Genomic DNA, 48516 nt, shown 5'->3' with positions numbered 1-48516 from the left:
TTCCTTAACCAAACAATATATTCAACAAGCCCTTGAAAGTTGCCTTGAAGATAACGGATATGCTCTGAAGTTTTATTTTGTCGCACAAAACGGTCGTTTTGATATCAAGAAACTGAATAAAATGCTGGCTGAAGTTAAAGAAGACCAAGATGAATTCAGACAAAGTGATTAGGCCTTCGTTACTTATTTCCCCAAAGTAGTTTTTTACTACCTGTGAGAGGACCGTTGGATTCGAAAAAAAGGTCGAGTTAAGGGTTGCATTTGTTCCCGCACTCGGCCTTTTGACTTCATCTCTATCCACTGAATTGTTAACAGGAGGAAAATACCTCTTATCGGCTGATAAGCAAAATCTGTTCTTCCCTTATGGTCCCTGCTGCAATGCGGAAGCTGCGGACGCGCGGACGCATCCGCCGCAACGAGATAATGAGATAAGAACAAGTGAAGACCGCATACTCGACATCGAAGGGAGAGGGGTAGGGGGAGCCGCTCGGATGGGAATGATATATGCCCAGCAATTGCTCGCCAAGGCTCTCCATATCGCTAAGGGCCCTCGTCAATTCCTCGCCGTCCATCGCAAATGCGACCGGGCTCTGCTCCGCATTGCGGATGCGCCAGCATCGGGCGGCGATGCCATCGCGGCCGGACAACAGCCCGCATGCTTCCAGGGGCTTTTCCTTGATGCAGTGGCCTACCATGTCGCGATAGGCTTGCGTCGCCATGTGAATCGCATCCATGTTACGGCTTACGGCTCCTTGCCCTGTCCATGGCGAGCATATGAAATGGCTTCGGCTGGGTCCGCTTGTCTGTCGACTGCTGTGATTGATTCAGTTGGCTTACATAGCTGAAAAAAGACGACTGGGGCTGCTGTCTCCGTTCCGGATTGCGGTGCACCCGGTTGCCGGAATGCGATTGCATCCATACGAACATGGAGTAATTGGTCGTGCGTGGCTTCGCTTTCCGCTCCGCAGCCGGGTTATGCTCCCCATGCGCTGTGGCCTCCGCCGCCTCCCGCACGCGTGCCCCCGTGTCCGCCGGGTTCTCGTCCCCTGCGGGCAGGGCTTCCCCTACAGGCTCCTCACCTGCGAGCGGCCCGCGGTCCGGTACTGCCTCCGCCGGCGTCAGCGCTGCGGCAGGTTCCCGGTGAAGCGTCCTGGACTCCGCCCCTTCTGCCAGATGCACCCGGATCGGATTCAGCTTGGTTGTCTCCAGCTTCAGCGCTGCTTGCCGCGCCTGCTGAACGAATTCCGATTCCTCCGCTCCCACCTCCCCATCTTCTGCCGACTCCTCTCCGGTCCATTCCGGCTTTATTGGCTCCTCCAGCCCTTCCACTGCCGGTTCACGGACCAGATCCGCCTCTTTCGCTACCGACACGGAGGACGCAGGCCGAGGCAACCGCTGCCCCGCCTCTATCTGGCGCTCCTCCAATATCCGCAGCTGCTTCATCAGTTCCATAAGCGGCTTCTTGCCGAAAAAAATGGTTGCCGCCCCGACAACGCCATCGGTTAACTGCTGCTGCTCCTCTACACCCATGCTGTCGTAGCCGCCGTAAGCAAGCCCCGCCAGATTCAGTGTCTGGCCCGGCTGAGGCAAAATATAACTTAGTCCGCTCTTCCAATGAAAGCTTACTCCCTGAATCGGCATATCGCTATATCTGGCGATGTTCTGGACTAACAGGTTGGCGAGCTGCCGACTTGCCTTTATCTGATGCAGGAAATAATAGACAACGATTTCCTTCTTCTTCTCGTCAACCGGCTGCAGCGTCAGCCACATGCTCTGTTTGCCGCTGTCCCATTCCTCGGAGCACCGTTCGCGATCTTGTTCCGTCTCGATCACCCACACATAGAATCCGGCATGCTTCAACGAATGGCGCATGATCTGCAGCAGCGGGGACGCCACACTCCCGCCTTTGTTCTCCAGCACGATCTGGTAGTTATGCAGCGGATTGACCACGTTCAGAATTTGCTTGCTTTTATCCAGATGAAAAGTAAATGAATACTTCCCCAGCAGTTGATACACATCGGGCAAAAACTCGTCTGCTATCGTGCATAGCGGCTTCGCATTGATCTGAATTTCCATATCGTCCTCCTCGCTTTCCGGGCACACGGGTCCTTCTATCATATGAAAGTCAGCGAGATCGGTTCCGCTCCCACCTGGTTTTGCAATTCCTTCATTTCCGCCAGCACGGATCCCTCCTTCGCCTGCAGCCGGTCGTAACAAGCGATCAGTTCCTCTAAACGAAGCCGCTGGTTCGCCACATCTATCTCCAAGCGGCGCACCGTACGCGCGGCATCGTCGGCCCGGGCCATCATCCAATCGAACAACTCGCTCAAATGCGAGGGCATCCAGGACAAGGACTCCCCGTCTGTCAGCAGAAGTTCCCGCTGCAGCAGTGGACATAAATCGAAGAACGCAATGGAACGCAGATGGGGATAGCCCGTTCCCCATAACAGCTGCGGAGCGGCTGTGCCCGGCCCCCGCTTCATTCCTTGCACGAAGCGCAGCTTCGCCTCCGGCGCTAGGCGGATGTCGGTGAAGCCGGACCAATCGTCCCCCCTATCCGGAGAGCGAGCGCAGCTGATTCGATTGCCTTCCATAATATAGAGCAGGAAGACCTGCTCTCCCATCCACAGAAAATAAGGCTGCGGCACGCTCCCCTCAAAGTGGAGCTTCAACGGCGAGCAGGAGCGAACATGGGTCCGATCATTGGCGTAGTAGCACTTGGCGGCCGCACTGCTTCGAATGGACCAGGCTGCATGAGGTCGGCCGCCGCGATCAAGCGACAGGCAGACTCGCCACCGTTGTTGCGGCTGGCGGGAGGCGAAGAGTCTCCGCCACGCCCCCTCGTCCGCCCCCGGCTCCAGCTCGAGAAGATCCAGCGTATGCAATCTGCCATCGTTCTCCAGCCGATGAAAGAGACCATACAACCTGCCCTCCCCGCTGACGGCATAGGCCGCGTCCCTCACCTGCATGGCAGTAGAGTCGGAATCCGGGAAAGGAATCTCTACGTCCTTCCATACTCCCTCCGCTGGAATGATTCGGATCACGCATCGGTTCTGTCCCTCTCCGGCGACGAGGCTGCACAGGTGAAGGGCGGAACGGTGCCGGAACAGATACGGAAAGGAACTGGCCGTCTCGCCATCGATGCGGACTTCCCGGCGCATTCCGGTAGGCGGATGGTACTTGGCGTAGTACAATCCGCCTTCCGTCTCCAGCAGCATATCGTACTGATCGTCCGACAGAAGCAAGCTGAGGCGGCGGACCGGGTAAGGAGCGGAAAGAAGGGTCCGGAACGGCTTCCCTTCCAGCGGGTACAAGGTATGCTCCAACGCTCCGCCGCTAGTTATCCTCATCCAATGCGAGCCGCTTCGATCATGGATGTAATGCGCCTTTTCCATCCGCATCCCTCCAAAAAAAACACTGGGGTTTCGTCACCTTTTTATGGGTGTCTCCATAGACTGTAATTGAATTTGAAATCTATAAAGGAGGCCTGGAACATACATGGAGAGCAAGTTGGTTCAAGGGCAACAGACGCCCCCCGAATATTTGCCTTTACCCTCTCTGGAATGTATAGAGGTTCCCAAAATATTCGACTGGGTACTGAAAACGACCCAAATTGTTGATGAATCCACGGTTGATTCAGATTGCTTGCCTCTGCCACTTTCGTTTCGTATTGAGGCCAGAGTTCTTGAGGTGAATTGCGAAGAAAAAGTCGGATCCACCCGTGAAAACGTGGTGGTTACGATAGGCGGCAGACCGGTTACGCTGCAGCGGGTAGTGCTGCGGAAATGCGGTACGTATGAAGTAACAATTATCAACACGGGGGTAACGCCGAACGTCGTGCATTGCAGATTCACAAAGAGCTTCATCCGCTTCGAGAAGGTTCTGCTGTGCGCCCCGCCAGGAACCATCATCGACTGCCATATCGTGCCGGAAGCGACGACGATCGATGTGCTGGATATCGTGAATAACATGTTCGTGAACGTGGATATTGTCATTTGCCAGAGCATTCAAGTGAAGGCGACGGTCAAAATGATGGTAGAAGCCGAATTGTGCCAGCCGCGCGTCGAAATCCCGATTCCTGAAAGTCCTTGCGTTGTCACTTTCCCTCAACAATGCCCTGACGTCTTCCCAGGTGCACCTTATCCGTTCCCTTAATAACCGAATGCCGTTCGCTTGGGGTGGTGGGCTCGACCACCCCCTTTTTTACTCACATGTTCCGGCTTCCATGCCGTCAAGCAAGGAGGGCCTATGAAGCTATATTACATCGCATCCGGCTATCGGAGGCCGATTGATATATTGGATAATGCACTGATTAAGGCCTTGACGCAGCGTTTTCAGGAGGTCTCTTTTTTTCTGTCCAACCGGATGCCATATTCGCAATTGCTTCCCGACATCCGCCGCGCCGCCCCGGATTATGTGCTGACGATGATCGGTCCGAGATCGTTCCTTCCGGCCAAGATGATCCATGCGGTACGAGCGATGGGAATCCGTTCGGGAGTATGGTTCGTGGATGATCCGTATGCCATCGACAATGCCCTGTCTGTTGCCCGGGAATACGATGATGTATTCACGATCGATTCGGGCTGCGTTCCTTATTATGCGCGAAGCGGCTGCACCCGTGCGCATCATCTGCCGCTCGGGACCGATACGGATATTTTCCGCCCTTATGTGGTACATCCGACGTATCATCATGATGTATGCTTTTTGGGCACAGGTTACGAGAACCGGCTTGTATTTATGAAGGAGATGCTCCGCTATGTCGAACGAACCGTGCGGGTGCAGCTGATCGGCCATTTCTGGGATTCGGTGGATTGGTCTTCCGGCTGCGTGCCGAGCATACGGGGGAAATGGGTGAACTTCTCGGAGACGCCCCGATATTTCAATGGCGCGAGCATCGTACTTAACATTCACCGGAGCGAGGACGACCCGCTCCTCGACAAGAACCACAGCGGCGCACCCGGACACAGTATTAATAACCGGACCTTCGATATTGCGGCCTGCCGGGCCTTTCAGCTGACCGATTACCGGCCTGACTTGCCCCTGTTCTATCGGCCGGGAGAGGAGATCGTCTGCTTCGATTCGCCGAGGGAATGCGCCGAGCTTATCCACCGCTATCTGCATGACCGCCCTGCGCGGGACGAGATTGCCGACCGAGCCTACCGGCGAACATTGGCCTCACATACCTTCGCCGCTCGCCTGGATGCGATGCTATCGCTGATCTGCTCGACTTGATTCCGCTCCGGTACAACATAGAACGATAGTCAAAAGGGCGAGCCGAAGACTCACCCTTTGACATAAGATTCAACGATGCCCGCTGCTCCGGCAATGGCCAGCAGCAGCACAAGCGGAAAGATAAGGTCTGGAATGAGCAAATAAGCGGCAACCAAAAAGGATGCCGACCAAATGCCGACACACCAGTAGCATACCAGCAGCTTGTGCACGAAGGTATGGAAGCGGCCGCCCTTCTCCTCGACGACCGCGTACATCATACCCGATTCATCCGTCTCGAACCGCTCCTCGACGAAGGAACGGCGCACGAAGGACAGAATCTCATCGAACACAATCAGACGGGTCAAACGGTAACTCGCCAAGATGAGCAATGTCAGTGTTATCCATGATATGTCCCACATGAACAGACTCCCCCTCGGATGCATCGCTTTAACGGATCAATTCAATTCCATTGTATGTCGGTTCCGCCCAGGCTAGAACCAGGTAGTCCACTGCCATGCCCCGTCATCCGATGGCCGGAACAAGGAGGAGAAGCCCCGATGTCAGGACTTCCGATCATCCAATCCGATGAGCAGCTTACCCGGATGCTCCAGCTATCCGCCGAGAAGCCGCTGCTCCTATATAAGCACAGCTCCCAGTGCGGCTCGAGCAAGGTCGCGCATGTCGGGATCAATCATTTTGTACACCGCTATCCGGAGATTGCCTCCCGCTTCGCGATCGGCGTCATCCGTGTCGTTGAGGAACAGCATTTGTCCGAGCGCGTGGCGAGAGAGCTCGGAATTCCGCATGTGTCCCCCCAGATTCTGCTTATCCGCCAAGGGCGGACCGTCTGGCATGCCGGACATCAGCAGATCAATTCGCAGCAGTTATGCCGGGCCGCGATGCTGTACGGCCAGCCTTAACGGCGGTCCGAGCCGACTTCCGCGCCGGTAACGTGAATCTCATTCGCATGCTCGGCGACGACTTCACCGACGCATGCCGCTGCGACGCCCCGCTCCCGCATGGCGGCCACGAGCGGTTCCGCATCCTCCGCCGCGACAGAGAGCAGGAGCCCGCCGGAGGTGACGGCATCGCACAGTATCCACTGTGCGATCTCGTCCAGCCGCTCATCGAACCGGACGCTGTCCTGCACATGGCGGAAGTTGTTTTTCGTTCCGCCGGGAACCGCTGCGCTCTCCGCAAGCTCGCGGACGCGCGGCAGGACAGGCACCTGCTCCGCGTAGATATGAAGCCCGACGCCGCTTCCCTTGGCCATCTCCAGGCTGTGGCCCATCAGGCCGAAGCCGGTCACATCCGTGCAGGCATGGACGCGGAAATCCATCATTACCTCCGCGGCGCTCTTGTTCAGCGTCGTCATCGTGCGGGTGACGACCTCGATCTCCTCCGGCCGGAGCAGATCCCGCTTCAGCGACGTCGTCATAATGCCGACACCGATCGGCTTCGTCAAGATCAGCTTGTCGCCCGGACGAGCCCCCGCATTGGTCAATACCCGATCCGGGTGGATCAGGCCGGTAACCGCCATGCCGAACTTCGGCTCCGGATCATCAATTGAATGGCCGCCCACCAGCGTCGCTCCCGCCTCAGCAACCTTGTCTCCAGCCCCCCGCAATATATCGGCGAGCACCGATTTGTCCAGCTTCGAGATCGGGAACGCAACAATATTGAGCGCCGTAAGCGGCTTGCCGCCCATCGCATAGATGTCGCTAAGCGCATTGGCCGCAGCCACCTGGCCGAATGAATACGGATCATCGACGATCGGCGTGAAAAAATCGACAGTCTGCACGAGTGCCAGTTCATCGTTCAGCCGGAAGACGCCGGCGTCGTCGCTCGTATCCAATCCGACCAGAAGATCCGGGTGCCTCTCCCTCTTCGGAAGCTGACGCAGCACTTGGGACAGATCGGCCGGACCTATTTTGCAGCCGCAGCCTCCTTTGCTTGATAAGGCCGTCAAACGGACCTGAGATTGTTGTTCCATCTCGCTTCATCTCCTCCATGTGGCGTGCATGATATGTCATTATTTTACCACATCATGTTACAAATCTCGTTAAGCCTTGCTGATCAGTGTGACTCGATGAAAATTTTTATGTTTGTTATTGAGTTTATCAGTCAGCAAAAAGGCAGCATTGCTTCGCGATATGCCTGGAATCGGAAACTCGAAATCGGCACGGGAGACGAAGGCGGCACATATAATATATCATTCGCGATATAGCAAAGGGGGAATCGGGCATGAACATCCGGCTTCGGCGCCCCGCTTCCGATGATCGTATCATCCGCCGCCTTATTTTGGAGGAGTTGCTCCCCCATTCTAACCTCATATGGGAGGAGAGCCAGGTGCTGAAGGGTATTCCGGTTCGACTTCGGGACGGCGTCACTTATGTCGCCGCGAACCGCAGAAATCAGGCTGTCGGCTTCGCGCTTGTCCAAGCCAGGAACAACATCCTGTTGATTGATCTGCTCGCCGTCAGCAGTACCTCCCAAGGCAAAGGATGCGGCGCCGCGCTTCTGGAACGGGCGGAACGGTACGGGCGCAAGCAGCGCTGCCTCCTCTCCCGCGTCTATGTAGATCAAGGCAACGGCGTAGCACGGCGATTCTACGAGCGGCACGGCTACCTGGTTAGGCGGTACATCATGCAGATCGCCTGCCACGAGATGGAGAAGCCGCTGGACAGGCGCTGACCCTCGCCTAATACTTCCGGAGACAGCAGGAGAGCCTGAGGTCCCCCAGGCTCTCCGCTCCCCTATCCTCATGTGACCCGCTCGTCTTGGATGTAATGGTTGGCCGTATTCGTTTACCAAAAATAACCGTTCGGATAGCCTCCATACCCGTACCCCCCATAACCCCCGTAAGGGTATCCCCCATAGGCGTAAGGGGCTGTACCGATGGCGAGAAGATCGAATAAAACCAATGGAATAATCGCTTTTGTTTTTACTTTTTTACTCTTCGGTCGCTCCAGCACCAGCCGGTTGCCGGAAATGCGAATCAGCTTGCCGGACACGACAGAGCCGTTTTTGTGCAGCGCATAGATCCGTTTGCCGATAAGCTTGGAAGCCTGAACCTTCGTAACACCCCGCATGCGAATCCCTCCTTCACGGTTGATTCCATACAAGGTATTCTATCCAACCACTTCCCGTCTGTATGATGGCCCTCCCTTCTCAAATCTGGGTCTCGCAAGCTCTCAAGCTTGCGCTGGCACCTCCCGCAATTCTATTCTTCCTCGTGATAGAAAACTTTATAGTAGTGCATGCCCCGCTCTTCATCGAAGCCCTTCTCTACGTAAGCGAAGCTCTCGCTCTTCAGCTTCAGTTCGACTCCCGTATCGGTCCGGATATTGTTTTTATACGTTCGCTTCGCTTTTTTCAAGGCAGCCTGGGAGATCGGAAATTCATTCAGCGGAGGCAGCTCGTTCGCTTCCTCGTAGGTCTCCTTATACACCTTGAAGATGGGCATGATCTCCGGCTGCACGATAACCTCCTCGGCAAAGGTCTCCTCCTCGAACTGCTCGTGCTTGGCGAAGTACTCCATCGTATGGTGAATGAACTCCAGCTTTTCTTTCTTCTCCGGCGGTTCCTCGGCCGAAGCGGCGATGACATCCTCATAGAAGTGCGTGCACATTTCGATATACTTATCCGTCAAATAATGCTCGTCCTCCAACAGCCGCACATTCAAAAAATTTTCCTGCCAATATTGGGCCGCTTCGTTGTTCTTGCCTGCCGAAGTGTCGACGATGCCGACCGAATAGCCTGCCTCCGCCCGCACGTTGAGAATAAGGCAGCCCTTGTCCAGCTTGCGGATGTTCGTTCCTTCCTGGATGCTGACCTGAAGCTCTTCCGGATTGCGCTCCTGCACCTGCAGAAAGACGTCCTTATGCTCCGATTTCATGATGCCGACGGCGTCGATGCTGAAGTTGTTGTACAAAATGTTGTTCAGATGAACAACATACAGCTCCCCCGGCTTGATCTGCGGATGGGAGGATTGCTCGTACAAATGATGCAGCACATGAACGGACTGCTCGTGAAAGGAATCCGCCTGTTGAAACATGCGGCTTGCGTATGTGTATACCTCATTCAACGGCAGCTCGGCCTCATGATGAAAGCGGTAGAAGGCGTCGAATTTGAAGCTGGAAATGAGATACTTCATCAGCGTGGCCTTCACTTCATCGCTCGGCACATCATACAGCGCATGAGAGATGCGAACCCCCTCCTCGCGGGCTTTGCTTCCGACCTGATGGACAACCATTTGCTGAATTTCCGCTTTGGATAAATCGATCATAACATTCCCTCTTTTCTTGAAGTCGCATCTCTCTATTGTATCGAAATCGCGCGCCGATGAAAACGGAAACCGAAGGCAACTCCGCACGGCATGCCGCCGAATTCCTTCCTCTTCCGGCAGACCGGGGAGGACCGAACCTCGACTCGAATACGGGCATCCGCCCTGGAACTGATTTGGCTTCTCTCCCGCTCTGGAGTACAATAAAGCGGCATCCGTCCACGCTGTCCCGTATCCGTGTGGAAGAACTGTTGAATAGAAAGGAAGATTGATTATGAAGAAAGTTGATACGGATGTTCATCCATCCGAGCTTGCCCCCAAGCTATGCCGCGAATCCCGCGTGTTCAAGACGAGCCGCGTATTTCCGAACGATGTCAATAACCATGATTCCTTGTTCGGCGGCAAGCTGATGAGCGCCATCGACGAATTGGCCTCCATCTCGGCCGTGCGCCATTGCCGGTACAACGTGATTACCGCCTCGACCGATTCGGTTGATTTCCTGCGTCCGATACTGCAGTCGGATTCCGTCTGTCTGGAATCGTATGTCACCTGGACGGGACGAACGAGCATGGAAGTATTTGTGAAGGTCGTCTCGGAGAATCTGTTCTCTGGCGAGCGCGCTATCGCGGCAACTTCCTTCCTGACCTTCGTGGCGGTGGATGAATATGGCCGGCCGATGGCCGTGCCGCCTGTCATCCCCGACTCCGAGGAAGAAAAGCTGCTTCACGAATCGGCACAGGAGCGGGCAGAGCTGCGAAGGAAAAGACGGGTGGGAAGCAAGCAGCTCGCCAGCCAACTGTCGACCCGCAAATAATATTGGGGGTAGAATCCACTGCAAAAAGCCCCGGTTGCTCCCAACCGGGGCTTGTCCTATAACGAACGCCGCACTGCCATTGCCGGCGATGCGGCGCTACTCTATGAATCCAGCCTACGCGTTTACTTTTTCTTTGGCTACCGCTGCAAGAGAGCTGAATGCATTGGCATCGTTGACTGCCATGTCAGCCAGCATTTTGCGGTTGATGTCCACGCCTGCCAGCTTCAATCCATGCATCATTTTGCTGTAGGACAGTCCGTTCATGCGAGCTGCCGCGTTGATGCGGGCGATCCACAGCTTGCGGAAGTCACGCTTCCGTTGACGGCGATCGCGGTATGCATACAGCAACGATTTCATGACTTGCTCGTTCGCTGTTTTGAAGATGCGGTGTTTAGAACCGAAGTATCCTTTTGCTAGTTTCAATACTTTCTTATGACGACGACGTGTCGTAAATCCGCCTTTTACTCGTGCCATTTCGTATTAACCTCCCGATTCGATGTCTCCGAATTGCTTATTTCAAGTTTTTCAACTGCTGCTTCATGCGGTTAACGTCGCCTGCTGCCATAACCGGGCTCGTTGACAGGTTTCGCTTTTGGCGTTGCGATTTATGGGAAAGCAAATGGTTGCGGTACGCTTTGTGGCGACGCACTTTACCAGTACCCGTAATTTTGAAGCGGCCCTTTAAGCTGCTATGCGTTTTCATCTTAGGCATAATCAATAATCCTCCTCAAGTTCGGTGTTCATCCATCCTGCCGCCTTCTCCAGCGTGGCAGGTCGCTTAGGTACTCTTCGGCGCCAAAATCATAATCATGCTGCGGCCTTCCAGCTTCGGAAGGCGTTCCACGGTGCACAGTTCGTTCGCTTCGACCAGAACACGGTCAAGAACCTTCTTGCCGATATCCGAGTGGGCAATCTCGCGTCCGCGGAAGCGGACCGAGCATTTGACCTTATCGCCTTCACGCAGGAACTTCAAGACGTTGCGCAGCTTCGTCTGGAAATCATGCTCGTCAATGTTCGCGCGGAACCAGACTTCCTTGAGATCGACCGTCTTCTGATTCTTGCGTGCTTCTTTCTCTTTCTTCTGCTGCTCGTAGCGGAACTTGCCGTAGTCCATAATCCGGCATACGGGCGGCTTCGCCTGCGGAGCCACATTCACCAGGTCCAAGTTCGTGTCATAAGCCATCTGCAATGCTTCGCGGAACGGCTTGATGCCGATCTGCTCGCCTTCCGGGCCGACCAGTCGAACTTCCTTCGTACGAATCTCCTCGTTAACCAAATGATCTTTGCTAATGGTGTGCCACCTCCATAATCGAATTCCCACTTCGCTCTTGCAAACTTGTATTGTATACAAAAAGGGATGTGGACTCAAGAGCCCACATCCCTCACATAGACCAGATCATGTGAAACACCGCCAATGCGGCAAATCGACAGAACCAGCCAACCTTCGTCGGACAGGTGAGAAGCGGGTGCTCCTGCTTAATACAAAGCATATACAATTTGAACACTCAATTACTATATCACTCTTGCGGATTCATTGTCAAGCCATTCTTCCCGCTCCGGGACAGCCCCGAATCAGGATACCTGCTTGCCCTGCATTTCCTCCAAGCGCACGACGCGGGTATGCTCGGTATGGCTCCATACTGTGTTGTTCTGCGTGAAGAACGCATAGAACGTAATCGGCCACCAGGACAGCAGAAAGATTGGGAACGTGATGAGCGACGCATAAATGCGCCACGACTTGACGCCCTCCAGCACGAGCGCCAGCACGAACACACTGCAGGTCAGCACCATCGACACCACTTTCGCCCATGACGGCAAATATTCAAAGAACGTGGCTACATTCGGCCCGTTGAAAATCGCCGCGTCCACCCACAGGAAGGCGGTCATGAGAAACGTCAGCAGTACCGTGTAAACCGTAATCGTATAAAGCGCCATATCGAACTTCGCCATATTGCGCTCCTTGATGCTCTTCCACAGCAGCGGGAAGAAATAGCGGCGTGCCACCGTAAAATGGCCCTGCATCCAGCGGAGACGCTGGCGTGCCGACGCCTTGAACGTCAACGGCTTCTCGTCGTATACGCGCGCATTATAATTCAGCACCGGATTGATGCCGTTCATGACGCAGCGCGCCGTGAATTCCAGGTCCTCGACCAGGCTTGTCGCGCCCCAGCCCATATCCTTCAGCAGTTGGCTCTCGAAGCACATTCCGGTTCCGCCGAGGAAGTTCGCCAGCTTCAGATTTTTGCGGGATAGCTGCCACAGCCGGTTGCAGTACCAGTAAGTGACCCCGTAAGCGGCTGTAATCCACGAGTCATGCGGGTTCTTCGTATCGATATAGCCCTGGATGACACGCGCGCCGGAGCACAGATCATGGTTCATTTCACGCAGGAAATCCATGCTGACCAGATTGTCCGCGTCGAGCATGACGACCGCATCGTATTGGCGTGGCATCTCCCACAGATTCTTCAGCATCCATTCAATAGCATAGCCTTTGCCGCGCTGATGAGGATTGTGTCGCTCGCATGCCGTCACGCCATGCTCTCTTACGATGTCAGCCGTGCTGTCGCTACAGTTATCACAAATGACAAAGATATCATACTTTTCCTTCGGATAGTCGAGTTGCTTCAAGTTCTCGACAAGCGCTCCAATTACCGCTTCCTCGTTATGTGCGGCCACAATAACGGCGAACGATTTTTGCGGGTCGTAGGTTTGTCGTTTCTTTTTACGGTAAATGCCGAACAGCGACAAGGTGAATTGATACACCCCGAGCGCGGCCAACAACACCTGCAAGCCGATAAATAACTTATCCACCATGTGGGTGTCCCCCTTTTTATCCCCTGATGATATTTTCACTTTTTCTATAAGCATGCCTTTTCTTTGTTTTTCATGGCATACCTTTGTCATGTTTCCCCTCGCAGAAAACGGTCGATCCTGATTTTCCAACTTTTGCATCCGTTTGTCAAAAACCTAGTATTGGCTTTCATACGTTAATTGCTCCATTTTCATTCAAGAAGACCGTAAAATAGTAGGCGTTCACACTCTGACGGGATATTTTCTTTATTTTCGTCCAAATGCTAAAAATTTATGGCTTGAACCCCCATTTCGTCAAAAAAATAGCACCCGATCATAAAAGCATTCCGACTCGCCTTGGATCGCATAGGCATACACTATATCATATTACAATGGCAACAGCCCGCGCAAAGGTTGCTGTCAATCAACCTGCCGAGGCTGACTTGCAGCTATCACCATCTTACCCGCAGCGTCCGATAGTGAAACATCTATCAAGCGTTCCCGCTGCCATCGGGAGATATGTCCTAGCAGTTGAGACGGTCCGGAATAATGTGACATCAGGGGACATCAAAAATTCACAAATTCCTTATCTTCTGTTAATGTATAGTTGTTATGATCGATCACAATCTATCGCATAACGGAGGGGTGACATGTTGACCCGTGTAATCGCATGGCTTGGATACCGTGAACGGCAGTTGTTTCTATGGATTAATCAGCGTCTTCATCATCACTGGATGAACAGGGTACTCTATACAATGACTCATCTCGGAGGAGCAACATTTACGATCGCATTCTCACTTATCCTTGGTCTGTTCATGCCTGACCCATGGAGACGGATTGGCTGGCAGTGTCTGGTTGCGCTGGCTGTAAGTCATATTCCTGTTTTTCTTATTAAAAAATGGTACCCGCGGGTTCGCCCCCATCTGGCACTGCCCAATATACGAACGTTTCGCAAGCCGCTCATCGACCATTCGTTCCCGTCGGGACATACGACGGCCATCTTTTCGATCGTTATGCCGATGATGATGGCTTTTCCGATTCTGACCTGGGTGCTGCTTCCCGTCGCCTTAATCGTGGCCATGTCCCGGATGTATCTTGGCCTCCATTATCCTTCCGATTGTCTGGCAGGGGCCTTGATCGGAACCGGTACAGCCATAGGCACCGTCTTCTTCTGGACATGACAGCACGAATGTAAGCATAGAAGGGGGAGGGCCGGACTTTATACTTCGGCCGGACTAAGCCGCCGACTTCTGGACTTCGCTCAAGCCGACGGCTAATCTGACGCATTACTGCTGCAAGACGCTCTGTCCTCCGTTGCCATACGGCAGCGAAGCCCGGTACTGCTCGTAAGCCTCGCCCCCTACCAGAACCTCCACGCGATGAATGTTCATCCCTCTACCCGAGAACTTCTCCTCGTATTCCGTCATGACATGATCCGGATGCGGACCGTTCCGGTGCAGGTCAAGCGAAATGCTCCGCATCTGTAGGCCGACCTCGGCGTAGGAATTCAAGGAGTACTCGAACAGTGTCACCGAGTCCGTTTTCTGGTGGATCTCTCCGCGTTCATTCAGAACGTGCTTATATTTCTCAAGAAAACGGGGATGAGTCAAGCGCCGGCGTGCATGGCGCTTCTTCGGCCACGGATCGCTGAAATTCAGGAAAATGCGCTCGATCTCCCCCTCCGCAAAAATCGATTCCAAATCTTCAATGTTCGTCCGTACGAGCCTTAAGTTCGCATCGGTGTCCACGCCCAGCTCACCGCGGATCGTCTCCGCCTTCTCGCAGGCACGCCCGATTAATCCATCGTACATATCGATGCCGATGAAGTTCACACCCGGGTGTTTATGGCTCATTGTACTGATGAACTGGCCTTTGCCCATGCCTAGCTCCACATGGATCGGGCGGCCGTTGCCGAAAATTTCAACCCAGCGGCCCCTTGCGGATTGAGGGTCCAGAATTGCAATCTTCGATTGCTGCATCAGCTCCAGAGCCCCTTTTTTGCCTCGTAAACGCATCTGTTTTCCTCCAACCTCAGTATGCTCTAATCTTTTATTGTGCATCACCGGAACGTAATTGTAAAGAGTCGGCTGCCGAACCCGGTCCGGCCGCAACTGAGCCGGAAACCTCCGTTCCCGACGATGAGACTGGACGATCCCACGCACGCGTTGCCGTACCTTCGCTTTTCAAGCGAGATCTGCTACAATAAAACCACGGCCGCCTGCCGCGCTAAGCGCGCTGCGGCAGGCTGGCGGCGGCTTGCCGGCACAACCGGTCGCCACAGACTGCCGGAAGCAGCCGCTTCTCTGCCTGGCCGACTTAGATTAGGAAAGGGCTTGTCATCATTGAACGATCCGAAGCTCGAACGGCCGCCTGTCCCTCTCGATTGGGGAGACAAGCGGTTCCATACATGGAACGCCGAGATGCGCCGCCAGTTCGGGGGGAAAGTATTCAAGGTGATGCTGGATGCCGGCTTCACCTGCCCGAACCGGGACGGACGCATTGCCGTCGGCGGCTGCACCTTCTGCAGTTCGCGGGGTTCCGGCGATTTTGCAGGCTCCCGCCGCAACGATCTCGTTACCCAGTTCAATACGATTCGCGACCGCCAGCACGAGAAATGGCCGCATGCTAGCTATATCGGCTACTTCCAGGCCTACACGAATACATATGCGCCGCTCGATACGCTGCGCGAGTATTTCGAGGTCATCCTGGAGCAGCCGGGGGTCGTCGGCCTGTCCGTCGCCACCCGTCCCGACTGCCTGCCAGACGATGTCGTCGAATATTTGGCCGAGTTGAACGAACGCACGTATCTCTGGCTGGAGATGGGCCTGCAGACGATTCACGAATCGACCTCGAACCTTATCAACCGGGCACATGACACCGCCTGCTATAAGGAGGCGGTCGCGAGGCTGCGCAAGCATAATATCCGCGTCTGTACCCATATTATATATGGACTTCCGCAGGAGACACATGAGATGATGCTGGAGACGGCGGCGGCGGTCGCCCGCATGGATGTGCAGGGCATCAAGCTCCATCTGCTCCATCTTATGCGCAAGACGCCGATGGTGAAGCAATACAAAGCGGGCCTGCTCCGCTTCCTGGAGATGGATGAATACGTGAAGCTTATCGTCGACACGCTGGAGATTTTGCCGCCCGAGATGATCGTGCACCGCGTGACGGGCGATGCCCCGCGCGACCTCTTGATCGGGCCGATGTGGAGCCTGCGGAAGTGGGAAGTGCTGAACGCGATCGACGCCGAACTGCGCCGCCGCAATACGTGGCAGGGCAAGCTATGGAGGGGGAGCTAGCATGGGATTCCTCTCCGTCCTCAGCTTCGCGCAGCAGGCCGTGAAGGAGCGCGTGCAGCCGGGCGACCGCGCTGTGGACGCGACGATGGGCACCGGCGTAGACACGCTCTTTCTCGCCCGGCTCGTCGGACCGCGCGGGGCCGTCGCGGCCTTCGATATCCAGGCGACAGCGCTCCAGTTGACCCGCCGCCGTCTGGAGGACGCCTTCGGCTCCGACGGCAGCGCGCAAGTTGAACTGCTGCGGCACAGCCATGCAGCGATGACCCTTGCCTTGCCCCCGGCATGGCAGGGAGCGACGGCAGCCGTTATGTTCAACCTCGGCTATCTGCCGACAGTTGACGCGGACAAGCGCGTCATGACGGAGCCGTCCACGACGCTCGCGGCGCTGAAAGACGCTCTGACGCTGCTGCGTCCGGGCGGGGTGCTGACCGCCGTCGTGTACCCGGGCCATTCCGGGGGCGACCGCGAAGCGGACGCCGTCCGCGCCTGGGCGGAGGCAATGCCCGCCGCTAGCGGCCAGGCGGTCGCCTACCGCATGCTCCAGCGGCCGGAGGCGCCTTACGCCATTGCGGTCGAGAAGGCACGCTCCCGAAGTGCGGAGCAGTAAGCATATCAGACAGGACGGTTCCAGATGCGGAACACGCGGAATTGCCGACAAAGAGATGAACGAGATGGACCGGACGGCGAGTGGCTTGAGTTTTTCCATACAACCATTTAGCCATTAAAATAGAGACAACGGGAGTGAGAGACAACATGACAACACCATACCCACTGAAGTTTCAACCTGAGTTCAAGGAACGCGTCTGGGGCGGCCGCGCGCTGACACAATTCGGCCTGGATCTGCCCGAGGGGCATATCGGCGAAGGCTGGATGATCGGAGACCATCCGAACGGAACGACGAAGGTCATCAACGGCGAGCTGGCCGGCCAAGGTCTCGATCAAGTGCGGGAGCAATACGGCAAGGAATGGTTCGGCGCGAAGGGCTTCTCCGAGAAGAACGGCCGCTTCCCACTGCTGATCAAGCTGCTCGATTGCAACGACGATCTGTCCGTGCAGGTGCATCCGACCGACGATTATGAAGGGCTGCCGGAAGGCGAGCTGGGCAAGACCGAGATGTGGTATGTGCTCGACGCCAAGCCAGGGGCCAAAATTATCTATGGCTTGAAGGACGGAATCGACCGCGAAGCGCTGGCGGCGGCGATCGCAGAAGGCCGCATCATGGAAGCGCTGCAGGAGGTCGCCGTCCAGGCCGGCGATTCCTTCTACATCCCGGCCGGCACGGTACATGCGCTGTGCGCCGGCGTCGTCGTCGCCGAGGTGCAGCAGAACTCCGACACGACGTACCGCCTGTATGACTATAACCGTCCGGGCCTGGACGGCAAGCCGCGCGAGTTGCACATCGAGGACTCCTTGAATGTTATCGCCTATGAAGGCGCAGGCGCGACCCGGATGCAGACCGACAACGCCAAGCCGAATGAATGGCTGACACTGGCGGAATCGCCATACTTCCGAGTAGAAAAAGGCATCGTGAAGCAGCCGTGGAGCCTGTCCACGACAACGGACAGCTTCGTTATCCTCGTCGTATGCGAAGGCACGGGCACGCTGCGCTGGGCCGATCAGGAGCTGCCGCTGGCGGCCGGAGAATGCTTCCTTCTGCCGGCGAATCTCGGCGCATACTCGCTGGATGGCGACTGCACGGTGCTTCGTTCCGTAGCCCCTTAATGCGACAACCGTTCCTCTCTTCTCTTGCGAGCGGAACGGACAATCAATGGACCATCGAGTTGGAGAGGCCGACTTCCCCTTGTCCTCTCACCTATAAAAACATACAAGTAGACTGCACTCATCACCAAAGCTCGGTTTTGTCGAGGCGCTTTCCCTTGACGGAAACGGGCTTTGGTTGTTTGCTTTCAAGCTGCAAGCCAGTACATATTTATCCCGTCCCATTACCCTCTCCCCGATTTGAGAACGCTTATCTACGAGAATCCATCGCAGCGTTGCTCGCCGTTCCTTCGTTATCTTCTTCGTGTAACCTGTTTTTCCGGATTTGACAACCGTTACATGATTACGTTCTGTTATGGAATGATAAGTATATTCGGTCAGCGAATGCACCGGAACGGGACGTGCCTCCCCATCCGTCGGCCGTTGACCGGCCGCGATCCAATTTGTGAATGCTGCAACTTATGCTCTGCTTTGTCGGTCTACAATTTTGCATATACGAAACATCAATACGACCATTAGAAGAAAGAGGGGATCAAGATGAGAAAATGGCTGGCGGTTATAATCATACTGGCAATTGCTGTCGCCGGATGCACCACGAAAAAGGAAGAGGCCGTTCAAGTGCCGGTAGCCGATATTATGGCGAAATTAAAGGAAAGCGCGGAGTTCCCTCCCATGGCCGAGGAAATTGATCTGAAGGCCGATGCGGATATGGCCGGCAAGCTTCATATCGATCCTGCCCAATTGGCCGAGGGACGGATGCTGAAGGCGATGATCAGTGTCAAAGCGGACGAAATCATCGTGCTCAAGGCGGCAGATGAAAAATATATCGCCGACCTGAAACAAGCGCTGGAAGAGGAAGGTGCGGCACAGGAAACACAATGGAGCACTTACCTGCCCGATCAGTTCGAGATTGTAAAAAATCGAATTATCAAACAGGAAGGCGTTTATCTGGCGCTGATCATTTCGGAAAAAGCGGAAGATGTCGAGAAAGCATTTACGGCCGCGCTGAAGCCGGACGGCATGTAATGTTCCCGCCTTGCGCACATCGGCAGCCTGTGAGGGGAGGAACAGCAAGTGGTATTTAGCTCGATTGTCTTTCTGTTTACGTTTCTCCCCGCAGCGCTGCTGCTGTACTATGCATCTCCCCGGTGCGGGAAAAATGCGGCATTATTGCTTATCAGCCTCCTTTTCTATGCGTGGGGCGAACCGATATATATCGTGCTGCTGCTATTCTCCGCCGTCACCGATTATGTGAACGGGCTGCTGATCGAACGGTTCCGGGGCAGAACAGCGCTGCAGCGCCTTACGCTCATCTTCTCCCTCGCGGTGAATGTGGGCGTGCTTTGTTTTTTCAAATATGCCGATTTCCTGATTGATTTGTTGAACGGCGCGTTCGGGACGGCCATCGCCCCGCTTGACTTGCCGCTTCCCATCGGCATCTCATTCTATACGTTCCAGACGATGTCCTACACAATTGACGTCTACCGCGGCCGCTGCAAGGCGCAGCGCAGCTTTATCGATTTTGCCGCCTTCGTGTCGATGTTCCCCCAGCTTGTCGCCGGGCCTATCGTGCGCTACGACGAGGTGGAGAAGCAACTGACGGATCGGAGCTTCACGCTGGAGCAGTTCGGATATGGGGTAAGGCGCTTTATTATCGGACTGGGCAAAAAGGTGCTGCTTGCCAACAATATCGGCATGCTGTGGGAGATGAGCCGCAGCGGAATTGATGATCTGTCGACGGTAGGCGCATGGTTGGGAATTATCGCGTTCGCGTTCCAAATTTATTTCGACTTCAGTGGGTATTCCGATATGGCCATCGGACTCGGAAGCATGCTCGGCTTCCGCTTTCCGGAGAACTTCAACTATCCATATATTTCTGCCAGCGCTTCGGAATTTTGGCGCCGCTGGCATATGACGCTGGGCTCCTGGTTCCGGGACTATGTCTATTTCCCGCTGGGCGGAAGCCGTACCAGCAAGCCAAGGCTCATGTTGAATCTATTCGTCGTCTGGTTCCTCACCGGATTATGGCATGGCGCGAGCTGGAATTTTATTTTCTGGGGGCTTTATTTCGGCCTGCTGATCGGAATGGAGAAGTTGTTCCTGGCCTCCTGGCTGGAACAACTGTGGCGGCCCATCCGGCATGCATACCTGATCGTGGCGGCCCTGTTCGGCTGGGTGCTGTTCGGACTCGAAGATATCGCTTCGATCGCGAACTATATCGCAACGATGCTTGGACGCGGAGACCATACTCTCCTGAACGGAACGGATTTGTACCATCTGCGGAATTATGGCTTGCTGCTGGTCATCCTGATCATCAGCGCGACGCCGCTCGCCGCCCGAGTGACCGCCTTGCTCCAACGGCGGCCTGCCCTGCAAGCCGCCGTCTCGGTTGCCGATTACGCGCTGTTAGTCGGAATGCTGTTCGCCAGTACCGCTTATTTGATCGACGGAACGTATAATCCCTTTCTCTATTTCCGATTCTAACGTCCGGTTCTAACGGCAAGGCATACCCCGATCATTTCAGGAAGGAGGATGGAACATGACCAACCGACGCGCCGTCTGGTTGACTGCCGGCTTTCTCGCCTATATCGCCGTGCTGAGCCTGTGGAGCATCGCGCAGCCCGATCGCAAGCTATCCGAGTTCGAGAACCGGACGCTGCAGCAGTTCCCTTCCTTCTCCGCCGCGAAGCTCTGGGATGGGCGCTATACGGAGCAGTTAGGGAATTATGTCGCGGATCAATTCGCTGTACGCGACACTTGGGTCGGCCTCAAGTCCGATTTGGAGCGCATAAGCGGCAAGACGGAGAATCGACACATCTTTTTTGGCACAGACGATTATTTATTCGAGCGCTTCCAGACGCCTGGGGCACGGTACGAAGCCAATCTGAACGAGATCCGCCGGTTCACCGCCCGGCATGCCGGCACCCCGATGCATATGCTGCTCGTCCCTTATTCGCAAGCCGTATACGCCGACAAGCTTCCGTTATATGCCGAGGCGACAAGCTATGATACCGCGCAATTCATACGCGGCACGTATGATGCGCTGGGCCATGCTGTGACGCCCGTATCCGTGTTGGATACATTGAAGCAGCACAAGTCCGATTCGGTATTCTTCCGCATGGACCATCATTGGACGATGCGCGGCGCTTATTGGGGGTATAAGGAATTCGCCCGCGCGGCCGGCTTTGAGCCGGTTCGGCTGGAGAGCCTGCCATCCCGCGTCATCAGCAGTAGCTTTTACGGAACCTATTACACGAAGGCGAACAACCGCCATCTGCCCCCTGACAAGCTGGAGCGGCTGGAACAGCCCCTCCCGCCCTATACCGTCTGTTATTCCGACGCCTCTGCTTGCTCGGATTCCTTCTATCATATGGAGGCGCTGTCCATCCGCGATCATTATCAGGTGTTCTTCAACGGCAACCACGCATGGACGACGATAGAGACGGGGGCCGGCAGCGGCCGCAGCATCGTCATATTCAAAGATTCGTATGCCAATGTGTTCGTTCCACTGCTCGCGAAGCACTATTCCAGCATCCATATGATCGACCTGCGTTTTTTCCGTGAATCGGTAGACGACTATCTGTCCAAGTATAACTTCGATCAGATTCTGTTCCTGTATGGCGTGAAGTCGGTTGCAGAAGAGGATATTTTCAAATGGCTCAATTAACCGGGCGCTTATCGTCCCGACGGTTTTTGCTTGCATCGCGGAAATGAGTTATATTGGAAACATAGGATCATTTTTATATTGAGGAGGATTCCGATGACTGCAGCAACAATCGAACAGAATTTGAAGAAATATGCCAACCTCATCGTCAAGGTCGGTGTCAACGTACAGCCGGGACAGGAAGTGTATGTGTCGGCTTCCACCGAAGTCGCCCCGCTGGCCCGCCTGGTCGCGCGCGAAGCGTATGCAGCCGGCGCTTCCAATGTCCATGTCGATTGGATCGACGAAGAACTGGCCCGCTTGAAGTATGAACAGGCCGCTGACGAGGTGTTCACGGCATATCCGGAATACGAGACACTCAAGCGAAATACGTTCGTCGACAAGCGGGCCGCCTTTATCGCTATCGTCTCATCCAACCCGGATCTGCTCAAAGGAATCGATCCAGAGCGCATCGGTAGCTTCCAGAAGGCTTCCGGCCAGGCGCTGGACCATTACCGCAAGGCGGTGCAATCGGACAAGGTCAGCTGGACGGTCGTCGGCGCAGCTAGCGCGGACTGGGCAGCCAAAGTGTTCCCGGACGTCGAGCACGAAGAAGCGGTCGAGAAGCTGTGGGACGCGATTTTCGCTTCCGTCCGTCTCTATGCGGATGATCCGGTGCAAGCTTGGGAAGCACATAACGCCACTTTACATAAAAAAGTGGATATTTTGAACGGCCATCATTTCCACAAGCTGCATTACCGTGCTCCGGGAACCGACCTGACCATTGAGCTTCCGGAGAAGCATTTGTGGGTAGGCGCGGGCAGCACCAACGAGAAGGAGATTCCGTTCATGGCGAACATGCCGACGGAGGAAGTGTTCACCGTGCCGAAGAAGGATGGCGTTAACGGATATGTATCCAGTACGAAGCCGCTCAGCTACGGCGGCAATCTGATCGACAACTTCAAGCTCACGTTCGAGAACGGCCGTATCGTCAACGTCGAAGCCAAGCAAGGCCAGGAGATCCTGCAGCATCTGATCGATACGGACGAAGGCTCGCATTCCTTGGGCGAAGTGGCGCTTGTGCCGCATCATTCGCCGATTTCGGAGTCGAATATTTTATTCTACAATACGCTGTTCGACGAAAATGCCTCCAACCACCTGGCCATTGGCAGCGGCTATGCCTTCAACATCGAAGGCGGCAAAAAAATGTCCCCCGAGGAACTGGAAGCCAACGGCGTCAACCACAGCATTACGCATGTTGATTTCATGATCGGCTCCGCCGCGATGGACATCGATGGTCTCCTCAAGGATGGCACCGTTGTCCCGGTGTTCCGCAACGGGAACTGGGCCATCTAATCGCCTCGGGGAGCGAGCGATTCACGCACAGCGTCCCTGCGTTGGCCGGACGGTTGCGGAAGTGCTCGCGACATCCGAAGGGCAGGAAGCGCCTGTGGAGCAGTTCACGTACAAGCGCCGCACAACGGCTGGCAAATGCAAAGCCAGCCTGGAAGATTTGCCGGTCGAGACGGTAACGTATGCGCTTGACGAAGAGGAGCAGACCTTTCGTGTTGTTGCGGCGCGTTGTACGAGATGAGCGCGGAATGTAATGCTGCCATAGGATGCGCCTTGTTATGATCAATCCTGCAGTTACCCGGGATTTGTGCTGTTATCCAAGGCAGTCTGCAAGGCATGCTGCATCTGATGAAGCGCATCACGAACCGGCATGTTCTGTTCCAACATATGTGCCATATAGCACGCGGATACTTCTTTCATTTTTTCCAAAACCGAATCAGGAAGTCTTCTTAACCCATTGATCCTATTATTATTCATATGGTCGAGCTTATAAAATACTTCCGCCAGCCTATCTTCATCTGTGGCCTCTCTTGCGGGCAAGTCATTAGGGCTGATTTGAGGAAGGAGTCTCCCGTAATCGTCACCACATATATATTTAACCAGTTCCCAAGCATCGTCTGCATGCTTAGCTCCGGCAGGAATCGCAAATATTTCTTCCATACGAATTCCATTCCCCGTTGTTGGATATTCAGCACTTGTAGGGGATGGCACAACCGTCCATTCCAAATCATTATATCTGTCTTTACTTGCTGTAAGAAGTCTGTACAGCGCTGAATCATCAACAGCCAGCGCGATATTCCCCGCGAGAAAAGGGTAGCTTCTTACTTCGCTCTCTTCTCTTGTCATGGAGCGTTTCGATGCTTTTGAATGGTTGTCATAGCACACTTGCGCTTGAAAGCAATCCACAATATTTTGAAACACATTTTCCCATCCTGGCGCATCTATAGTGAAATGTTTATTTCCGTTATTAAAAAAATGCAATCCGCTTCCTTCCCCAATATAAAGCGCCATCATATAAGGATTGGCTGCGTATTTGGTATATAATCCATATTGTCTGACTTCCTTATTATCCGGCTTCACTTGTTGAGCCAAATGGAATACTTGATCCCATGTGAGCGAATCGGTTGGAACGGGTATCCCTTTCTCCGCTACCATTTTTTTATTTATGTACAAAGCAGAACCCGTAAATACAGGCGATAACCCGTTCAAATCCCCCGCTTCATTTTGAAGAGAATCGATAATTGCCGGCGTAATTCCCTCTATATCGAATGCATCCCTCTTCATCCAATGATTCAGGGGCATTAACTTACTTCTCTCACTAAGGATTACGTAATGATCCATAGAGATCGATAGAACATCCGGTTGTTCTAATGCTATGGCGTTTTCGAGCGATTGGTAATAATTCTGATCAGGGGATAAAAAATCTTTTAATGAGATCACTTCAAGTTTATAGTTAGGATGCGTAGCAAGAAAATAGTTTCCATATTTTTGATTACTGCAATAAGAACACTTACCATCACATGGATAACCGAAAGTATACTACTGTTTATACGTTGCAATAAATTATGATTTTCAGTTGTTTCAAAAAAAATTAATGGTAAAGATATAAGCTTATTCGCAATTAATTTATCGATATGATAGTTCTCATATTGTGCTAACCTCGACCTAAGGAGTGTCTTTTTGTTTGTCATGAATTGACCTGCAATAACCAAAAAAAATTGTGCTGTTATATCCTAACATTAAGTTGTTCGTTCATCATTTCTTTCTCCATATAGAACAAGAGAAGTAAATTATCAAAGTACCTTTTCAACATGCCAAATATAGTAGGTTCTGTGAAGATAAATGCTGCAATGGTTATTTTGGGGTTTTTATTAATAAAAGACTTCATAGCCTCCATTGCTTGCTCACATGAAGAACAGGCAGTAGACAAGAAAACAGCAATTAGATGGTGTGATTTAATAAGATCATATAAATATATTTGATGAATGACTCCCACAATAATTAAATGTTTTCTCGCGCTCTCTCACTCATTCTCAGATTTTAACCAACCGCATATTCGAGATATGGAGCTCCGCATAAATACGGGTCGGTGAGTTGTCCTCAAGCTCCTTGCTCTTGTTGACGTGATGCGGATTCACAACGACGACTTTAACGCCCTCTCGATGAAGAAATTCGGCCAGCGGGAGCCAGTAGTGCCTGGTGGGCACGATCCTCAAGACGCTCTCTGTCTTGTAGGCATTGTCGCTGAAGCTCCTTCATCCACGTTACAAGTTTCGGTAGACCTAGATGATGATTACCGAGTACACGGTCTTTACCGAGTTCGATTCCGCGGTAATGGACGGTTTGAGATATATGAGTTTTCTTAGCGATGTCGGCTGCTACGAGGGTTAATTCGGTAATTTGTTGAATTCGTTGTTCTGCTTCTCAGATTGTTTCATATTGAGCGTCCTCCTTTTCATTAGGGCATGAATATAGGTTCGCCTTCTTGACCCAGCATACAGGAGACGCTCTTTTTGTTCAAACCTCGTATTCATTCACTACAGGATGGCTCCTTTTTTACAATAAATTACGATTTATAGAGGGTGCGGAGGGGCATTCCTTTTTTTGGACTAAAAAAAGTATATCATTTAGTAACAATATATGTCTATATGATTTTTAGTATATATTTTAAACTTATCCTTTTTTATCAATTTCCTATAAAAAGAAAGCATACTTTCACTCTAGAAACTACTTACCCTCTCCATGTAATGCTCCCCATTGTCAAGACACGATTTTCTGAAGAATAAGTTATGTCCTCCTTCTCGTGATCTAATGGAATGATGATGCGGTTTTTTCATTAAAGTGCCGTAAGCAAGCAGGGTGAAGCAGACATTCAGGTGGACGCACTAATAATTTCTCTTTTTCAAGGTAAGAGCCGCAGGAGCGATCCACGGCTCTTTTTTTCATATGCCGATAATCGGCACAACCTTATTACAAATTAAGCTTTACTTATTTCAACCCTTCGTTCCTTTGATCCCCACGTTACCTTTGCCCCAGCAGCCTCGCTACCGCCCGGACTGGGCATAAGTAACGCCGCCAATCCTTTTTTAGGGTTGCAAGCCAAGCTACTTCGCACAAGGGACAGGAGAATGTCTGTCGTTCCTTGTCTAAAGTTGATGAACAAGTGCAGGGTCTGATCTTGACGTTAAACTTCAGGATCATCTTATTAATTTTTCGCAAATGATTATTAGTCAATTATACCTATTAATTTCTTGTTTTTCTGGCCGTTATACTGAATAAGCCCTTAATATAACGAGAAAAAGTGGCGTTCCATTGACGTACTTGACTCATAAGGGCGCAGGAATTTACGCCAAGCCAATCGAGAGTGATTCAAAAAGCAATACATGAATAATTATTCGAGGAGGTTTTAAATGGTTCCTAATTTAGGATGAAGTATAGCGCAAGCTGGCGCCACAAGCCAAGGCTTATCCTAAAGTCTAAATCCAGATGAGAGCATGGTTTGAGCAAGGAGAACGAATGGAGCACGATGCCGTCGTTCACAAGGCACTCAACACGATGCGTAACTGGAAAGAGGAAATTGTAGTCGGTTTAAAGATAGACCCCAAAAAATTGTAAGCGTTTTCTATTCCTGGGACAGGCGTTTGTGCGATTTGTCAAGCACGGAACAATTCTATTTACTTTATTATCCCAACTATTAATATTTAAGGAAGGAGTTATCTTTTATGAAGAAAAAGTCAATATTATTAATCTTGTCGACAATTTTAATTTTGTCTTTACTAAGTGGCTCAATTGTTACAGCTAGTCCTTTATCTTCTTCCGTAAAGGAGTTAACGGAAACTCAAAAAGCTCCTGTAATGATGGCATACTATAGAACATGGCGTGACGTAACCATGCCTCATGATGCAAATTCAAGTCTACCATACCCTAATGTGACAGCTATGACAGACATTCCTGAAGGAGTCGATGTCGTATCCGTCTTCCACTATGTAGAACCAGGTACAGATCAACAACTTTTTTGGGACACGCTTCGAGATACTTATGTGCCTGCTTTACACGAACGTCAAACCAAAGTGATACGAACTATAGATATACGTGAGCTATATAACATTCCTAGTAATGGGAAGATGCCCACATCCAAAGAATATGATGATTATGCGCAATCCTTACTAGATCAATACGTAACTCCCTACAATTTAGATGGATTAGATATTGACATGGAGGCAAACTTAACTCAAGAACAACACACAAAAGCTGTTGGTGTTTTTGAAGCTCTATCTAAACAGTTAGGACCAATATCGAATAGTGGCAAGCTGCTTATCTATGATACAAACAAAGACAATCATGCTCTATTCAAAGAAGTAGCACCATTTTGTGATTATTTATTTCTACAAGCCTATGGAAGAAACCCTAGTAGACTAGATCAAACATGGGCAACTTATAAAGATACGATCTCCCCTAATCAATTTCTTCCGGGGATATCTTTTCCTGAAGAACAAGATCCAACAAACTGGGGTGATACTCAGGAACCATTTGAAACAAGTAGAGCATACAATTATGCTGTGTGGCAACCGCAAGCTGGTCCTAAGGGAGGAATGTTTGTGTATGCCATCGATAGAGATGGAAAGCAATACAGAGATGATACAATAACTAAAACAGACTTTAGTTGGACAAAAAGATTAATTGATGTCTTGAAAAATAACTAAATATTTCCCAAAAAGCGGTCTACTTGACGGGGGTGTGATCTTGCTCCTGTCAAGTAGACCGTATTAGAACTGAAGTAATAGTTTTGTCTGAAACCTCTGCTCGAATGTATTGTACTTAATGTAAATAATTCCTCTCAAATTCGAATGTCCGAAAACATTAGAAACGACAGTCAATATCGGATGAAAATTCCCCGAAATCATCAGTCGGCTTCAGCTTCTCCTGTCGGTTCAGAGCGGAAAAACCCAGCTTTTTTCTTTTCCTTGATGCGATAGCTCTCTCCCTTGATGTTGACGGTGCTGGAGTGGTGAAGGAGGCGGTCGAGAATGGCCGTCGCCAGCACCGTGTCACCAAAGATATCGCTCCAAGCACCAAATGTCTTGTTGAACGTGAGCATAATGGAGCTGCGCTCATAGCGCTCCGAACCAATCTGGAAGAAGAAGTGTGCAGCCGTCTCGTCCATCTCCCGATTTCGTCGATAATAAGCAGGTCCGGCTTGATGAACATCTTGATCTTGGGTTTGATCGTATTTGTTAGATGGGCCGACTGCGGCGTCTGCACCAGGTCATGCGCCGTAACAAAATACACGGTATGCTGCTAAACGGGAGCTTGGCCCCTCCGTGACCGGACTCTCACCGGTTAGATGCTGCGTGCTTAGCTGGGCACGCGGGTAAAATAAAAAGTGATGGCCATAGGTAAAAAAAGGTCATCACTTTTTATTTTAATTACATGTCATCAAGTAACTTTTCTATATTTTCGAGAAGATCATCTATTTTTTTGATTTCTGACAGGGTTGGAATGAATTCTTCTATAGCATCTTCAACATTTTTCATTATTTCATCATACTTTTTGGTTCCTTTTTTTATTTCAACAAGATGATCATCATCCCATACAAGAATGCCATTTTCAATTTTTTCGATGTTCTTAGGAGTAGCAAATGCTGACTGTGGAATCATAATCGAAACAATTAATACACTCGCACCAAAAATTTTTTTAATTTCATCTTACTCACCTCCCTGCTTGTAAGTATAACTTATTTTACCATGGAAAAGATATTCCAACAACCCTTTGGACACTCGCCATGTTTAACATTATCTTTTTCACATCCACACTACCAGAAAACCCGTCAGAGGCCCGCTAGAAGACCCATTTTCCTGCAAACTATTCACTCAACCAGAAAGGTCAACAGACCTCTTGCACAGTGAATGGTTGCCGGCTGAATGAAAGTGAAACATTTGGATACACTACGTCCAACGACTTGGATGAGTTGATGCGGTGGAGGCAGAAATGAAGTATTTTATACCAAGCTATCGATACCCGGTACTTATGATTGCCACGGTGATCGTCCTGCTAAGTCTGGATCTGGGGATACATCATATTTTTGCTTATGCGGATTCCTCTCTGCCGGAGGATCCGCTTCCGATTGTCGCCAACCAAGGCTTGTATTCGATAGACATTTATCCGGAACGTCATAAGCTGATCGTACGGGCACAGGGTGAAAGATTCAAGACGTATACCGTCGCCGTCGGCAATCCCGCAACTCCCACCCCTATCGGAGAATACAAGATCATATATAAAGGAAAGGATTGGGGCCCTTCCTTTGGTCCCCGCTGGCTCGGATTAAATGTCCCGTGGGGTTATTACGGCATTCACGGGACGAACAAGCCTTATTCCATCGGGCAGCATCTAAGCCATGGCTGCGTCCGGATGCGCAATCGGGATGTCATCGAGCTGTTCGAGCTCGTACCGGTCGGCACGAAGGTGACGATTCACGGGCATGTGTTGGGCGGGCTGAAGCATGATCCGAGAATCGTTGCCGAAGGCGACGTAGGCGGAGAGGTGCAGTTGATCCAGTCCCGGTTGAAAAGCGCGGGCTACTTCAAGGGCGTCTGCAACGGGAAGTTCCGCGCGGATACGACCTATGCGCTCAAGCGGTTCCAGCGCGACAGGCAGTTGCCCCTGGACGGTGTCGTAACCATTCGAGTATATGAGGAATTAGGGCTGTACGAGTAAAAAGAGAAGAAGGATTCGGCCGGAGCAAGCGCATCAGCGCTGCCGCAGTCATTCCCTCTTCTCTGCTTAGGCCATGAACGGCAAACCAATCTTTTCACGTCTGGCAAAATCAATAAATCTGAATTTATCGGGCCGATGCCTTGACTCGGTATATTGCAACAAGGCGGCATCATTCAAATAAACATGGTTCCTGATGACAACGACATACGTGTGTTCACCTAAATCCATGTATTCCCGATCTGCCTCGGTCGCCTGCTCAACCATGATTTCTTTTTTGGCGAAGCTGATAATCAAGCCCAACTGCAACTCGAAATACTCGTAAAGCGAGTGCTCCACGATATCTTTCGATATCGTGGGGAGAAACTCTTTATTGACGTAATCGATATCTAAAATAATTCGCTCGCCGGCAACTTCTCTCGTTCTGACAATTTTCCATACATCCGTTTTATTATCGATTTTAAGCTGCTTCTGAATAAAGCTATCCGGCTTGACCAGGACCAGCTCATGTACAATCGTACGCCATTCCTTCCTTGACAGGGTGGCGATCTCCTTGAAGCTGACCAACCCCGAAATAGGAAAATTGAATTTCTCGATATCCAGGACGACAGAGCCTTTTCCTCTTACCTTGTGGATATAGCCGTTTTGCGACAATTGGTTCAGAGCCTTGCGAATCGTCTCACGGGAAGCATCATATATCTTGGCTAATTCATGCTCCGAAGGCAGCAAATGGTTGGATTTCATTTCACCTGATTGAATTTTTTGGACGAGATCATAATAAATCCCGGAAAATTTATTACCCTTCATTCCATTTACCACCATTTCCCAAATAGCATATGCATCATTATACCCTATTTATCCCATTCGTCAATAGATTACGTGCTTGAGCTATCGGTTTGCGTCCTATATAAGCAAATCTAGCTTCGGGTTGGTCTTACTTTTCCCTCCAATAATAAACGATGGATTCGTAAGGCCGTAATTGAAGAGCCCATGAAGCTTGCGGTGAATCGGCATAATTGGATAGTAAAATGCTGCCTTCCCCGTGCTCAGGTGAAATATCAATCTCGTCGGCTGATAGAGAAACCGGCTCGCGATAAAAGTTGTTAACGACAAGAAGCTTCTCATTGTGCCATCGGCGTGCATAGGCAAATATCCGTTCATGGTCCGGCAGAAGCAGCCGATAATCTCCGTAGTTGATAATGTCATATTGTTTGCGCAATTGGATTAGTTTTTGATAATAATAAAAAATCGAATCCCGATCTTGCAACGCAGCGTCTACGTTGATGTCCGGATAATTCGGAGCTGCTTGAATCCAAGGCGTGCCCTTCGTGAATCCACCGTGGGCGCTGTGATTCCATTGCATCGGCGTTCTCGCATTATCGCGGGATTTCCGCCTTAATATATCCATGATCGTATCCTGGTTTTTGCCCTGTTCCCGCAAGATGTTGTACATATTTAGCGATTCGACATCACGGTAATCCGCAAGATGATTGAATTCCGGATTCGTCATTCCGATTTCTTCGCCCTGGTAGATAAAAGGCGTCCCTTGCATCATGTGAATCGTTGTTCCCAGCATTTTCGCGGCTTCTACGCGATACTTGCCGCTGTCGCCGAATCTTGACACGATGCGCGGCTGATCATGATTGCACCAGAATAGTGCGTTCCAGCCTCCGCCCGCATGCATTCGCGTTTGCCACTCCGACAGGATTTGCTTCAATTGGATAAAATCGAAATCAGCTTGCGCCCATTTTTCGCCATTCGGGTAATCGACCTTGAGATGGTGGAAGTTAAAGGTCATATTTAATTCCTGCCGCTCGGGATTCGTATACTTGATGCATTCCTCGATCGAAGTGGAAGACATCTCCCCGACCGTTATCGTGTCGTGACGGGCGAGTACTTCCCGGTTCAATTCATGCAAATACTCATGAATGCGAGGTCCGTCCGTATAAAATGGGCGGCCATCCGCCTGTGCATGCTCACCGTTGTCGTTCGGGAAATTTTGATCTTTTGAAATCAAATTTATGACATCCAAGCGGAAGCCGTCGACACCTTTGTCAAGCCAAAATTTCATCATCCGATATACTTCCTGGCGCACTGCGGTGTTCTCCCAATTGAGATCCGCCTGCGTAACATCAAAGAGATGCAAATAATACTGCTTCGTCGTCTCATCGTATGCCCAGGCGCTCCCGCCGAACTTCGATAACCAATTGTTCGGTTCCTTGCCGTCTTGCGGCTCCTTCCATATATAGTAATCCCGATAAGGGTTATCGAGGGAAGCGCGCGACTGCCGGAACCACGAATGCTCCGTTGAAGTGTGGTTCACCACAATGTCCATGATCACCTTTATCCCTCTGCGGTGAGCTTCGTCTACGAGCTTGTCGAAGTCCTCCATCGTTCCATACTGCGGGTTAATCGCATAATAATCGCTAATATCATAGCCATTATCTTTTTCTGGCGACGCATACATCGGGGTTAACCAGATCACATCCACGCCAAGTTCGCGAAGATAATCCAATTTGGCTATAATCCCGTTAATATCGCCAATCCCGTTGCCTGTCGTATCTAGAAAACTTTTCGGATAGATTTGATATACGGCCGCTCTTTTCCACCAAGGTTCTTGCATCGTTACACCCCTCTTCTATAATCCGCTTAAATGCCCGCACCCCCGTCCATTCCTTGCCTGCCTCTTACTTTGCGGTTCCTTTTACTTTGGCAAGCACAAGGGTCAGCACAAACGGTACGGCAACGGCGATGCCCATAGCCATAAAATAAATGCCCCAAAAATCAGTAAATATAGACAAAAATGCTGGAATTCCGCCAATTCCAATCGCAGAGGCCGTTACATGCTTCCAGGCGACCAGCATTCCCGCACAAGCCGCGCCGATCATGGCGCTAATAAATGGAAACTTGAAGGGAATATTCACGCCGAACATCGCAGGTTCCGTCACGCCCAGGAAAGCGGAAATCCCCGAGGTAAGCGCCGTTCCTTGTAATTTGTCGTCTTTGGTGGCGAACATCATCGCAAGCGCCGCCGCTCCTTGCGCGATATTGGACATGACCACCACCGGCCACAGATAGGTTGCATCAAGACTCGAAATCAACTGCAAATCAAGCGCCAGGAACGTATGGTGCATCCCGGTTATGACAAGCAATGGGTAGATTCCGGCATAGATAAACCCTGCCAGCCAGCCAAAGTGATGGAACATCGCGACTACGCCATCGCTAATGGCGTTGCCGATGTGAAACGTAACCGGCCCGATAACCGCAAATGTAATAAATCCAGTGACCAGCAGTGCGATGGGCGCCACCAGCAGCAATTGAATCGAGTCAGGAATGTATTTTCTTAAGAAGAGTTCAATCCGGGCAAGCAAAAAGGATGAGAGCAAGACAGGAATGACTTGTCCCTGATAGCCGATCTTATTGATGGTTAATCCAAACAGATCCCAGTGAGGAACGTCTCCGCTGCTTAACGCGTCGCTTGCAGGGGTGAGAATCGGGTGGATAAGCATCAACCCTAGCACAATGCCAAGGAGCGGGCTCCCGCCGAATCGCTTCACCGCAGACCATGCTATCAAGCCCGGTAAAAATGTAAAAGCAGTGCTTGCAATCAAATTGACAATGCCCGCAAATCCTTGCCATGCCTGGTGAACTTCAATGAATGATTTCTTATCGTAGAAGATGCCCTGTCCAACGAGCAAATTATTCAATCCAAGCAACAAGCCGGATGTGACAATGGCTGGCAGAAGCGGGATAAAAATATCTCCCAACACCTTCACGAATTTTTGCAGAGGGTTTAACTTTTTCGTTGCTTTACCTTGTACTGCTTGCGTTGTCGGGGAAGAAGTCTCTGCGATCCCCGCGATTTGAACCAATTTCTGATAGACTTTATCTACGATCCCTTGACCAATGACAACCTGGAACTGTCCATTTGTGGAAAAAATCGCTTTCACCAAATCAATCTTTTCAAGGTCTGCTTTATTGACTTTGCTCTCGTCTCGCAAGGAAAACCGCAATCTCGTAATACAATGCATAACCTGCTCAATATTTTCCGTGCCGCCAACGGCTTGAATAATCTGTACCACTGACTCTCTCTTAACCGCCATCATTAGCCCTCCAAGATGCCAATGTTCACTTCTATGTATATCAAAGTGACAATCGTGCATTCATTGTGTGTCGCGTTCCTTGTTCGTGTTGTGAAATATTTCATAGCTTAATTTCACTTTCCTCGCCTCTCCCCCTCCTAATAACGCTTACATGATTTCTCCCACCCCTTCTTGTATATACAAGTTACATAGAAATGATAACATGTATATACAACATGGTCAAGCATCGAAATTGGGCTTGTCGCATGTGGAAAAGTAAATGTTGTGTTTTTTTTCTATGGTTACTATAATGGTAGTAACTTTTTTGTGATACAGATTGGAGTTGTTTTCTTTGAATTTCCGGGTATACATGTTGGCGGTCGCCGCCTTCGTCGTCGGCACGGTGGAGCTGATTATCGGAGGACTGCTTGATCAGATCGCGTCCGATCTCGGCATTACGGTCAGTGCGGCAGGCCAATTGATCACGATCTTCTCCGTCGCTTTCGCCGTATCCGCACCGATATTAATGAACGTGACCGCGCGGTTCGAACGGAAGAAGCTGTACTTATTCTTTTTGCTCGTCTTTCTTCTGTCTAATCTGATCGTCTCCTTCAGCTCCGATTACGGGGCGTTAATGGCAGCGCGGGCACTGTCAGCCGCCAGCGGTTCACTCATTATCGTCCTGTCGGTCACGATCGCGTCGAAGCTGGTGCAGCCCGAATATAAAGGCCGGGCGATCGGGATCATCTACATGGGCGTCAGCGGCTCGCTCGTGCTGGGCGTTCCGATCGGCATGGTGATCGGCCATGCTTACGGCTGGAGAGCGCCGTTCCTGTTCATCGCCCTGCTCACGGTCGCCGCCATGATTGCGATTTTCTACTCGCTACAGCCCATTGCACCGTCGCCGACCGCGCCGCTTCGAGCCCAGTTCGCCTCGTTGAAGAACGCCAAGCTCGTAAGCGGGCATCTGCTGGCCTATTTCATGCTGACCGGACACTTGACCTTATATGCGTATTTGACGCCATACCTTCAGGCGACCTATCAATTAAGCCCGGAGATGACGAGCGTCGCCTACTTCCTGTTCGGCATCGCCGCCGTCGCCGGCGGGGGACTCGGGGGCTGGATTGCAGACAAATGGGGAACGAAGCGCTCCATCCTGACCGTCGTAGCCAGCTTCGCCTGCATCATGTTCATCCTGCCCTTCGCGGCCCATCTGCCGTTCTATCTGTTCATGGCGGTGGTCATGCTATGGAGCGCGCTGAGTTGGGCGCTGACTCCGGGACAGCAGAGCTATCTGATGCAGTGCGCGCCCGATACCGCAGATATCCAGTTGAGCCTCAGCTCCTCCGTGCTGCATATGGGCATCGCGACCGGCTCGGTCGTCGGCGGGATTGTGATCGAGAAGAGCTCCGTCACCTACAACGCCTGGATCGGCTGCTCCATTGTCCTGGTGGCACTGGCTGTGGCGGTCTATTCCTTGACCCGCCCGTTCCGCGGCAAGGCGGCGACCGCTCACCAAGCAAGCGCCGGCGCTTCCGCGCCAGTGGCTGAATCGTAATAAGAAGCCGCCCCAGGGTGTGGAGCCTTGGGGCGGTATTGTGCGTAATGCCCGTAAGGAACTTAACATATAAAACACTCCGCAGCGGCAGAGCCAGGCAAGCGTGTTTTCGACACTAATAACGAAGCTGCATCAGCAGGGCCTTCATCTCCTCGTCCTGCATCAGCTCGTCATAATATTTTTGCGAGATCGCCGCCAGCGCGACATCATGATAGAAAAATTCCGTGAAGAAGGTGACGAACGGCTGTGCGCCCGTCTGCATCGCCTGCCAGTTCCCGTGATTGAGTCCGCCGAACATCAGCCTCTCGCCATCAACGACGATGATCGCGAAGCGCTCCAGCCGCTGATGCTCGTCTGTCGGCGTAAGGGTATGCAGCTTCGACAGCCGAGCCTGCGGCATAGGATACCCGGTTACCATCGCCTCGACGCGAAGCCCCTCTTGCTCCTTCCGTTCCAAGAGCGGCACATAGGCCGTGAAGTCGTCCTTCCACATCGAGATCAGAATCGATTGCTCTGCTCCCTCGATCAGGTGCTTGCCGTAGGCTTGAATGCTCGTATCCGATTTGATGGTCCATACCTGATCGTCGACGTATGCCCTGCGTTCGTTGCTTCGTCTGAGCCGGGCAATGCTGTTCTCGAATTCCTGGGCCAGCTTATCGATGACGACCTCTAATGGCAGCGCCGCATACAGCTTCTTCTTGCCGGAGATCGTGTCGGACGCGACGCCCTTGTCGATGAGCCGTGCCAGTACCTCATAGATTTTCGCTTTGGGGACGCCCGAATATTTCACGACCGTTGTCGCATCCATCGGTTCGCCGCTGGAGACGAGCACCTCATATACCTTGCTTTCATATTGAGAAAAACCGAATTTCTGAAGCATGGCTCCTCCTTCTTCCCTTCGTTCTCATCTTGCTGCCGTATCCATACCTCCACTTATTTTACCATGTTCGATCATCGAAAATAGTGAAAAGAGTTCAAAGAAAGGCGGAGCCTTCAAGCAGCCGGACATGACGATGGAAGAGATGATTGAGGTGTGCGTCCCCTTCGTCGTCAAGAACGGGATGGAAGAGCAAGCAGCGCGATCGATGCTGAGGAGCTATCTTCCGACGCTAAAGCGATGGGCCGCTCAATAAGGGGCAGCGATTCCGGAGTTCAGCCGGTCAATATCGTCGAGATCAGAGCGATGATTAATGAAGCGGGGCACCGGACCAGACGGCTCGGTGCTGCTGCTGTTTCATGGGGGTAGAAAGATTTTCCACATTTTTTCTCCTGATCTCCCGTATTGTGAAGAGGAGCGGCCCAATGTGGCAGCGCCTAGGCCGATGCGATGGATATATGCGGAAGAAGCCATGAAGGGGGAAGATTCGAGTTGAAGCAAAACATTGTAGCGGCAGTACTGGCCGCTGTTATGGCATGCTCCATGCCGCTGACCGTCATGGGGGCAGAGACAGGCTCCGCTGCGCCTTGGTATGCCCATGGCGTGAAGTCGCTTGTCAGGGCAGGAGCCATCGACGCCAAGGCCGATCTGACCGCCAAAGTGACGGTTAATGACTTCATCCGCTTTGCGGTGACGATGCTCACGTATAAGCATGGTGTCGATCCGAAGAAGGTCGCGCAAGAGGAAGGCTGGATCCAGGAAGGCGAGCTCGCAAACCCGGGTGACGCGATTATGCGCGGCGAGGCCGCCCGTATTATCGTGCGCGCCTCCGGGCAAGACAGCGAGGAAAGCAGCCTGATTGGCTATGCGGAGCAGGCAAAGTCGCTCGGTCTGCTGCACGGCTATCGCGATGGCAGTCTTCGCGCCGACGAGGCGCTCACCATAAGAGAAGCGGCCGTCGCCCTGGATAATGTCAAGCAGATGCACCTGGACTCAATCGACGATAAGGGGATCGCCCCGATTCCGGTCGAAGACTTTATGCGCAGTCCGGATAGTCTCGACTACAAGCTCTCTTCGGACGGCACTTATTTGACGTATATGGCGCCGTGGGAGAACCGGGCCAACGTATTCGTGAAGAACATGGGAGGCAGCGGCGAACCAGAGCGGGTAACCAGCTCCAAGGATCGGGATATCGCAGCATTTTTCTGGAAGGAAGATACGATCCTGTATGCCAAAGATAACGGCGGGGATGAAAGCTTCCATATCTACTCGTCCAGCTTCAATGGAGCGCAGGAAAAGGACCTGACGCCATATACCGGAGTGCGGGCCGGTCTGGTCAGCCTGCTGGTGGGAATCAAGGACGAGATTCTCGTCATCTTGAACAAAGAGAACAAAGCCGTCTTCGATGTCTACCGGCTGAACATCAAGACAGGCGCGCTCCAACTCGTGGCCAAAAACCCGGGCAACGTCCAGAAATGGCTCGCGGATCGCAACGGCAATATTCGCATGGCCATCGTCTTGAACGGGTACGTGTACGAAATCGTATATCGCGCTTCGGACAAGGAGGAATTCCGTCCCTTCCTGAAGCTGAATGAAGGCGCAGTGCATCTGCTTGGCTTTACGCAGGATAATCAATCCGTCCTCGCCGTCTCCAGTCAAGGACGCGATAAGGCGGCGCTTGTCCGCTTCGACCTGCAGGCGAACGAGCAGGTGCTCTTCGAGCATCCCGAAGTCGATATTGCCAATGCGCTCTATGATTCGAGGCGAGGCCGTCTGCTGTACGCGGCATATGTGACAGACAAGAAGCATTTGAAATTTTTCGATAGCGAATTCGAAGGGCTGTACCGCAAGCTGATGGCAAAGCTAAATGTGAATGAAAGTGAAATCGGAATTAGCGGTTACAACCAGGATATGAACAAGTTCATCGTCAACGTGTCGAATGACAAGACCTCCGGCCGGCATTACTATTACGATGTCACAACGGAGCAACTGACGGAGCTGGCCAATCCGAGCCCGTGGCTGAAGCCAGAGCTGATGGCCGATATGCATCCGATCTCGTATCAGAGCCGGGATGGCCTGATAATTCACGGATATTTGACGCTGCCGAAGTACAAGAAGCCGGAGAACTTGCCGCTCATCGTCCATCCGCATGGCGGGCCATGGTCACGGGACATGTGGGGCTTCAATTCGGAGGTGCAGTTGCTGGCGAACCGTGGCTATGCGGTACTGCAGGTGAATTTCCGTGCGTCTACGGGCTATGGCAAGCGATTCCAGATCGCTGGCAACAAGCAGTGGGGGCGGGACATTCAAAATGACATTACCGACGGCGTGCAGTGGGCGATAAAGCAAGGCATCGCCGATCCGGGTCGCATCGGCATCTACGGCTTTTCTTTCGGTGGATACGCAGCCTTGGCCGGCATTGCCTTCACCCCGGATCTGTATGCCGCCGCCGTCGACTATGCCGGGGTCTCGAATATTTTTACGTTGCTGAAGACAGTACCTCCTTACTGGCTGGCGTTCCGCAATATTCTCTATGAACTGATCGGCCATCCGGAGCAAGACAAGGAGCTGCTAAGGGCCGTCTCACCGATCTTCCATGTCGACCGCATTAAGACGCCGCTCTTCGTCGCTCAGGGCGCCAACGACCCGCGCGTCAATCAAGCGGAATCGGATCAGATCGTCGAAGCGCTGAAGAAGCGGGGCGTCGATGTCCAGTACATGCTGAAGGACAACGAAGGTCACGGATTCAACAACGAGGAGAACCGGATCGAGTTCTATAACGCGATGATCGAATTCTTCGACGATCACTTGAGAAATAAGGACGCGAGTGTAAAAGCCGCCCCGCTGCTGTGAACTGGCAAATCCCCAAGCCTCAGGCCGGTTCGCGGCAGCAAAAAAACGCCGGGGACGCAATTCCTCCGGCGTTCTTCGATGGTCGCCTAGGCAACTTGCGGCTGCGCTCCTTCTGCCGCATTCGTACTACTCGTACCGATGCCATTACGATGGTGGTCAGCATCCATCATACCCATTCCTCCTGTGCGTCAAGCCGAGCCGACTCTTCCTCCCGCTGACGGAAGAAGGCCATGAACGGTTCGCCGAATTGCTTTAGCTTCGCTTCGCCGACGCCTTTGACAAGCATCATCTCCGCTTCCGTCGTCGGCCTCCGCTCCGCCATTTCCCGCAGCGTGCTGTCGTTGAACACGATATAAGGCGGCACACCCGCCTTGCTCGCCAGATCGCGGCGGATCAGACGCAGCTGCTCGAAGATCGTCTCGTCGAACGCGCCGGCGGCCTTCGGCTTCAGCGAGGTCGCGACCCGCTGCGTCACCTGGCGCTGCCCCTTCAGCACCTCGGCTGCGGGCGACAGCAGACGGACGACCGGATACTGTCCTTCGCTCAACTGCAAATAGCCTTCCGCAATAAGCACATAAATCAGGTCGGCAATCGCCTTCTCGGTCAAATGCCGCATCTCCCCATGTGTCGGCAGCTTCTCGAAGCCGTATTGGATCACCTTCTTGTTCCGGGATCCCTTCAGGACAGAGGCCACCATCGAGACACCGAACCGTTCCCGCATCCGGAAGATGCAGGAGAAAATTTTCTGCGCTTCCGTCGTAATGTCGATCGATTCGCGCTCATCCTTGCAGTTCCCGCATATGCCGCAGGCCTCGTCCGACATTTCACCGAAGTAGCGCAGCATGTACGTCTGTAGGCAGCCGGTCGTGTAGCAGTAATCGATCATCGCCTGCAGCTTCTTATATTCGTGCATCTTCCGCTCCGGCGCGGCTTCGCTCTGTTCAATAAAAAATTTCTGCGTCAAAATATCCTGCGGATGGAACAGCAGTACGCATTCGCTCGGCTCGCCGTCCCGGCCCGCGCGTCCGGCCTCCTGTACATACGCCTCCATATGCTTCGGCATATTGTAGTGCAGCACATAGCGCACGTTCGATTTGTCGATGCCCATGCCGAAGGCGTTCGTCGCTACGATGACGCGCAGGTCGTCATACAGGAACGCCTCTTGCATATGCGCGCGCTCCTCGTCCGACATGCCGGCATGGTACCGGCCAGCGGCAAGTCCCGCCTTCCGCAGCATCTCGCACAGATCCTCCACTTCCTTACGCGTCGAGGCGTAGATGATACCCGCCTGATGTGTCCGCTCCCGCACATATTGCTGCGTAAACGCCCGGCGCTCCTCGCCGCGCAGAACGACGAACGCCAGGTTGTCCCGCTTGAAGCCGGTAATAACCCGCTCCGGCTCCCCCAGCTCGAGCAGCCGGATTAAGTCCTCCGTCACCTCCGGCGTTGCAGTGGCCGTAAAGGCCGCCATAAGCGGGCGCGGACGTCCCGCTTCCTCCAACTCCTTCAGAAAAGGCGCGATCGCACGGTAGCTCGGGCGGAAATCATGCCCCCATTGCGACACGCAATGGGCCTCGTCCACCGCAAGCAACGCGATCGGCAGCGACTTCGCCCGCTCCCGGAACCATTCGCTCTCCAGCCGCTCCGGCGCGACATAGAGCAGCTTCAGTTGCCCCTCCTCCGCCCGGCGTACAATCCGTCCCGCCTCCCCCATCTCCTGGGTGCTGTTGATGAACGCGGCCTCCACGCCCAAGCTGTGCAGCGCATCGACCTGATCCTTCATCAGCGAGATGAGCGGCGAGACGACCAGCGTCACGCCCTGCAGCATCAGCGCCGGAATCTGGTAGCAGATCGACTTCCCGCCACCGGTCGGCATAATACCTACCGTATTTTTTCCTTCCAATATAAATTCAATGATTCGCTTCTGTCCCTCGCGGAAATCATCGTAGCCGAAAACCCGCTCCAATGTGCTCCGTGCTTGGTCCATTGATATCATATCCTCGAACTCCTTCTCGCTCTCCCTGCTATTGTTCTAGTATAACCCAACGGGAAGCCGGTTGGGAGTACCCGTTGGGATTCTCTTGGCCCGAGACTCGTTGCCGGCGGTTGGCGCCCATCTGTTCTTTTTGCTATAGTGAGAGCAGTTGAATCTGAAGGCAGGAGCGACCAGAAATGAATGAACGAAGAATCGGTACAGACCGGAGTCATAGAAGTCATAGAGGAAGCAATCCTAAGGAGCGGGCAGCTTGGAAAAAGGGGGCCGGAGCGCGGCCGCGGGTGACCGATGCCTCTGCAGAGCAGGTGAAGCTTGGCGACCGCATCGTTGTCACGATCAAGCGGATCGGCATTAATGGAGAAGGCGTCGGCTATTATCGCAAAAAAGCCGTCTTCCTCGACGGTACTCTGCCGGGCGAGGTCGTGCGGGCGAAGGTGACCGCCGTGCACGACAAGCATATCGTCGCCTCCGTGATGGCGTATGAGAAGGAGTCGCCGGACCGGCGCCAGCCGCCTTGTCCGGTGTACGAGCGCTGCGGCGGCTGCCAACTGCAGCATCTCGCTTACGAGGGCCAGCTCCGGGCGAAGGAGGATCTGGTGCGGGAAGCGTTCCGCCGCTATGCCGGCGTCGAAGGGCAGGCGCTGCCGCTCAAGCCGATGCTGGGCATAGACGATCCGTGGCACTACCGGAACAAAGCCCAACTGCAGCTCGGCGCCAGACAAGACGGCAGCATCGTGGCCGGCCTGTACGAGGCGCAGTCCCACCAGCTCGTCGACATTACGGGCTGTACGATCCAGCACGACCGCATAAATCAGACACTCGAAGAGGTCAAGGTGATTCTGGAGCGGCTGCATATTGCGCCGTATGATGCGAAGCGCCGCAGCGGTGTCATCCGCACGCTCATCGTGCGGACAGGCTTCCAGTCCGACGACCTTCAATTGACGCTCGTCTCCGGCACAGAGACGCTGCCGAAGAGCGACCAGCTCGTCAGCGAACTGCTGCGGGCGGTGCCCGCTCTGACGACGATCGCGCACAATATCAACACACGCAAGACGTCGCTCGTGTTCGGAGACAAGACGCGCATCCTCTGGGGCAAACCGACGATGGAGGACTCGCTCGGCGACGTGAAGTTCTCGCTGTCGCCGCGCGCCTTCTTCCAGCTTAACCCACAGCAGACGCTGAAGCTATATGAGGCGGTGCGCGTAGCCGCCGCCTTGAGCGGGCGGGAACGGGTCGTTGATGCCTACTGCGGAACGGGCACGATCGGCCTGTGGCTCGCGCCGTACGCGGCCGAAGTGCGCGGGATCGAGATCATCCCGGAGGCCGTCGACAACGCCCGCCAGAACGCCGAGCGCAGCGGCCGCACGAACGCCGCCTTCTATGCCGGGGAAGCCGAAGCACTGCTTCCCCGCTGGGTAAAGGACGGCTACCGCCCCGACGTCATCGTCGTCGACCCGCCGCGCACCGGATGCGACGAGCGTCTGCTGCGCGCCGTCCTCGCCGCCAAGCCGAAGCGGCTCGTCTATGTCTCCTGCAATCCGTCCACCTTGGCGAAGGATTGCAAAGTGCTGCTGGCCGGCGGCTACGAACTGGCCTCCGTCCAGCCGGTGGACATGTTCCCGCAGACGGCGCATGTGGAGTGCTGTTCACTGTTCGTACGCAACATCCCCTCCAGAGGGAGGGAGTCGAGATGAACAGGTAACGAAATTTGTTTTTTTGGACATCGTTTGCAAAAATATGATTTCATGGTAATCTATAATCTATAAACAATCATCTTATATGTTTTGCCGAAGAGTGGTGAAGGTTTGAGTACCGTTACTGCGAAGCCGAGGAACTTGGGGGAGCTAATTCAGTACTATCGGCAGAAGAAGGCAATGAGTCTGTCGAAACGGCAAGAAGCGGTCGGCCTTGATAAAGGCAGCCTGTCAAGAATTGAAAACAGCGAAATCTTACGCCCTGATTTTCAATCCATCTTGTCCATCGCAGCTGTATTAGACATTCCCCATTATGACATCGAAATTGTACATAAATGAATCACCAAATGAAGACCGCTTGGATGCCATTGAGAAAGTGTATCGAACAGCAGACACCGTAAATAACCCCTTCACTCAATTATCATTATACAACCCCATCATAGATTACTTGCGCGCTCATGGAATTATGCCTCCTAAAATTTGAACCTGAGATGGAGGCATTCCTTCAAAATCATCGAACGACTCCCGACAAACGATCTAAACTAGCCCTTTATTACAAGTTGAAGATTGACCTACTGGTTGAGGAAAGTAGGGAGACAGCCCTCGACTGCTACATGAAAAGTGCGATGGAATATATGAAACTCTCCTTGCAGAGCAAAGCTTTTGAACCACTTTCCGTAGCAAGGTTAAGAGAGGGAAGGAACTATGATAGATTTGCCGACAATTATGCAAAAAGAGGGGGCTGGACACCTAAGTTATCAAAAATCAATAACCCATTTCAAACCGCTTATACTACTTATAAGTGGAGATATTAGTGTAGTATTGGTGTTCATCCTATTTTTGGCGGCATTTAAATTTCCACCAAAATATCCTTTTTTTTACATAATGACTGCATTATTTATCATAAAGGAAAAGGTGAAGGAAGTGAATAGGATACCTACTATCATAAAAAAATCATGGCTGCCTCTTTTTTTCACGATCATCGTATGTACGATTATTGCAGGTGGAATCTCTATGATCTTATCTGTGGAAGAACAGAGAACAAATAATATTCATAAAAACACGTATCGAATTCAGATCAACCAACAGGATACGAAAGTATATTTTACAAACCAAGATTTATTATCGTGGTTACAGAGGCAAACGGATCATTTTACCTTTTATAAGAACATACCAGTAGAGGCTAGTCGCTTCAGCTTCTCAAATGAAAAATCTTCTATATATAGTATGGATAAAGATTCGGCCTATATTAGTGTTGTGCACAAAGATGAGCAAATTACCAGAAACTCTTATTTTGAAGGTTCAACTATTATAGTCAAGAATAAAAATGATATCAGAGAATTACGGAATATTACAGAAAAATCTAAATTACATTATTATGACTTTATTTATTTCCATATTGTCATTATTTTTGCTGCATCACTAGTCGTTATTAATACTTTGGAATTTGTTAGAAAGAATATAAGGGAATTCAGCATCCATATTTTTTGTGGAGCAACCAAAGTACATATTGCATTACGAATTTTTTTGCAAGTATTTATTGTTTTGTTGCTATGCGCTTCAAAATATTAATTTAAAATTTGATAGTGTATTTCTTTCAATTCTTCTTTGTTAGGGAAAGCTACTCGTCCTCCTTCCCCATTCGTTTGAACTGATTTTCCAGAAGCTTTTGTTGTTGCAGGTACTTCTTGAGCAAACGCAGAAGTTGCGCTTAGGATGGTGGACGCTGCAAGTGCTGTCACTAGTAACAATTTTTTCATGGCTTATTCCTCCAAATATTATTTTTTTCTTTAGATGTATTATCAAAGCTGTATGCACCTAAATATACCATATGTTTACAAGAAAAAAAGGGATATTTTTGTATGAAAGTGACACCTTGTACGAAGTAGCAGGATGTGGTTCTTTGCACTGAAGTAGAAGGGTTCTGTAAAATGGCGTAAAAATACACCCCCTACAATTTATTTTGCTAATATATGGTATATCAGTGTTTATCCAACATCCCCCAAGAAAATCCACCGGGGAGCATCCGTTCTGGGTACCCGGTCAAGGATAGGTGGAAGCAGGGCATCTGAAGGCAGGAGATCTACCACAAAATGTAGAAGGCACGTCCTATCCAATTGATCGAATTGAGATTAAGATCATATAGCCTAAAGTTCCATGTATACGATGTTTGTTGTACCTATTTACGTAATCGTACAGCTCCAACTCAAGATGCTGCTTAAATATGCCGTGGTCTTTCTGGATGCCATTCACTTTTGGGATGAGCTGAAAAACCGCGTCGTTCTGGACATTCTCATTACCTGCGTGGACAATCTAACCGGTTTCTCGCAGGCCATCACCGCTTGCTATCCACAGACCGAAATTCAGAAATGCATCCGCTCATCGTGCGTTCCTGGCGCAATAACTGGGGGGGGGATCTGGAAATCTTCTTCACCTATCCGCCGGAGATTCGCAAGCTTATCTATATCTATACGACCAATATGATCGATAGCTACCATCGCCAGCTTCGTAAAGTCACGAAGGGCAAAAGCATCTTTCCTTCCGATGAGGTATTGCTCAAGATGCTCTACCTCTCGCCGATGTTTATTCAAAACTCTTGACAGCCCCCTGTGATACGGTCATTATATATGGCAGCGATGCCAGACACACTTTTTCCGTAACGTTTTAGACGCAACACCGAAAAGCCTCAAAGAAGATTACACCGTGCAATCCGGGGCAGCGTTCAAACAACACTTGAATATTTTTCAGTTCTGGAAACCCTTTCTTTCATGGCGTATGTATGAGATAATTAATGAGTGGTAAGAAACACTATCTCCGACAATTAATGTATTTAAATTATATATAGAAATGAGGGAAATATAGATGAGTTTTATTATTGAAGCGTTTATTGCTGAGATAATTTCAATTTCTTTTTTTATAATCTTAATTTATTTTATAGTACGTTGTTATAATTATTTTAAAAAAAATGAAAAAAGAATTAGTCAACTAGAAACTGATTTTATTAAATTACAGGAAAAATTAAATAAAGAGTAGTAGTAGAGTCTGTAAAATAGTTTGTGTAAACTCCAAAACCTATTACAATGGAGATAATAGAAAGGCTGGGAGAACACAGCGGCATTCAAGACATTCTCATGACCTGTGTGGACAACCTACCGGCTTCTCTCAAGCCATCGGCTTGCTATCCACAGACCGAAATTCAGAAATGCATCATTTATCAAATTCGACATTCTACGCGTTACATGTCCTACCAAGACATGCATAAGGTCACCGCTGATCCGGAGCCGATCTACAAAGCTGCAACAGAAGAAGCCGCGCTTGCCGAACTGGATCGCTTCGAAGAGCTGGGGAACGGAGTATCCGCCGGAGATCCACAAACTCACCTATACGACCAATATCACCGAGAGCTATCCTCGCCAGCTTCGCAAAGTCACCAAAGGAAAGAGTATTTTCCTTCGGTAGCATTGAGTGGTATGCAGAATAATAAATTTTGCACTCATTTGGAATACGATGTATAATTTTACGTATCTTCTGGGTACCCTTTGCATGGGAGGAATCTTAATTGAATCAGCTTTTTCGCAAAAAAACACTGAACCTCATGCTCGCTCATAGTGAGAAAAAAGAATTAGAACGAACGATGTCATTGATGGATTTAATCTTTCTTGGCGTAGGCTGCGTGATCGGGACCGGGATTTTTGTCGTGACAGGTGTCGTTGCGGCAGAATCTGCGGGACCCGCGATCATGTTGTCATTTGTTATCGCAGGTATTGCCTGCGCACTCGCTGCATTCTGTTATGCCGAGTTTTCTTCTGCCGTACCTGTCTCAGGGAGTGTGTATACGTACACATATACCACGTTAGGTGAATTGTTCGCTTTCCTTATCGGATGGGATCTTATGCTTGAATATGTGATGGCTATTTCTGCCGTTTCCACGGGGTGGTCTGCATACTTTCAATCTTTGCTAGCGGGTTTTAATATCCACCTTCCCACGATTCTCACCTCCGCCCCTAGTGTTGGAGAAGGAGGAGTTATCGATTTGCCGGCCGTTCTGATCATCTTGGCAATTACGGCACTCGTCAGCAAGGGTGTAAAGGAAAGCATCAAATTCAACAATATTATGGTGTTCGTCAAATTAGCTGTAATCCTGCTATTTATTATCGTAGGGGTTTGGTATGTAAAACCTGATAACTGGGTGCCTTTTGCGCCGTTTGGAGTTCAGGGGATTGTAACCGGCGCAGCTACGGTGTTCTTTGCCTATATCGGGTTCGATGTTATCGCTACGGCATCGGAAGAAGTGAAGAATCCGAAAAGAACAATGCCGATTGGGATTATCGGCTCCTTGCTCATTTGTACTATTTTGTATATAACCGTCTCTGGTGTATTAACAGGAATGATCTCGTACACCAAATTAAACGTTGGCGCGCCCGTCGCTTTAGCATTAGAATCTGTCGGGCAAAACGCAATAGCGGGTATCATTTCGATCGGGGCGGTATTTGGCATTACAACCGTAATTCTTGCATTAATCTATGCGCAAGTTCGTTTAACCTACGCCATGAGTCGCGATGGATTATTGCCGCAACAATTCTCAAAGGTGCACGCAAAGACCCGGACTCCATTTGCAAACACATGGTTAACCGGGTTTGTCGCCGCGGGCATTGCAGGTTTTATTGATCTAACCACCCTGGCGCACTTAGTAAATATGGGTACATTGGCTGCGTTTACCCTAATATCGATTGCAGTCATCGTCTTGCGGAAGAAGTTCCCTGACATAAAGGCTTCCTTCCGAGTCCCGTTCGTCCCCGTACTGCCGGCCATTAGCGCCTTGCTGTGTCTTTACCTTGCATCGAGTTTACCGTTAATCACTTGGATTTCCTTTGTGATTTGGATTGCTATTGGTACGGTTATCTACTTTATTTATTCCCGCAAGCATAGCAAGTTGAATGAACGTTGCTAATTCGGACTCAAGACGATTCGTCCGGATTGACAGGCAAGAGGCGGCTTCATTAGCCGCCTCTTGCCATACTCATAGCTCCCCTGTTTCGACGGACGCTTCTGCTTCGTCTTCGAATGGTTCGTTGCCGCTTCCACTTTCGTCGTAAAGCTCCACGTTGTCGTAAGCATGGGCGCGTTCTGAATGGCTGAGGGATGACTCATACTCCGATATATCGAATGCATTTCCGCCAACTGACACATCAAGGGACATCGGGTTTACGTTCCACTTCCATTTCGCCCATTACATATGAATACACGTTCAACCTTAAAATATGGGAGGTACTAAGCTGAAAGATTCAGATTAGGAATCAAAGCTTTGGATCCTTGTCGAAGTAAGTAAATGTTATTAAAAAGTATTTTTCAACAAGAAAGAATTAATTTAGGAGTTGTAAAATCAATTGTTATCATTAATATTTACATTATAAGTATATTTTGGGGGAGTGATTATTTATGAATAGGAAGGTGTCTTTAAAAAAATTTAGTAAAACCAGTCTTATTGTGTTAACAAGCTTCAATTTAATAGCTACAGAAATTTATTGTCCTTCTCCTTTGTATGCAGAAGGACAAACCCCTACAGCAGAGTTCGGTTCCCTATTGACCAAAGGGGAAGAACAATTGCAAGCATTAAAGCAAGAA

At 51.5% G+C, this 48516-nt stretch carries 45 protein-coding genes and 4 pseudogenes; 27 read left to right on the top strand and 22 right to left on the bottom strand.

Going from position 1 to position 48516, the window contains the following annotated elements; translation table 11 throughout:
* Nucleotides 1-329: 329 nt before the first annotated feature.
* From PPOP_RS04230 to PPOP_RS04220, 3 genes are read right to left on the bottom strand one after another with little or no spacing between them, the layout of a single operon-like run.
* Nucleotides 330-734 (bottom strand): M67 family metallopeptidase, encoded by a 405-nt coding sequence (locus PPOP_RS04230; protein WP_006284837.1) that lies wholly within the window; start codon nt 732-734, stop codon nt 330-332.
* A 1-nt stretch (nt 735) separates the two neighbouring features.
* Nucleotides 736-2076 carry a hypothetical protein gene (locus PPOP_RS04225; RefSeq protein ID WP_042227393.1) on the bottom strand — a complete coding sequence of 447 codons (1341 nt, stop codon included), beginning with the start codon at nt 2074-2076 and terminating at the stop codon, nt 736-738.
* 38 nt (nt 2077-2114) lie between these two features.
* The gene (locus tag PPOP_RS04220) at nt 2115-3395 is read right to left on the bottom strand and encodes a hypothetical protein (RefSeq protein ID WP_006284835.1); all 1281 of its coding nucleotides are present in this window, start codon (nt 3393-3395) and stop codon (nt 2115-2117) included.
* Nucleotides 3396-3498: 103 nt separating this feature from the next.
* On the opposite strand from PPOP_RS04220, the gene PPOP_RS04215 reads away from it, so the two are divergent.
* The gene (locus PPOP_RS04215) at nt 3499-4155 is read left to right on the top strand and encodes a BMQ_0737 family morphogenetic spore coat protein (RefSeq protein ID WP_006284834.1); all 657 of its coding nucleotides are present in this window, start codon (nt 3499-3501) and stop codon (nt 4153-4155) included.
* A 93-nt stretch (nt 4156-4248) separates the two neighbouring features.
* A complete protein-coding gene (locus PPOP_RS04210; RefSeq protein WP_006284833.1) occupies nt 4249-5232 on the top strand; it encodes a CgeB family protein in 984 nt (327 codons plus the stop codon).
* 50 nt (nt 5233-5282) lie between these two features.
* Here the strand turns inward: PPOP_RS04210 and PPOP_RS04205 are convergent, their stop codons facing one another.
* Nucleotides 5283-5630: a DUF1360 domain-containing protein gene (locus PPOP_RS04205; RefSeq protein WP_006284832.1), complete on the bottom strand. Its 348-nt coding sequence runs from the start codon at nt 5628-5630 to the stop codon at nt 5283-5285.
* A 138-nt stretch (nt 5631-5768) separates the two neighbouring features.
* On the opposite strand from PPOP_RS04205, the gene ytxJ reads away from it, so the two are divergent.
* Nucleotides 5769-6131, top strand: a complete 363-nt coding sequence (gene ytxJ / locus PPOP_RS04200; protein WP_006284831.1) for a bacillithiol system redox-active protein YtxJ — start codon at nt 5769-5771, stop codon at nt 6129-6131.
* On the opposite strand, the gene selD is transcribed toward ytxJ, so the two are convergent.
* Nucleotides 6128-7204, bottom strand: coding sequence for a selenide, water dikinase SelD (gene selD / locus PPOP_RS04195; RefSeq protein ID WP_006284830.1), 1077 nt, complete (start codon nt 7202-7204; stop codon nt 6128-6130). The two genes, ytxJ and selD, sit on opposite strands and share 4 nt — an antisense overlap.
* 251 nt (nt 7205-7455) lie before the next feature.
* Between selD and PPOP_RS04185 the strand changes: the two genes are divergently transcribed.
* The gene (locus tag PPOP_RS04185) at nt 7456-7905 is read left to right on the top strand and encodes a GNAT family N-acetyltransferase (RefSeq protein WP_006284829.1); all 450 of its coding nucleotides are present in this window, start codon (nt 7456-7458) and stop codon (nt 7903-7905) included.
* Nucleotides 7906-8018: 113 nt separating this feature from the next.
* Here the strand turns inward: PPOP_RS04185 and PPOP_RS04180 are convergent, their stop codons facing one another.
* Both PPOP_RS04180 and PPOP_RS04175 read right to left on the bottom strand, forming a co-directional pair.
* Nucleotides 8019-8303: a hypothetical protein gene (locus PPOP_RS04180; protein ID WP_006284828.1), complete on the bottom strand. Its 285-nt coding sequence runs from the start codon at nt 8301-8303 to the stop codon at nt 8019-8021.
* A 131-nt stretch (nt 8304-8434) separates the two neighbouring features.
* Nucleotides 8435-9499, bottom strand: coding sequence for a nucleoid-associated protein (locus PPOP_RS04175; protein WP_006284827.1), 1065 nt, complete (start codon nt 9497-9499; stop codon nt 8435-8437).
* Nucleotides 9500-9770: 271 nt separating this feature from the next.
* Here PPOP_RS04175 and PPOP_RS04165 point away from each other — a divergent pair, with 271 nt between their 5' ends.
* Nucleotides 9771-10310 carry an acyl-CoA thioesterase gene (locus PPOP_RS04165; RefSeq protein WP_006284826.1) on the top strand — a complete coding sequence of 180 codons (540 nt, stop codon included), beginning with the start codon at nt 9771-9773 and terminating at the stop codon, nt 10308-10310.
* Nucleotides 10311-10424: 114 nt separating this feature from the next.
* Here the strand turns inward: PPOP_RS04165 and rplT are convergent, their stop codons facing one another.
* The 4 genes from rplT to PPOP_RS04145 all read right to left on the bottom strand — a co-directional run bounded on the left by rplT (nt 10425) and on the right by PPOP_RS04145 (nt 13124).
* The gene (rplT, locus tag PPOP_RS04160) at nt 10425-10784 is read right to left on the bottom strand and encodes a 50S ribosomal protein L20 (RefSeq protein ID WP_006284825.1); all 360 of its coding nucleotides are present in this window, start codon (nt 10782-10784) and stop codon (nt 10425-10427) included.
* 37 nt (nt 10785-10821) lie between these two features.
* Nucleotides 10822-11022 (bottom strand): 50S ribosomal protein L35, encoded by a 201-nt coding sequence (gene rpmI, locus PPOP_RS04155; protein WP_006284824.1) that lies wholly within the window; start codon nt 11020-11022, stop codon nt 10822-10824.
* Between the two features lie 66 nt (nt 11023-11088).
* Entirely contained in the window at nt 11089-11586 is a 498-nt protein-coding gene (gene infC / locus PPOP_RS04150; protein WP_006284823.1) for a translation initiation factor IF-3, read from the bottom strand.
* A 296-nt stretch (nt 11587-11882) separates the two neighbouring features.
* The gene (locus PPOP_RS04145) at nt 11883-13124 is read right to left on the bottom strand and encodes a glycosyltransferase family 2 protein (RefSeq protein ID WP_006284822.1); all 1242 of its coding nucleotides are present in this window, start codon (nt 13122-13124) and stop codon (nt 11883-11885) included.
* A gap of 629 nt (nt 13125-13753) precedes the next feature.
* On the opposite strand from PPOP_RS04145, the gene PPOP_RS04140 reads away from it, so the two are divergent.
* Complete coding sequence (locus tag PPOP_RS04140) at nt 13754-14281, top strand: phosphatase PAP2 family protein (protein ID WP_042227402.1); 528 nt, start codon at nt 13754-13756, stop codon at nt 14279-14281.
* 105 nt (nt 14282-14386) lie between these two features.
* On the opposite strand, the gene trmB is transcribed toward PPOP_RS04140, so the two are convergent.
* Nucleotides 14387-15115: a tRNA (guanosine(46)-N7)-methyltransferase TrmB gene (gene trmB / locus PPOP_RS04135; RefSeq protein WP_006284821.1), complete on the bottom strand. Its 729-nt coding sequence runs from the start codon at nt 15113-15115 to the stop codon at nt 14387-14389.
* A gap of 327 nt (nt 15116-15442) precedes the next feature.
* Between trmB and mnmL the strand changes: the two genes are divergently transcribed.
* From mnmL to PPOP_RS21665, 8 genes are all read left to right on the top strand, one after another.
* The gene (mnmL, locus tag PPOP_RS04130; protein WP_006284820.1) at nt 15443-16405 is read left to right on the top strand and encodes a tRNA modification radical SAM protein MnmL/YtqA; all 963 of its coding nucleotides are present in this window, start codon (nt 15443-15445) and stop codon (nt 16403-16405) included.
* A gap of 1 nt (nt 16406) precedes the next feature.
* Nucleotides 16407-17012, top strand: coding sequence for a tRNA 5-(aminomethyl)-2-thiouridylate-methyltransferase MnmM (gene mnmM, locus PPOP_RS04125; protein ID WP_006284819.1), 606 nt, complete (start codon nt 16407-16409; stop codon nt 17010-17012).
* Nucleotides 17013-17158: 146 nt separating this feature from the next.
* Nucleotides 17159-18127, top strand: coding sequence for a type I phosphomannose isomerase catalytic subunit (locus PPOP_RS04120; protein ID WP_042227386.1), 969 nt, complete (start codon nt 17159-17161; stop codon nt 18125-18127).
* Nucleotides 18128-18661: 534 nt separating this feature from the next.
* A complete protein-coding gene (locus tag PPOP_RS04115; protein WP_006284817.1) occupies nt 18662-19150 on the top strand; it encodes a DUF4358 domain-containing protein in 489 nt (162 codons plus the stop codon).
* A 48-nt stretch (nt 19151-19198) separates the two neighbouring features.
* Nucleotides 19199-20608, top strand: a complete 1410-nt coding sequence (locus PPOP_RS04110) for an MBOAT family O-acyltransferase (protein WP_006284816.1) — start codon at nt 19199-19201, stop codon at nt 20606-20608.
* A 55-nt stretch (nt 20609-20663) separates the two neighbouring features.
* Nucleotides 20664-21791, top strand: a complete 1128-nt coding sequence (locus PPOP_RS04105) for a DHHW family protein (RefSeq protein WP_006284815.1) — start codon at nt 20664-20666, stop codon at nt 21789-21791.
* Nucleotides 21792-21884: 93 nt separating this feature from the next.
* Complete coding sequence (locus tag PPOP_RS04100; protein WP_006284814.1) at nt 21885-23123, top strand: aminopeptidase; 1239 nt, start codon at nt 21885-21887, stop codon at nt 23121-23123.
* Entirely contained in the window at nt 23086-23361 is a 276-nt protein-coding gene (locus PPOP_RS21665) for a hypothetical protein (RefSeq protein WP_148277824.1), read from the top strand. The genes PPOP_RS04100 and PPOP_RS21665 overlap by 38 nt, the downstream gene beginning before the upstream one ends.
* Before the next feature lie 53 nt (nt 23362-23414).
* On the opposite strand, the pseudogene PPOP_RS04095 reads toward PPOP_RS21665, so the two are convergent.
* A pseudogene (locus PPOP_RS04095) lies at nt 23415-24596 on the bottom strand (ABC transporter substrate-binding protein); the annotation flags it as partial.
* Between the two features lie 2246 nt (nt 24597-26842).
* On the opposite strand from PPOP_RS04095, the gene PPOP_RS04080 reads away from it, so the two are divergent.
* Nucleotides 26843-27823, top strand: coding sequence for an EndoS/ChiA family endoglycosidase (locus tag PPOP_RS04080; RefSeq protein WP_042227379.1), 981 nt, complete (start codon nt 26843-26845; stop codon nt 27821-27823).
* A gap of 200 nt (nt 27824-28023) precedes the next feature.
* Here PPOP_RS04080 and PPOP_RS04075 read toward each other — a convergent pair.
* Nucleotides 28024-28418 (bottom strand): annotated as a pseudogene (locus tag PPOP_RS04075) (ATP-binding protein); the annotation flags it as partial.
* A gap of 128 nt (nt 28419-28546) precedes the next feature.
* A complete protein-coding gene (locus PPOP_RS04070; RefSeq protein WP_006284809.1) occupies nt 28547-28777 on the bottom strand; it encodes a hypothetical protein in 231 nt (76 codons plus the stop codon).
* A gap of 370 nt (nt 28778-29147) precedes the next feature.
* On the opposite strand from PPOP_RS04070, the gene PPOP_RS04065 reads away from it, so the two are divergent.
* Complete coding sequence (locus PPOP_RS04065; protein WP_006284808.1) at nt 29148-29834, top strand: L,D-transpeptidase family protein; 687 nt, start codon at nt 29148-29150, stop codon at nt 29832-29834.
* A gap of 66 nt (nt 29835-29900) precedes the next feature.
* Here the strand turns inward: PPOP_RS04065 and treR are convergent, their stop codons facing one another.
* The 3 genes from treR to treB all read right to left on the bottom strand — a co-directional run bounded on the left by treR (nt 29901) and on the right by treB (nt 33934).
* On the bottom strand, nt 29901-30638 hold the full coding sequence (treR, locus tag PPOP_RS04060) for a trehalose operon repressor (RefSeq protein WP_042227377.1): 738 nt from the start codon (nt 30636-30638) through the stop codon (nt 29901-29903).
* Between the two features lie 127 nt (nt 30639-30765).
* On the bottom strand, nt 30766-32454 hold the full coding sequence (gene treC, locus PPOP_RS04055; RefSeq protein WP_006284806.1) for an alpha,alpha-phosphotrehalase: 1689 nt from the start codon (nt 32452-32454) through the stop codon (nt 30766-30768).
* Nucleotides 32455-32518: 64 nt separating this feature from the next.
* Nucleotides 32519-33934 (bottom strand): PTS trehalose transporter subunit IIBC, encoded by a 1416-nt coding sequence (gene treB / locus PPOP_RS04050; protein ID WP_006284805.1) that lies wholly within the window; start codon nt 33932-33934, stop codon nt 32519-32521.
* 349 nt (nt 33935-34283) lie between these two features.
* Here treB and PPOP_RS04045 point away from each other — a divergent pair, with 349 nt between their 5' ends.
* Nucleotides 34284-35471 (top strand): MFS transporter, encoded by a 1188-nt coding sequence (locus PPOP_RS04045; RefSeq protein WP_006284804.1) that lies wholly within the window; start codon nt 34284-34286, stop codon nt 35469-35471.
* Nucleotides 35472-35586: 115 nt separating this feature from the next.
* On the opposite strand, the gene PPOP_RS04040 is transcribed toward PPOP_RS04045, so the two are convergent.
* Nucleotides 35587-36351 (bottom strand): TrmB family transcriptional regulator, encoded by a 765-nt coding sequence (locus PPOP_RS04040; protein WP_006284803.1) that lies wholly within the window; start codon nt 36349-36351, stop codon nt 35587-35589.
* A gap of 133 nt (nt 36352-36484) precedes the next feature.
* On the opposite strand from PPOP_RS04040, the gene PPOP_RS25735 reads away from it, so the two are divergent.
* Both PPOP_RS25735 and PPOP_RS04030 read left to right on the top strand, forming a co-directional pair.
* The gene (locus PPOP_RS25735) at nt 36485-36604 is read left to right on the top strand and encodes a zinc ribbon domain-containing protein (RefSeq protein ID WP_234399668.1); all 120 of its coding nucleotides are present in this window, start codon (nt 36485-36487) and stop codon (nt 36602-36604) included.
* Between the two features lie 236 nt (nt 36605-36840).
* On the top strand, nt 36841-39201 hold the full coding sequence (locus PPOP_RS04030; protein ID WP_006284802.1) for a S9 family peptidase: 2361 nt from the start codon (nt 36841-36843) through the stop codon (nt 39199-39201).
* A 166-nt stretch (nt 39202-39367) separates the two neighbouring features.
* Here the strand turns inward: PPOP_RS04030 and recQ are convergent, their stop codons facing one another.
* Nucleotides 39368-41197 (bottom strand): DNA helicase RecQ, encoded by a 1830-nt coding sequence (gene recQ / locus PPOP_RS04025; RefSeq protein ID WP_042227375.1) that lies wholly within the window; start codon nt 41195-41197, stop codon nt 39368-39370.
* A 176-nt stretch (nt 41198-41373) separates the two neighbouring features.
* On the opposite strand from recQ, the gene rlmD reads away from it, so the two are divergent.
* The 3 genes from rlmD to PPOP_RS23815 all read left to right on the top strand — a co-directional run bounded on the left by rlmD (nt 41374) and on the right by PPOP_RS23815 (nt 44463).
* The gene (rlmD, locus tag PPOP_RS04020; RefSeq protein WP_093470969.1) at nt 41374-42891 is read left to right on the top strand and encodes a 23S rRNA (uracil(1939)-C(5))-methyltransferase RlmD; all 1518 of its coding nucleotides are present in this window, start codon (nt 41374-41376) and stop codon (nt 42889-42891) included.
* A 180-nt stretch (nt 42892-43071) separates the two neighbouring features.
* The gene (locus PPOP_RS23820) at nt 43072-43230 is read left to right on the top strand and encodes a helix-turn-helix domain-containing protein (protein WP_234399666.1); all 159 of its coding nucleotides are present in this window, start codon (nt 43072-43074) and stop codon (nt 43228-43230) included.
* Nucleotides 43231-43596: 366 nt separating this feature from the next.
* A complete protein-coding gene (locus tag PPOP_RS23815) occupies nt 43597-44463 on the top strand; it encodes a hypothetical protein (RefSeq protein ID WP_052516575.1) in 867 nt (288 codons plus the stop codon).
* Here PPOP_RS23815 and PPOP_RS04005 read toward each other — a convergent pair.
* Nucleotides 44460-44651 carry a hypothetical protein gene (locus PPOP_RS04005; RefSeq protein ID WP_006284797.1) on the bottom strand — a complete coding sequence of 64 codons (192 nt, stop codon included), beginning with the start codon at nt 44649-44651 and terminating at the stop codon, nt 44460-44462. The genes PPOP_RS23815 and PPOP_RS04005 overlap by 4 nt on opposite strands.
* Before the next feature lie 487 nt (nt 44652-45138).
* On the opposite strand from PPOP_RS04005, the pseudogene PPOP_RS19985 reads away from it, so the two are divergent.
* The 4 genes and pseudogenes from PPOP_RS19985 to PPOP_RS03995 all read left to right on the top strand — a co-directional run.
* A pseudogene (locus PPOP_RS19985) lies at nt 45139-45473 on the top strand (transposase); the annotation flags it as partial.
* 280 nt (nt 45474-45753) lie between these two features.
* Nucleotides 45754-45924 (top strand): hypothetical protein, encoded by a 171-nt coding sequence (locus PPOP_RS22520; protein WP_006284795.1) that lies wholly within the window; start codon nt 45754-45756, stop codon nt 45922-45924.
* A 71-nt stretch (nt 45925-45995) separates the two neighbouring features.
* Nucleotides 45996-46341, top strand: a pseudogene (locus PPOP_RS19980) (transposase); the annotation flags it as partial.
* Nucleotides 46342-46450: 109 nt separating this feature from the next.
* A complete protein-coding gene (locus tag PPOP_RS03995; protein ID WP_006284792.1) occupies nt 46451-47842 on the top strand; it encodes a branched-chain amino acid transporter BcaP in 1392 nt (463 codons plus the stop codon).
* Here the strand turns inward: PPOP_RS03995 and PPOP_RS03990 are convergent.
* A complete protein-coding gene (locus PPOP_RS03990; protein WP_148277822.1) occupies nt 47839-48042 on the bottom strand; it encodes a hypothetical protein in 204 nt (67 codons plus the stop codon). The two genes, PPOP_RS03995 and PPOP_RS03990, sit on opposite strands and share 4 nt — an antisense overlap.
* A 288-nt stretch (nt 48043-48330) precedes the next feature.
* Between PPOP_RS03990 and PPOP_RS03985 the strand changes: the two genes are divergently transcribed.
* Nucleotides 48331-48516, top strand: a 186-nt coding sequence (locus tag PPOP_RS03985; protein ID WP_006284790.1) for a hypothetical protein, incomplete at its 3' end; no start/stop codon positions are given.

Origin of the sequence: Paenibacillus popilliae ATCC 14706 (genome assembly GCF_000315235.1) — a bacterium.
In the GTDB taxonomy this organism is placed as follows: domain Bacteria; phylum Bacillota; class Bacilli; order Paenibacillales; family Paenibacillaceae; genus Paenibacillus_B; species Paenibacillus_B popilliae.
The sequence above is the reverse complement of the archived record's forward strand: the minus strand, read 5'-3'. Positions and strand labels throughout refer to the sequence as shown.

Excerpts from the sequence above, each read along its gene's own strand:
- PPOP_RS04065 (WP_006284808.1), top strand. The coding sequence starts at position 29,148 with ATGATTGCCACGGTGATCGTCCTGCTAAGTCTGGATCTGGGGATACAT.
- PPOP_RS04220 (WP_006284835.1), bottom strand. The coding sequence starts at position 3,395 with ATGGAAAAGGCGCATTACATCCATGATCGAAGCGGCTCGCATTGGATG.
- PPOP_RS04115 (WP_006284817.1), top strand. The coding sequence starts at position 18,662 with ATGAGAAAATGGCTGGCGGTTATAATCATACTGGCAATTGCTGTCGCC.
- PPOP_RS04080 (WP_042227379.1), top strand. The coding sequence starts at position 26,843 with ATGAAGAAAAAGTCAATATTATTAATCTTGTCGACAATTTTAATTTTG.
- rplT (WP_006284825.1), bottom strand. The coding sequence starts at position 10,784 with ATGGCACGAGTAAAAGGCGGATTTACGACACGTCGTCGTCATAAGAAA.
- PPOP_RS23815 (WP_052516575.1), top strand. The coding sequence starts at position 43,597 with ATGATAGATTTGCCGACAATTATGCAAAAAGAGGGGGCTGGACACCTA.
- PPOP_RS04070 (WP_006284809.1), bottom strand. The coding sequence starts at position 28,777 with ATGATTCCACAGTCAGCATTTGCTACTCCTAAGAACATCGAAAAAATT.
- PPOP_RS04045 (WP_006284804.1), top strand. The coding sequence starts at position 34,284 with ATGTTGGCGGTCGCCGCCTTCGTCGTCGGCACGGTGGAGCTGATTATC.
- PPOP_RS04005 (WP_006284797.1), bottom strand. The coding sequence starts at position 44,651 with ATGAAAAAATTGTTACTAGTGACAGCACTTGCAGCGTCCACCATCCTA.
- PPOP_RS04165 (WP_006284826.1), top strand. The coding sequence starts at position 9,771 with ATGAAGAAAGTTGATACGGATGTTCATCCATCCGAGCTTGCCCCCAAG.
- PPOP_RS04215 (WP_006284834.1), top strand. The coding sequence starts at position 3,499 with ATGGAGAGCAAGTTGGTTCAAGGGCAACAGACGCCCCCCGAATATTTG.
- mnmM (WP_006284819.1), top strand. The coding sequence starts at position 16,407 with ATGGGATTCCTCTCCGTCCTCAGCTTCGCGCAGCAGGCCGTGAAGGAG.
- PPOP_RS04120 (WP_042227386.1), top strand. The coding sequence starts at position 17,159 with ATGACAACACCATACCCACTGAAGTTTCAACCTGAGTTCAAGGAACGC.
- PPOP_RS25735 (WP_234399668.1), top strand. The coding sequence starts at position 36,485 with ATGGAAGAGATGATTGAGGTGTGCGTCCCCTTCGTCGTCAAGAACGGG.
- PPOP_RS04185 (WP_006284829.1), top strand. The coding sequence starts at position 7,456 with ATGAACATCCGGCTTCGGCGCCCCGCTTCCGATGATCGTATCATCCGC.
- rlmD (WP_093470969.1), top strand. The coding sequence starts at position 41,374 with ATGAATGAACGAAGAATCGGTACAGACCGGAGTCATAGAAGTCATAGA.
- treB (WP_006284805.1), bottom strand. The coding sequence starts at position 33,934 with ATGGCGGTTAAGAGAGAGTCAGTGGTACAGATTATTCAAGCCGTTGGC.
- PPOP_RS04145 (WP_006284822.1), bottom strand. The coding sequence starts at position 13,124 with ATGGTGGATAAGTTATTTATCGGCTTGCAGGTGTTGTTGGCCGCGCTC.
- PPOP_RS04225 (WP_042227393.1), bottom strand. The coding sequence starts at position 2,076 with ATGGAAATTCAGATCAATGCGAAGCCGCTATGCACGATAGCAGACGAG.
- recQ (WP_042227375.1), bottom strand. The coding sequence starts at position 41,197 with ATGATATCAATGGACCAAGCACGGAGCACATTGGAGCGGGTTTTCGGC.
- treR (WP_042227377.1), bottom strand. The coding sequence starts at position 30,638 with ATGAAGGGTAATAAATTTTCCGGGATTTATTATGATCTCGTCCAAAAA.
- ytxJ (WP_006284831.1), top strand. The coding sequence starts at position 5,769 with ATGTCAGGACTTCCGATCATCCAATCCGATGAGCAGCTTACCCGGATG.
- trmB (WP_006284821.1), bottom strand. The coding sequence starts at position 15,115 with ATGCGTTTACGAGGCAAAAAAGGGGCTCTGGAGCTGATGCAGCAATCG.
- selD (WP_006284830.1), bottom strand. The coding sequence starts at position 7,204 with ATGGAACAACAATCTCAGGTCCGTTTGACGGCCTTATCAAGCAAAGGA.
- PPOP_RS04040 (WP_006284803.1), bottom strand. The coding sequence starts at position 36,351 with ATGCTTCAGAAATTCGGTTTTTCTCAATATGAAAGCAAGGTATATGAG.
- PPOP_RS04205 (WP_006284832.1), bottom strand. The coding sequence starts at position 5,630 with ATGTGGGACATATCATGGATAACACTGACATTGCTCATCTTGGCGAGT.
- PPOP_RS03990 (WP_148277822.1), bottom strand. The coding sequence starts at position 48,042 with ATGAGTCATCCCTCAGCCATTCAGAACGCGCCCATGCTTACGACAACG.
- PPOP_RS04180 (WP_006284828.1), bottom strand. The coding sequence starts at position 8,303 with ATGCGGGGTGTTACGAAGGTTCAGGCTTCCAAGCTTATCGGCAAACGG.
- rpmI (WP_006284824.1), bottom strand. The coding sequence starts at position 11,022 with ATGCCTAAGATGAAAACGCATAGCAGCTTAAAGGGCCGCTTCAAAATT.
- PPOP_RS04230 (WP_006284837.1), bottom strand. The coding sequence starts at position 734 with ATGGATGCGATTCACATGGCGACGCAAGCCTATCGCGACATGGTAGGC.
- PPOP_RS04105 (WP_006284815.1), top strand. The coding sequence starts at position 20,664 with ATGACCAACCGACGCGCCGTCTGGTTGACTGCCGGCTTTCTCGCCTAT.
- PPOP_RS22520 (WP_006284795.1), top strand. The coding sequence starts at position 45,754 with ATGAGTTTTATTATTGAAGCGTTTATTGCTGAGATAATTTCAATTTCT.
- PPOP_RS04210 (WP_006284833.1), top strand. The coding sequence starts at position 4,249 with ATGAAGCTATATTACATCGCATCCGGCTATCGGAGGCCGATTGATATA.
- PPOP_RS23820 (WP_234399666.1), top strand. The coding sequence starts at position 43,072 with ATGAGTCTGTCGAAACGGCAAGAAGCGGTCGGCCTTGATAAAGGCAGC.
- treC (WP_006284806.1), bottom strand. The coding sequence starts at position 32,454 with ATGCAAGAACCTTGGTGGAAAAGAGCGGCCGTATATCAAATCTATCCG.
- PPOP_RS04100 (WP_006284814.1), top strand. The coding sequence starts at position 21,885 with ATGACTGCAGCAACAATCGAACAGAATTTGAAGAAATATGCCAACCTC.
- PPOP_RS04175 (WP_006284827.1), bottom strand. The coding sequence starts at position 9,499 with ATGATCGATTTATCCAAAGCGGAAATTCAGCAAATGGTTGTCCATCAG.